The organism is Mycobacterium sp. P7213 (assembly GCF_900604305.1).
Taxonomy (GTDB): domain Bacteria; phylum Actinomycetota; class Actinomycetes; order Mycobacteriales; family Mycobacteriaceae; genus Mycobacterium.
The window spans coordinates 1-56,082 of record NZ_UWOA01000023.1 but is presented as its reverse complement, the minus strand read 5'-3'; the positions used below and the strand labels follow the sequence as shown (position 1 = coordinate 56,082).

Sequence of the window (56,082 nt, the reverse complement as noted above, 5' to 3'; positions counted from 1 at the left end):
GTTCTCGACGTCAACTGCGGGGAGTACCACAACTGATGACCGCTCGTACCAATGTCGGCACCGTCGAGGATCTGCACGCCTCGGCCACAAAGATGGTGGGTCTGGACGACTTCGGTCCCGACGACGACAATTACCGCGAAGCACTCGGTGTATTGCTGGACTCCTATCGCAGCGAGGCCGACCTCACCGAGTTGGGCAGCAAGATGAACCGGTTCTTCCTGCGCGGTGCGCTGGTGGCCCGGCTGCTGTCACAGGCCGGCTGGAATGCCAATCCTGAGTACACCCAGGTCGGCATCGAGCGGCCGATCTTCGTCACCGGGCTGCCCCGCACCGGAACGACCGCGCTGCACCGGCTACTGGGGGCCGATCCGGCGCACCAGGGCTTAGAGATGTGGCTGGCCGAGTTTCCGCAGCCGCGGCCGCCACGCGAAACCTGGGACAGCAACCCGGTTTACCAGCAGATGAAGGCCCAGTTCGAACGGCACCATGACGAGAACCCGGACTACACCGGGCTGCACTTCATGACCGCCGACGGCCTGGAGGAATGCTGGCAGCTGCTGCGCCAATCGCTGCACTCGGTGTCCTATGAGACGCTGGCGCACCTGCCTACTTATTCACGCTGGCTCTCCGAGCAGGACTGGACCCCGGCGTACCAGCGGCATCGCCGCAACCTGCAGCTGATCGGTCTCAACGACCCGGACAAGCGGTGGGTGCTTAAAAATCCCAGCCATCTGTTCGCGTTGGACGCGATCATGGCGGTCTATCCCGACGCGCTCATCGTGCAGTGCCATCGGCCGGCCGAGACCATCCTGGCGTCGATGTGCTCACTGGCTCGGCACACCACCGAAGGTCAGTCGAACACCTTCGTCGGCGCGCAGATCGGCGCCGACGAGATGGAGACCTGGGCGCGGGGGCTGGAGCTGTTCAACAGCCAACGCGCCCAATATGACCAGGCCCAGTTCTGCGACATCGATTACCAGGATTTCGTCGCCGACCCGCTGGCCACCGCCGCGGGCATCTACGAACGCTTCGGCCTGCCGCTCTCCGACGAGGCGCGCCAGGCCATGGCCGACGACTATGCCGCCAGCAAGACCGGCCCGCGCGCGCCCAAGCACGAATACTCGCTGGCCGACTACGGGTTGACCGCCGAGCAGGTCCGGGAGCGCTTCGCCGGCCTGTAGCCGCGCCAGCAGCTTAGTGACTGCTCGCAGGGCGTGGGGCTAGTCGATGCCGTCGCCGGGCGGGGGAGCGCTGGAGCCCTCCTCCAGATGGCCCTCGGCGACCGCGTGCGCAATGCTCTTGGAGAGCTTCGGGCAGCCGCGGCTGCGACTACTGGAGTGGCCGGCCTCGCGTTCGGCGGCGAAGTAGGCACACTGCTGCACCGCCGCTGAATTCCATTGCACCGAGGTGTATCCGGGCCCCAGCTTCTTGACCTCGACGGTGGCGGTGCAGTGCCGGCATTCCACCGGCATCAGACCCGAATGCAGGTAGCGGTCGGTATCTCGTTCGGTCGCAGCACGAATCGCCTCGTAGCGTTCCGGGTCGACCGGAAACAGCGGTTGCCGCGAGTAGCGGGTGTCGGGCCCGTCGTCGGGGGAGTCGCCGTGCTCGCCGTGGTCGTCGTGCGGACCGTAGAACATCAGCATGGACCGGGCCAGCTCACCGGCGTCGGGAACCTCGCGGGCCATGGCGCCAGGCCTACTCTGCGTTAACGGTTTCGGAAGCCTTTGCGGCTTTCGCTTCCTCTTCCTGCACCCGCAGGTTCTCGGCGACTTCGGCGTTCCACTTCTCGTTGGCCACCGTCGCGTCGATCTCGATCTCGAAGCGATCGGTCATCTCGGGCGTGACGTCGGCAGCGTCGACGTAGAACTGCGAGTACCACCGGCGCAGCTGGTAGACCGCGCCGTCTTCCTCGACTAGCAGCGGGTTCTCGATCCGACTCTTGTGCGTCCAGATCTCCACGTCCTGCAGGAAGCCCTTGCTGACCCCGTCGGTCATGGCGTCGGCGATCTTCTCGGTCGTCGCGTCGTCGAGCCCCTTGGGCTTCTGCACGATCACGCCCCACATCAGCCGGAACTGGTCCTGGCTGATCGGGTAGTGGCAGTTGATCAGGATCGACTCGGCCTTGAAACCGCCGTAGCTGTTGTGCAGCCAGTTGATCATGAACGACGGGCCGAAGTAGGACGCCTCGGAGTCCAATTCCGAACCGCCGTAACTGGTGCCCAGGCCGGGAACATCGGAACGCCCGACGTTGTGCAGGTACTGCGAGGCGACGTGGCCCTCGAAGACGTTCTTGAACGAGGTGGGCAGGCCGTAGTGGATGTAGAAGAAGTGTGCGAAGTCGGTGACATTGTCGATGATGTCGCGGCAGTTGGAGTCGATCACCATGGAGTTCCAGCGCCAGTCGGTCCACTCACCGCTCGACCACTCCGGGATCTCCGGGATCCGCACCTCGTCCGGCGGCGGGTTGCCTTCGGGGTCGTTGTACATGAACAGCAGCCCGCCGCGCACGTCGGTCGGGAAGGACTGGGTGCGCGCCACCCGCGGGGTCCGCTTGGAGTACGGCACCAGTTTGCAGCGCCCGTCGCCGCCCCAGCGCCAGTCGTGGAACGGGCAGGCGACCTCGTCGCCCTTGATCTCACCGCGGCTCAGGTCGCCGCCCATGTGGCGGCAGTAGGCGTCGAGCACGTGCAGCTCACCCTGCGAGTCGGCGAAAACCACCAGCTTGGCGCCGAACGCGTGAATCGAGTGCGGCTTGCCGTCCTGGAAGTCCTTCACCGGGCCCAGGCAGTGCCAGCCACGCGCATAGCGGTCCGGCAGTGTTCCGGTATCGATGTGGCGGACGCCGACCTCGGCGTTGTCAGTGCTCACCTGTTGCCTCCAACCTTCGCTTCTAACTAGAACACGTTACAGTTTTGACGCCTGTTTACGCAATAAGCCCTGCTGGTTCGGGGTCTTTCGTCCCTGGTATATGTGGACGATGCAGCTGTTCTCCTTCAATGGCCGGGCGCCCAAGATCGATCCCACCGCCTTCGTGGCTCCCACCGCCACGCTCATCGGGGACGTCACCATCGAAGCCGGGGCCTCGGTGTGGTTCGGCGCCATCCTGCGCGCCGATGACGCGCCGATCGTGGTGCGCGAGGGTGCCAACGTGCAGGACGGCTCGGTGTTGCACGTGCCGCCGGGCGTTCCGGTGGACATCGGCCCGGGCGCGACGATCGCGCACATGTGCCTCATCCACGGCGCCAACATCGGCGCCGAGGCATTGATCGGCAACCACGCCACCGTGCTCGACGGCGCGGTGATCGGCAGCCGCAGCCTGGTTGCGGCCGGCGCGACGGTGCTTGCCGGCACCAAGATCCCGGCCGGGGTGCTGGTGACCGGCTCGCCCGCCGTCGTCAAAGGTCCGATCGCGGGAACCGGAGCAGAGATGTGGATCAACGCCAACCCGCCGTATTACCGCGACCTGGCGAAGCGGTACCGCGAAGGCATGGAGCCGGTCGCCGAACAGTGACCGGCCGGCGCCGCAAGGCCTACATCTTGGCCTAGATCTTGCGGGCCGTCTTCGCGGCGCGGTCCAACTCCCAGTAGGCGCGCAGCGCGACCAGTTCACCCTTGTTGTTGGCCCGGTAGGTGAACACACCCTCGGTGACGATCTGATGACCGCCCATGGTGATGGTGATGTTTCCGGTGTTGGCTTCCTCGTCACCGCACTGGAAGGTGTCGGTGAAGTTGAACTCGATCTTGTCGGTGCTCGCGATGGCCTTGTCCCAGAACGCCGAGATCTCGTCGCGGCCGCGGTGGCCCTTGCCCTCGGGGTCGAAATGCGACGGCCCGATCGGGTCTTGCACGATCGCGTCGTCGGCGAAGTTGGCCAGCCAAGCTTCCTTGTCGCGGGCAGCTACCGCGTCACGGGAGCGCTTGCCCGCAATGTGGGCGGGGTGATCTGCGTTCATGCGGGTCTCCTCCTCAGTTGGCGGGCTTGTCGGCGCCGACAACCCACATCGAGTAGTACTGTGAGCCGCCGCCGTAGGCGTGACCCAAGGCCTTGCGGGCATTCGGGACCTGGTGGTCACCGGCCTTACCCATCACCTGGATCGCCGACTCGGCGAACCGGATCATGCCCGAGGCGCCGATCGGGTTGGACGACAACACGCCGCCGGAGGCATTGAACGGGATCTTGCCGTCGATCGCGGTCTCGCCGGCCTCGGTGAGCTTCCAGCCCTCACCTTCGGGAGCGAACCCGAGATTCTCCAGCCACATCGGCTCGAACCAGGAGAACGGCACATACACCTCTGCGCAGTCGATCTCGTCGATCGGGCTGGTGATCCCGGCTTCCTTCCACAGCGCCGCCGCAGCGTCTCGGCCGGCCTGCGGATTGACCTGATCGCGACCGGAATAAGCCAGTGGCTCGGTGCGCAGTGCCGTGGCGTGGATCCAGGCCACCGGATGCCCCTCGGCGACCCGCGCGTCAGCGATCTCCTCGTTGCCGATCACCATTGCGGCGGCACCATCGGAGGACGGGCAGGTCTCATCGAATCGGATGGGATCCCAGAGCATCTGGGATGCCATCACCTTCTCGAGCGTGATGTCCGGTTGATGCAGATGCGCCAGGGGATTGCGGGCTCCGTTGAGCCGGTCCTTGACCGCGACCATCGCTCCGATATGCGTCGGCGCGCCGGAGCGGCGAATGTAGGCCCGCACGTGCGGGGCGAAATAGCCACCGGCGCCGGCTCCCACCGGCTTGGTGAACGGCACCGGAATGCTCAGCGCCCACATGGCGTTGGACTCCGACTGCTTCTCCCAGGCCATGGTCAGCACCCGCCGGAACTTGCCGGACTTCACCAGGCTGGCGGCCACGACCGCGGTCGAGCCGCCTACCGAGCCGGCGGTGTGCACCCGGATCAGCGGCTTGCCGGTGGCGCCCACGGCGTCGGCCATGAACAGCTCGGGCATCATGACGCCCTCGAAGAAGTCCGGAGCCTTACCGACCACCACCGCGTCGATGTCGTCGAACGTCGAGCCCGAATCGGCCAGCGCGCGATCGATGGCCTCACGCACCAGGCCGTTCATCGACACGTCCTGGCGCTTGGCGACGTACTTGGTCTGCCCGGTGCCCAGCACCGCAGCGAGCTGGCCCATCAGTTGCGTCCTTCCATCACCGCGACCAGGTTCTGCTGCAGCGCAGGTCCGCTGGTGGCGTGGGCCAGTACTCGGCCCGCCGAACCATTGAAGATGTGTTGTGCGGCAAAGCCGATGCGCTCCAGTCCCGCGACGAACATCGGATTAGCCGCCAGGGCGCCGCCGGAGGGGTTCACCTTGGTCTTCGACGGCAGCTGCATGGCTTCGGTCAAAATCAGGTGCTGATGGGTGAACGGAGCGTGGATCTCAGCGACGTCCACCGCGGGCATGTCGTCGCCGGTCGCCGCGCGAGTGGAGGCGGTGGTCGAAGGGGAGCGGGTCAGGTCCCGGCTGCCCAGCACCGGAGTTTCGATCCGGTGCTCGAATCCGGTGATCCAGGCCGGGTTTTCGCACAGTTCGCGAGCCCGGTCGCCGGCGGCCAGGACGATCGCGGCCGCGCCGTCGGTGATGGGTGCGATGTCGTGCCGGCGCAGCGGGTCGGCGAAGAACGGGCGTGCCAGCAGCTCGTCGAGGTCGGTCGACGACTCCACCGAGTCCACCCGGTCTGACGCGGCGAACGAATCCATTGCCACCCGGGCCATCTGCTCGCGGGTCCACTGACCACTGTCCAGCCCGAGCCGGGCCTGCAACGCTGCGATCGAGACCGCGTCGGGCCACAGCGGCGCAACGGTGTAGGGGTCGGTCTGCAGCGCCAGGATTCGGCGCAGTTGGCCGGCCGAGGACTTGCCGAAACCGTAGGCCAGCGCGGTGTCGACCTCACCGGTCAGCACCTTGATGTAGGCCTCATAGAGCGCCCACGCGCCGTCCATCTCCACGTGCGACTCGTTGATGGGCGGAACCGCGCCGATCGAGTCGATCGCTGAGATGAAGGAGAATGCGCGTCCGGCAAGGTAATCCGAGGAACCCGAGCACCAGAAACCGATGTCGGTCTGGGCGATCCCCAGCTCGGAGTACAACTGAGCGAAACACGGCATCAACATCTCGACGCCGTTGGTGGTGCCGTCGGTGCGGCGAACGTGCGGGGCGTGGGCGAAACCCACCACCGCGACATCGCGTTGCGTCATGCTGCCCCTCACAGGTGGTGCTTGTAGGTGTCGTAGTCGGCGTCCGGTTCGCCGGTGGGCCGGAAGTATTCGATGTTGTCGATGCCCAGGCCCCACTCCTCGCGGGGCTTCCACACCGCCGCGACACGCATGCCCATGCGCACCTCGTGTGCGTCGATGTCGGACACCAAGTGCAGGAACGGAATATCGGCACCATCGAGCAGCACGTAGGCGGCCACGTACGGCGGCTTGATGCGCTGCCCGGCGAACGGGATGTTGATGATGGCGAACGTCGTCACCGTTCCGGTGTCGGGCAACTCGACGAAGTTGTCCAGCGGCAGGCCGGTGGCCGGGTCGGCTTCCTTGGGCGGGAAGTACAGCTTGCCCTCGGTGCCGGTGCGGGCCCCCAGCAGTTTGCCCTCTTGCAAGGCGCGCAGATACGCGCTTTCGGGTAGCGATGCGGTGTGCTGGATCTCCAGGCTGGACGGGACGACCACCATGGTCACCGGATCACGCTCATCGGGGACATCGGCTACCGGTTCTGCCTCTTCGCCGATCGCGAAGTAGGCGATGTCGGTGATCGCGCCGACGGTCTCCTCGGCCCAGTGCGCGTGCACCCGGGTACCGACGCTGATGTCTTTGGGGCTTTCGGCCGCCACCGCGTGCAACAACGCCACGTCGGCGCCGTCGAGCTTGATCAGCGCCCAGGCGAACGGGGTGTCCAGCGGCTGGCCCTCCAGCGGCTCCGGCTGCCAGGACCACGACACCACGGTGCCCACACTGCTCACCGGTACGATCTCGGTGAGCGGTTCGTAGCTGACCGGGTCATACTCGGCCGGTGGCACGTACACCCGACCGTCGGAGCCACGTACGCCGACGATGCGGCGCTCACGCAGAGCGGTGAAGAACGCGCCCAGAACAGGGCCGACTGAACGTGTGTAGTCGAAGGACAACTTCAGCGGCGCAGACAGCGGTGGCTCATGCTGATCGATCTGCGCGCGGGTGCTTTGGCTGGCAGTCACGGCATCGAGTAGAACAGGTTCTAACAATGGTGGCAAGCAGGCGAGCGAGGAGCCAAGGATGAAGCTGGGACTGCAACTCGGATATTGGGGCGCGCAGCCGCCGACCAACCACGCCGAACTGGTGACCGCGGCCGAAGATGCCGGCTTCGACGCGGTCTTCACCGCCGAGGCCTGGGGCTCCGATGCCTACACGCCGCTGGCCTGGTGGGGCTCGTCGACGTCCCGGGTTCGGTTGGGCACCTCGGTGGTTCAGCTGTCGGCACGTACCCCGACCGCCTGCGCGATGGCCGCTTTGACGTTGGACCACCTCTCCGGTGGCCGTCACATCCTGGGCCTGGGCGTGTCCGGTCCGCAGGTGGTGGAGGGCTGGTACGGTCAGCGCTTCGGCAAGCCGCTGGCGCGCACCCGCGAGTACATCGACATCCTGCGCCAGGTGTGGGCCCGCGAGGCCCCGGTGACCAGCGCCGGCCCGCACTACCCGCTGCCGATCAGCGGCGAGGGCAGCACCGGGCTGGGCAAGGCACTCAAGCCGATCACCCACCCACGCCGGGCCGACATCCCGGTGATGCTCGGCGCCGAAGGCCCGAAGAACGTTGCGCTTTCGGCTGAGATCGCCGACGGTTGGCTGCCGATCTTCTACTCCCCGCGGCTGGCCGACATGTACAACGAATGGCTCGACGAAGGCTTTGCCCGTCCGGGTGCTCGCCGTACCCGGGAGACCTTCGAGATCTGCGCGACGGCCAACATCGTCATCACCGAGGACCGCGCCGCCGCGTTCGCGGCGATGAAGCCCTACCTGGCGCTCTACATGGGCGGCATGGGTTCGGAGGACACCAACTTCCACGCCGAGGTCTACCGCCGGATGGGCTACGGCGAGGTCGTCGACGACGTGACCAAGTTGTTCCGCTCCGGACAAAAGGACAAAGCCGGCGAGATCATCCCCGACGAGTTGGTGGACGACGCCGCGATCGTGGGAGACATCGACTACGTCCGTAAGCAGATCACGGTGTGGGAGGCCGCCGGCGTCACCATGATGGTGGTCACCGGACGCAGCCCGGAGCAGATTCAGCAGCTGGCCTCGCTGGTTTAGGTCGCTTGGGCGCACGGCGCCGTTCCTGCCTTGCGAGCAGACTAGAACGCGTTCTAGATTGGCCGAATGAGCGAAGCCGGCCTGTGGAACATCGCCCGTGACACCCCCGACGCCGTCGCTGTCGTCGACGTCCACGGTGGCCGGCTGACCTACGGGGAGCTGGCCGCACGCGCCGACCGCTACGGCCGCGGGCTCCAAGCGATGGGCCTGGCGCCCGGCGACGTGCTGGTAATGGTGCTGCCGAATATCGTCGATACGCTCGCGGTGTACTTCGCCGCCATGCAGACCGGGCTCTACATCGTGGCCGTCAACTGGCACCTCACCGGTCCGGAGATCGGCTACATCCTCTCCGACAGCGGCGCGAAAGTCGTTGTCGCCCATGAGCGGTTCGCTGATGCGTCGAAGATCGCCGCGGACCAGGCCGGCTTGCCCGCCCAGGGGCGCTTTGGAGTGGGCGACCTGACTGAAATGGCCGGGTTTGCTCCGCTGTCCACGTTGGGCGCCGACGAGCCGGCGACCCGGCCCGACGTGCGCACCATGGGCGCCGCGATGCTCTACACCTCCGGCACCACCGGCAAGCCCAAGGGTGTCAAGCGGCCGCTGACCGGTGCCGACCCCGACGCGGTTCCGGTTGCCTCGGCCGGTTTCTTCGCGCTGTATGACCTGTTGCCGTTCGACAACCACGTACACATCTGTGGCTCGCCGCTGTATCACACTGCGGTGCTGAACTTCTCGTCGATCTCCATCCAGCTGGGCCACAAGGTGGTGCTGATGGACAAGTGGGATCCCGAAGAGATGCTGGCGCTGATCGCCGAGCACAGGGTCACCCACAGCCACATGGTGCCCACCCAGTTCCGTCGGCTGTTGGCGCTGCCCGCCGAGGTGCGCGAGCGCTACGACATGTCCTCGCTGCGCAACATGATTCACGGCGCGGCACCGTGCCCGCCCGAGGTCAAGCGCCAGATGTTGGACTGGTGGGGTCCGGTGATCACCGAGTACTACGCCGCCACCGAGGGCGGCGGCACCAAGATCAGCGGCGCCGAGTGGCTGACCCACCCCGGTTCGGTGGGCAAGGCCTGGCCGTATTCGGTGGTCAAGGTGCTCGACGACGAAGGCAACGAGCTGCCGGCCGGCGAGGTCGGCACCGTCTACATGCAGATGGGCGGCTCCACCTTCGCCTACCACAACGACCAGAAGAAGACCGAGGAGAGCCGTGCTGGTGACCTGTTCACCGTCGGCGACGTCGGCTACCTGGATGAGGACGGCTACCTGTATCTGCAGGACCGCAAGACCAACATGATCATCTCCGGCGGAGTCAACGTCTACCCGGCCGAGATCGAGAACGAGCTGATCATTCACCCAAAGGTGCTCGACGTCGCGGTGTTCGGGGTGCCCGACGAGGAATGGGGCGAGGCGATCAAGGCTGTCGTCCAGCCCGCCGAGGGCGTGGCCGGAGACGACACGCTGACCGCCGAACTTATGGAGTACGCGGCGGCGCGGCTGGCGAAGTTCAAGCTGCCCCGCTCGATTGACTACATCGCCGAGATGCCGCGCGACCCCAACGGCAAGCTGTACAAGCGCAAGCTGCGCGACCCGTACTGGGAGGGGCGGGACGCCAAGATTTAGGCGCCCACCACCTGCGCGTCGCCGAAGGTCATCTCGACGCGGCCCACGGTCGACGACATCATCGGCCGCTTGGGCAGGCCCAGCGCAGCCAGCTCGCGGGCGTACGGATGGGTGCCCAGCCGCAGCGTGGTACCGCCCAGCGACCCACGCACTTTCGAAATTCGCATCTCCCAAGGCACTTGGCGGGTAACGCCGTCGAGGTGGCTGAATGCCTGCAGCACCCGGGGCCGCGAAGTGAGCGGTCCTGGAATCGGCAGGCCGCGCCCGAATTCCATGGTGGCGATGTGCTGGCCATCGGCGGCGACATCGAAACCTAACTGCCGGCCGTCGCGAACGGTGAAGTCCGCCATGATCTTCGGGAATCCCCAGATGGTGCGCCCGGCCTCCAGGGTGAACGCCTGGTCGACCGGCAGGTGGTGGATGAACGCACCGGCCGAGCCCAATGCGCGCCAGCCGCTGGCCTCGGTGCCCGGCGGTTTAGCGAGGCTCGACGGAGGAGAGGCGAAGCTGGAACCGCCGCATGAACTCGGCGGGTTGACCATCACCGCGGTCCCGAACTCCAGGTACTTACCCAGGTCGCCGTCGATATAGCGAGCCAGCATCAGATTGACCACCGCACGTCCCGGCTGCTGCTGGAAGACCTGCAGGCCGCTGTAGTCGATCATTGCCTGCGCGGCGTCCGCGGGCACTGAAAACATCGCGGAATGTACATCCGCGTGACGGATACGGACCGGCATGGTAAGCACAGTGCCAGCGATGGTGTGCTGTGAAAGAGCCATGGCTCCCACTGTAATCCGGAGGACGCCAATGACCGAGGTAATGGCCGACGCGAAGCCGGCCACCAAGCCGGACGTCGATCTGACCGACGGCACGTTCTACGCCGACGGAGGTGCCCGTGACGCCTACGGCTGGATGCGGGCCAACGAGCCGGTGTTCCGGGACCGCAACGGGCTGGCCGCGGCGTCGACCTACCAAGCGGTGATCGACGCCGAACGCACACCCGAGGTGTTCTCCAACGCCGGCGGCATCCGTCCCGACCAACCGGGCTTCCCGTACATGATCGACATGGACGACCCGGAGCACCTGGTGCGCCGCAAGCTGGTCAACGCCGGATTCACCCGCAAACGCGTGCACGCCCAGCTGCCGTCCATCGAGACGTTGTGCGACACGCTCATCGACGCGGTGTGCGAGCGCGGCGAATGCGACTTCGTCCGCGACATCGCCGCCCCGCTGCCGATGGCGGTGATCGGTGACATGCTCGGGGTACTGCCCGAAGAACGGTCGATGCTGCTGCGGTGGTCAGACGACCTGGTGGCTGGGCTGAGCTCACACCTGGATCCGGAATCGGCGACGGCTCAGGCGGTCATGGCGGCGTTCGCCGGCTGGACCGAATTCACCAGGAACACCATCACGAAACGTCGGGCCGAGCCCACCGACGACCTGTTCTCCGTGCTGGTCAACGCCGAGGTGGACGGCGCGCAGATGACCGACGACGAGATCATCTTCGAGACGCTGCTGATCCTGATCGGCGGTGACGAGACCACTCGCCACACCCTGTCCGGTGGCACGGCGCAGCTGTTGCGCCACCTCGATCAGTGGGAGTTGCTGCAGCGCGAACCCGATCGGTTGCCGGTGGCGATCGAGGAGATGCTGCGGTGGACCTCGCCGGTGAAGAACATGTGCCGCACCCTGACCCGCGACACCGAGTTCCACGGCACGCAGCTGCGCGAGGGCGAGAAGATGCTGCTGCTGTTCGAGTCGGCCAACTTCGACGAGTCGGTATTCGACGAGCCGGAGCGCTTCGACGTCACCCGCGACCCCAACAGTCACGTGGCATTCGGCTTCGGCACGCACTTCTGCCTGGGCAACCAGCTGGCCCGGCTGGAGTTACGGCTGATGACGCAGAAGATCTTGCAACGCCTGCCGGATCTGCGGCTGGCCTCCGATGACGCGCTGCCACTGCGGCCGGCGAACTTCGTCAGTGGCCTGGAGTCGATGCCGGTGGTGTTCACCCCGACTAAGCCGGTGCTGGCTTAGCCGCGTCGCCCGCGCCGTTCGGCAAAAAAGCGTGCTGGTTACCCGCTCGGCGGGGAAGGGAGGGGCGCCCGCAGCGACTCGATGATCGCCTCCGTCGGCGACCGCCACTCCAGACCCAGATCGGCCAAGGTGGCCGAGTCGTCGGTGGGGGTGGCCGAGGTCAGCAGCCAGGCCGCTTCGTAGCTCAGCGACTCTGGCAGCGGCAGCAGCTTGCTGGCAAGGTCGCTGACTCGGCCGATTCCCTTGAAAACGCTGGGCGAAATAGGGATTCGCCGCACCGGCTTGCTCAGGCCCTGCTCCACCGCGGCGATCATCTCGGCGAAGCTGACCATGATCCCGCCGCACAGGTAGCGGTGCGGGCCGCGGCCGGGCCGCATCAGCGCCTCGTGCACCCGGCCGATGTCGCGGACGTCGACCATCGCCATGCCGCCGCGCACCACCGGCGCCACCCGGTACTTCACGATCGGCGTCCAGCCCCGCTCGGTGACACCGGGCGCGGTATGAAACGCCGGGCCGACCACGCTGGAGGGATAGGTGACCACGACCGGGGCGCCTTCGTCCTGCAGCCGGCGGGCCACCCGCTCGCCGTAGGCCTTGGTGCGCGCGTACGCGCTGCGCCCGGGCACGGTGGGCGAGTCCGGCCCGATGATCCCGTTCGGCGGCGGAAAGAGCGCGCTGTAGGAACTGACCGACACCACCGGGTCCAGACCGGCGGCCACGGCGCGGGTCAAGATCGCTTCGGTGGCGTAGGCGTTGATGTCCCACATCAACTTTTCCTGGCGGTCGTTGGTGCCGACCACCCCCGCGGCATGCAACACCGAGTCGCAGCCGTCCAACAGCGCAGCCACCACCGCGGTGTCGCGGATGTCGCCGTCGAGGACCTCCAATGCGCCCAGCTCACGCAGTCGCGGAATGACGGGCTCAGCACCGCAGCCCGGGGCGACCATGAGCCGAACCGAATGCCCGGCTTCGAGCAGGGCCTTGACCGTGTGGGCGCCGAGGTAACCGGTGCCGCCGGTGACTGCGACCCGCATCAGCGGTTCTTGAATTCCGGCTTGCGCTTCTCGGCGAACGCCCGCGGGCCTTCCTTGGCGTCCTCGCTCAAGAAGACCTTGATGCCGATTTTGGTGTCGATCTTGAAGGCATCGTTCTCGTGCAGGCCCTCGGTCTCGTGGATGGTGCGCAGCATCGCCTGCACCGCCAGTGGTCCGTTGTTGTTGATCTGCTCGGCGATCTCCAGCGCCTTGGTCAGAGCCTGGCCGTCGGCCACCACATGGCCGATCAGGCCCATCTCCAGCGCCTCGGCGGCGGTGATGTGTCGACCGGTGAACAGCAGGTCACAGGCCATGGTGTAGGGAATCTGGCGCACCAGTCGCACCGCGGAGCCGCCCATCGGGTACAGGCTCCACTTGGCTTCGGAGATACCGAACTTGGCGCTTTCACCGGCGATGCGGATATCGGTGCCCTGCAGGATCTCGGTGCCCCCGGCGATGGCCGGGCCTTCCACCGCGGCGATCAGCGGCTTGGTCAGCCGGCGCCCCTTGAGCAGGCCGTCGATACGCGACGGGTCGTAGCTGCCGTCTTTGAAGGAGTCGCCGGGTGCCTTCTTGTTGGCCGCTTTGAGGTCCATGCCCGCGCAGAAATAACCACCGGCGCCGGTCAGGATGCACGAGCGGATGTCGTCGTCGTTGTCGACGCGGTCCCAGGCCTCGACCATGATCGCCAGCATTTCGCCGGAAAGAGCGTTGCGGGACTCTGGCCGGTTCAGGGTGACGATCAGGGTGTGTCCGCGCTGCTCAACGAGGGCGTGGGGCTGTTCTGACGACTCGCTCACCGGCGTCCGCCTTTCCGGGTTGGAACCTCGACTTGAAATCGAAATGTAACACGTTCTAGTTTGTGTGTTGTGGCTCTCAACATCGCCGACTTAGCCGAACACGCCATCGACGCCGTACCGGATCGGGTTGCCCTGATCTGTGGGCCTGATCAGCTGACCTACGGGCAGCTGGAGGAGAAGGCCAACCGGCTGGCCCATTACCTGATCGATCAGGGCGTCAAGAAGGACGACAAGGTCGGCCTGTACTGCCGCAATCGCAACGAGATCGTCGTCGCGATGCTCGGCATCGTCAAGGCCGGCGCCATCCTGGTCAACGTCAACTTCCGTTACGTCGAGGGCGAACTGCGCTACCTGTTCGACAACTCCGACATGGTTGCCCTGGTGCACGAGCGCCAGTACGCCGACCGGGTGGCCAACGTGCTGCCCGACACCCCGAATATCAAGACCATCCTGGTGGTCGAGGACGGCAGCGACCTGGACTACCAGCGCTACGGCGGAGTGGAGTTCGAGGCGGCCCTACAGCAGGGCTCGCCCGAGCGTGACTTCGGACCGCGCAGCGAAGACGACATCTACCTGCTCTACACCGGTGGCACCACCGGGTTCCCCAAGGGCGTGATGTGGCGCCACGAGGACATCTACCGGGTGCTGTTCGGCGGCACCGACTTCGCCACCGGCGAGCCGATCGCCGACGAGTACGGACTGGCCAAGCAGGCAGTGGCCAACCCGCCGATGGTCCGCCACCCGATCCCGCCGATGATCCACGGGGCCACTCAGTCGGCGACCTGGATGTCGTTGTTCAGCGGCCAAACCGTGGTGCTGGCACCGGAATTCGATGCCGACGCGGTGTGGCGCACCATCCACGACCACAAGGTCAACCTGCTGTTCTTCACCGGTGACGCGATGGCGCGCCCGCTGCTGGACGCGCTATTGGCCCATCAGGACGCCGGCAACGAGTACGACTTGACGTCGCTGTTCCTGCTGGCGTCCACCGCGGCACTGTTCAGCCCCAGCATCAAAGAACGGCTGCTGGAGCTGCTGCCCAACCGGATCATCACCGACTCCATCGGTTCCTCGGAGACCGGTTTCGGCGGCACCAGCATCGTCGCCAAGGGTGAGGCGCACACCGGCGGGCCGCGGGTCACCATCGACAAGAACACCGTGGTGCTCGACGAGGACGGCAACGAGGTCAAGCCGGGCTCGGGTGTGCGCGGCATCATCGCCAAGCGCGGTCACATCCCGGTCGGCTACTACAAGGACGAGAAGAAGACCGCCGAGACCTTCCGCACCATCAACGGCGTGCGGTACGCGATCCCCGGCGACTTCGCTCAGGTCGAGGCCGACGGTTCGGTGACCATGCTGGGGCGCGGCTCGGTGTCGATCAACTCCGGAGGCGAGAAGATCTACCCCGAAGAGGTTGAGGCCGCCCTCAAGACCCACCCCGACGTCTTCGACGCACTGGTGGTCGGGGTGCCCGACGCCCGGTACGGCCAGCATGTGGCCGCGGTGGTGCAGCCGCGCGGGGATGCCCGGCCCTCGCTGGACGAGATCAACGCCTGCGCGCGTACCGAGATCGCCGGATACAAGGTGCCCCGCAGCCTGTGGTTCGTCGACGAGGTGAAGCGTTCGCCTGCCGGCAAACCCGACTACCGCTGGGCCAAGGAGCAGACCGAAGCCCGCCCCGCCGATGAGGTGCACGCCAAGCATGTGGCGGCTGAGAGCTAGATTGGCCGGATTTTTTGGCGGTGAGCCGCTCACAGCGAACCGGTGTCCGGGCTAGTCTCTGTCGATGCAGCGACTTTCGGGCGTCGACGCCGCGTTCTGGTCCGCGGAAACGGCGGGTTGGCACATGCACATCGGTGGGCTGGCGATCTGTGACACCACCAATGCGCCGAACTACAGCTTCGAGCGGGTTCGCCAGCTGCTGATCGAGCGGCTGCCGCAACTTCCGCAGTTGCGCTGGCGGGTCAGCCCGTCGCCGTTGGGGCTGGACCGCCCGTGGTTCGTCGAAGACGAGCATCTCGACATCGACTTCCACCTGCGGCGCATCGGCGTTCCAGCCCCCGGCGGGCGGCGCGAGGTGGAAGAACTCGTGGGCCGGCTGATGTCCTACAAGCTGGATCGGTCACGCCCGCTGTGGGAGATGTGGGTGATCGAAGGTGTCAGCGGCGGCCGGGTGGCGACCCTGACCAAGATGCATCATGCGATCGTCGACGGTGTCTCTGGCGCCGGGCTGTTCGAGATCATGCTGGACGTGACGCCTGAGCCGCGACCGCCAGAGCCTGCGGCGATGGAGTCGTCGAACGGGGTCAGCATGCCCAGCTACGAGCGCCGGGTCCTAGACGAGCTGGTCAACGTCGCGGTCAAGACGCCCTACCGGATCGGGCGCCTGTTGCAGCAGACGGTGCGCCAGCAGATCGCCACGGTCGGACTGGGACTGCCCCGCAAACCTCCGCGCTACTTCGACGCCCCGGTGACCCGCTTCAACGACAGCGTTTCGCCGCACCGGCGGATCAGCGCCGCGCGCGTCGAGCTTGCCCGGATCAAGGCCGTCAAGGATGCCTATGGGGTCAAGCTCAACGACGTCGTGCTGGCCATGGTCGCCGGTGCGGTCCGCGACTACCTGCGCGAGCGCGACGAGCTGCCGGACAAGCCGCTGGTGGCACAGATCCCGGTGTCGACCCGCACCGAGGAGACGCAGGGTGAGGTGGGCAACCAGGTCAGCTCGATGACCGTGTCGATGGCGACCGACATCGAGGGAGCAGCCCAGCGGCTCAAGACGATTCACGCCAGCACCCAGAGTGCCAAGCAGATGGCCAAAGCGCTCTCGGCCCACCAGATCATGGGACTCACCGACACCACCCCGCCCGGCCTGCTGCAACTGGCCGCCCGTGCCTACACCGCCACCGGCCTCTCGCACCGTCTGGCGCCGATCAACCTCGTCGTCTCCAATGTTCCGGGGCCGCCGATCCCGATCTATATGGCTGGTGCGGAATTGGAATCACTGGTGCCGCTCGGCCCGCCGGTCATGGACGTGGCGCTGAACATCACCTGCTTCTCCTACCGCGACCACCTCGACTTCGGGTTCGTGACCACGCCGGAGATCGCCGAGGACATCCATAAGATGGCCGACGCGATCGAACCGGCGCTGGCGGAGTTGGAGCGCGACATCGATCGAGGCAAGAACCGGACCGGCCGGCGCTGAGCGCTACCGGCCCGGTAGCGCCTGCACCACCCGGATCATCGGGGTCAGCAGCTTCTGCCACACCGGAGCCGAGATCCCCAGCGGTGGGTCCAGATTCAGGACCCGCGCCGTGGAGACCGTCTGCGACTCGGTGTACTTGAGGATTCCGTCTGCGCCGTGCCGACGGCCCACGCCGGACGCCTTCATGCCGCCCATCGGCGCGGCGACGCTGCCGAAGGCCAGCGCGTAGCCCTCATCGACGTTGACCGTCCCGGACTTGATGCGCGCGGCGATCGCCTCACCCTGTGACTTGGTGGCGGCCCACACGCTGGCGTTCAGCCCGTATTCGGTGTCGTTGGCCCGTGCGATCGCCTCCTCGACGTTGTCGACGGGGTAGATGGAGACCACCGGCCCGAACGTCTCGTTGCGTGCGCACTCCATCTCGTCGGTCACGTCGGCCAGCACGGTCGGCTCGTAGAACAGCGGCCCGATGTCGGGGCGGGCATTACCACCGGCGATCACCTTGGCGCCCTTAGCCTTGGCGTCGTCGACGTGGTTGGAGATGGTCTTGACCTGGTCTTCGGAGATCAAGCTGCCCATATCCGCGGTGAAATCGTAGGCCGCCGAGAGCTTCATCGCGCGCACCTGCTCGGCGAACTTCGCCGCGAACTCCTCGGCGACGTCGCGCTCGACGTAGATGCGCTCGATCGAGATGCACAACTGTCCGGCGTTGGAGAAGCAGGCCCTGGTGGCAGCCTTGGCGACCTCGGACAGGTTGGCGCCCTTGGTGACGATCATCGGGTTCTTGCCGCCCAGCTCGGCGGAGAAGCCGATCAGCCGGGAACCGCACTGCTCGGCCAGGGTGCGACCGGTGGCGCTGGAGCCGGTGAACATCAGGTAGTCGCACTGCTGCACGATCGCGGTGCCGACCACCGACCCCGGCCCCGGCACCACCGCGAACAACTCACGCGGCAGGCCCGCCTGATAGAGCAGCTCGGCGTTGGCCAGCGTGCAGTAGGGGGTCTGACTGTCCGGCTTGACCACCACCGCGTTGCCGGCCAGCAGCGCGGGGATAGCGTCGGAGATCGACAGGGTCATCGGGTAGTTCCACGGTGCGATCACGCCCACCACGCCCTTGGGGTGGTGGTTGATCACGGTCTTGACGATTCCGGGCAGCAGCCCGGGGACTCGCTTGGAGGCCAGCAACTTGGTGGCCTGGCGCGCGTAGTACCGCGCGTTGAGCATGATGTCGAGAATCTCTTCCTGGGCCGCCGAACGCGCCTTGCCGGTCTCGGCCTGGCAGACGTCCATCAGGAAGTCCCGGTTGGCGATCACCAGGTCGCGGTAACGCTCGATGATCGCGCTGCGCTCCTTGACGCTGCGCGCCGCCCAGGTTCGCTGCGCCTCGCGGGCCTTGGTGAATGCCGCCGTCACATCCTCGGCGGTGCCGACCGGGATGGTGGTCAGTGGCTTGCCGGTGAAGACCTCGTCGATGGTCTTGGACTGCCGAGCGTCGATGTCGTCGATGGCGGACAGCTGGCGCAGCCGGTCGAAGTCGGCGGCGGATGGGGCAGGCATGGGTATCTCCTACTCGCGGGTAACACGGCGTTAGCCGCCAACCTACCCGGCGCAGCGGCCGCCCGGTAGCTCGGCGGCATGGGCGCTGAGCCACTGGGTGAGCTGGTTGAGTGCCGCAGTCCCGGATCCGAAACTGCCGTCCTTGGGTTCGGCGGCCAAGGCCACGGCCAGATCGCCCGCCGGTGCGTGCACGATGCCGAACTGCCGCACCAGGTACCCGCCACCGGCGCCGGGTCCCCAGCCGCCCTTGCTGGGGACGTTGAGCCCGGCCAGCCCCCAGCGCTGGTCGGGCACGGTGTTGCGCATCAAGCTGTAGACGGGCGCAGCGACGGCCATGCAGGGCAGGTGGGCGGCGAACACCGCCTGGCGGGCCAGCGGCCACTGGGTCTGACCGAAGGCGCTGAACTCGGGACGCAGCCGCCGGGATTCCACCGCGGTGCCGGTGTCCCCGCCGGCCCGTAGGACGGCCTGCACCTGTTGGGCGGCCTGGGGCGCCGGCCCCAGCGAGGACCACAACTGCTCGGCGGCATCGTTGTCGGAGGCCGTGACAGCCCTGGCCGCCAGGTCTTGGGCGTTCGGGCGGTTGGCGTGCAGCGCCGCGATCGCCAGCGGGACCTTGATGGTCGACCAGGCCACGCCGTTCTGCAGCGATCCGAGGGTGGCCACCTGGTTCTGGCCGACCGGGGCATAGGCGATGCCGACGTTGGCTCCGATGGTGTTGGCCAGTTGCGCGAAGCTGGCCTGGAGCGGTTCCGCGGAGGCGGGCGAGGCCAGGGCCAGGGGTAAGGCCAGGGCGGCGGCCAGGATTGCGACGAGCATGCGGCGGGCGGCAGGCATTGACTCATATTGCCCGCGGTGGGCGACGAAAGGGGATGACCATTGGCCGTGTCGAACCGGCCAATCCCCGGGATTGTTCGACCAGAGCGGTCCGTGGCAGCCGCTGAATGCCGGGCTCAGCACGGGCGAGTGGGGCACCGGAGGTGTAACAATTCTCGTTAAACCGTACAATCGTCTGTTTTCGGCTATCTTTTCATCATGAAAGCAGCGCTCGGTGCAGCAGCGGCCCTGATCTTCTCGGCTATCGGCATGGCGCCGACCGTCCTGGCGCAGCCGGATCTGCACTTCTTCGTATCCCCGAGCGGAAACATCGCGTGCCTGGTAGGCCCCGACTGGGTCCGGTGCGACATCCAAGAACGTGATTGGTCGCCGCCGCCGCGGCCGTCGGATTGTTACAGTCAGACCGGGTACGGGCAGGGCATCCAAATCGAGGCTCACGGTAAGGCCGAGTTCGTCTGTGCCGGAGACACCACGTTCGGCGGGGACGCGCGAACCCTCAACTACGGCGAACGTGACAGTTCAACGACACATCTGTGCACCAGTGAGAAGTCCGGGATCAGGTGCGAGAACCGGGACGACCACGGGTTCGTGATTTCCCGCGAGTCTTACGAACTGTTCTGACAGGCATTTTCAGCGCTGCGCCAGTGCCTTCATGTCGGGTGCCAGCACGTCGGTCAGCGATGACCATGGCACGGTGATGACCGGCGAGCCGTGTCCGAACTGATAGTCGGCAAAGTGGATCTGGATGCCCTCGGCGGTAGGAATCCAGTTCGCGAAGTTTTCCGCGATCGGGCGGTTGCCCGGTTCGTCGGACATCGGCTCGCCGCCGCCGTAGGTGGTCGGCCAGATCCGTTTGGTCTGCTCGGAGAGTCGATTGAGGCCGTCTTGTTCGGTGATGAACAGGTCGCTCAAAGTGATCGGTTTGGCATTCCGACTGTCGATGACGACAGTGCTCACATAGTTGGTCGGATGGGCCGCGTCTTTGGCGTAGTAGACGCCGGTGAGAACCTGGGCGATCGCGATGGGGCGAAAGGTCAATGCCGACTGAATCTCAAGCCGCCAAGGCGAACTGGTGTCCGCGTCCGCACGCACTTGATCGATCTGATAGCGCGCCGATGCGTTGCCGGCTTTGTTGAACGACTCGGCCACCCGGGGATCGCCGCCCGATATCCGGCCGACTTCCGCGCGCCAGTGGCCCCGGCCGTCGGCGGTCGCTCCCTCGATTGGGGCGACCGTGACGGTGTAACTCTTCCCGTTGGAGATCTGCGAATCCGTGTGGGTCACCGGCGATGGGCTTGCGGAAGTCAGGGTTGTCGATGTGACAACGAGCTGATGTCCCATGGAGACAGACGACTCGGTGTTCCCGCAGGAAGCCGTCGGCATCGACAGTGCGGCCACGAAAGTCGCGGCCAAGAGTGTCCTGCGGGTCTGAGGTATGCGGTGTCCGGTGAGCTGGTGAAGGGGCACCCGTAGATCATCGCACCGGCGCCGGAAGGTGGTACGCGGTTTTTGCTGATCGAGGCTGCATGCGGGCGCGAACGGATATCGCGCAGAATCTCCACGTCGCCGGGTGTGGTTCTGTCATCGTGGACGCCAAACCGTGATCGAGGAGCGGGCCATGTACATACGTCGCAGTTTGACCATGCTGCGCGCGGTCCGCGGGGCGGTGTTGATTTGCGTCCTGCTGGGGTTGTTCGTCACGGCGCTGCCTTTTGTGTCCAGTGCGGCCTTGGGGCCGCTGATGCAAGCCGTCGCCGCCGCCGGGATGAATGGGGACCTCTCCGATGTATGGGAGCTACAGGGTTCGTTGCTCAGCCGTGACGGCGGTTTGGCCTCCGGTCTTGTCGGATGGCTGACGAAGCCGCTGAATTTCATGGTGCTGCTGAGCATTTGGGCGGGCGCATTGGTGCTGGCGCAAGCGCTGGGCTTCGTCAACGCGTGGATCGGTGCGCATGTCGAGCGCAAGCTGCTGGCTGCGATCCTGCAGCGTGTTCACGACCACGTTCAATCGCTGTCCCTGGACTTCTTCGTCGGTGCGCGCAGCGGTGTCCTGATTCAGCGTGTGCAACTGGAGGCGCCGTGCGTCCAGCGGCTGTTGACCGATTGCGTTGTCCCACCGCTTGTCGACGCAGTGGTCTTGGTGGTCGCGCTCGGATACCTTCTCGCGTTGTCCTGGCCGATGACGGTGGTGTCGCTGGTTCTGGCCCCGCTCGCGCTCATGGCCCTTCGTTACGCGGGCAGCAGGCTCCAGGTGGTGACGCAACGAGCGATGATGGCAAATCGCGAGATGAGTGGCGAACTCGCCGAGACGGCCAGTGGTATCTCGGAGATTCAGGTGTTCAACGCCCAGCGTCGCCGCAGTGAGACGTTCGGCGAATCGGCGATGGCCGCGACGAAGAACATGGCCGCGATGCGGGTCTGGATGCAGGCATCGACCAACGGTGTCCAGGTCTTCATCGCGCTGAGCACGGTGCTGGTGCTGGTGAGCGGGATCGCGTGGGGCGACCGGTTCGGTCTGAGCTTCGCGGGCCTGGTGGTGTTCATCGCGTATGTGCCGACGATGTTTGCAGCTGTGCAGCGAATGGTATTGGCGTATACGACCTATCAGTCGATCCTGCCCCACGTCGCATCGACCTACGAACTGCTCGACACCGAGCCCACGGTGCGGGAACTCCCTAATGCTGCCGCGTTGCCCAGCATCAGGGGCGACGTCGTATTCGAAGATGTTTCCTTCAGCTATTCGCCGCAACAGAAGGTTCTGAATGGGTTGTCCTTCTCGATCGCGGCAGGAGAGACGGTGGCGCTGGTCGGACCGATCGGATCAGGAAAATCGACCGTCTTCAATCTACTGCTGCGTTTCCTTGAACCGCAGAGCGGCCGGATTCTGCTGGACGGCAACGATATCCGTCAGGTGACATTGCACTCGCTGCGAGAACAGGTGTCCAAACTCGCGCAGTTCCCGTTCTATCTAAAGGACACGATTCGACAGAACGTGCGGTTGGGCAGGCGCGATGCCAGCGACAGTGAGGTCGAAGATGCCTGTCGATCGGCCCATATCCATGCGGTGATCGTCGATCCGGCCAAGGTTCGCGACGGCTATGACACCGTCATGGACCTCGAGGTGCCGTCGGGAGGGCAGAAGCGGCTGATCGCCTTCGCGCGGTGTCTGCTTCGCCGGCCGCAGGTCCTGCTCCTCGACGAGCCGACGGAGAACCTGGATGCCGATCAGCGATCCCGCGTAACCGCCGTGATCCGGGAATACGCGGATACCCGCACCTGTCTGGTGATCAGCCACGACATGGACTTCATCGCGGCCGTGGCCGACCGGATCATCGTGTTGAACCACGGCAGAGCCGCCGAACAGGGCACTCACGCGGAGTTGATGAATCGTGGCGGCCTGTACACGCGGCTCTGCGCTGCCGACAACGCGGACTCGGCACTACTCGATCGCAGCGCTCCGGGCTGAGAAGACGACCCGCTCGCGAGGAGCCCTGCCCGATTGATCGGTGCGACGAGGCTTCCGGAGCGACCGCTCAGCCGCGCGGTGGCAGCGGTGCCGCGGTGTCGGGGGTGTCGAGATGCCGCTGGTACCAGCCCATGTAGCCGTAGCCCGTGCTGCTGTCCGACAGGTAATTCCCGCTGCCCTGAGTGGTGGCGCGGACATCCCCTACGTGCACGACCTGCGGGGGTGAGTAGTTGCGCATCCGGGAACCTCCAAAGAGTCGTCACACGCCAGCTGGCCTCCGAAAGTGTACTTGATGCCAGCGAGCGAGACATGGCGTTTCGGCGAATCAGGGCGCAGCGCCGGTCAGCAGGGCAGGAGCGCCCACGTGGTGTAGGTGGCGCAGCCAGACCTCGATCTGGATTGCCGTGTAGAACTGCGTGACGGCGCCCACACGCCCGGGTGCGGGCAGCGCCGCGGTCCAGGCGTCGGCATCGGCATAGCCGCGCTCCACGATCTGGGGCCGTTCGGCCAGGAATTCGCGCCATTGGGGATGGCGTTCGAAGCCGTGCAGCATCGCCTCGTCCGCGATCGGTTTCGACCGCCGCCGAAGTACCTGTTCGCTGACCAGCCCCGCGAAGGCGTACCGCTGCACCGCTCGATCGATACGGGGATCCACCGCGATGTGCCACGGGGTGGCCAGTGCCAAGTCGACCAAGGGTGGCGCCAGCAGCGGATGCCGCAATTCGAATGTGGCCGAAGGGAACTGGTGGCGGCTTCGGGCGAACTCCAGGCCGCGTAGCACGTTCTCCACGACGGCCTGACCGTGGACCGTCTGCGCTCGGATCGGCGTGGTGAACTCGGCGCGGCGTTGCAGCCCGTGACCCTCGACGTAGTCTCGGCGCAGCCACGGTGCCGCTTCGGTAATGCGCGCCGACGGTTGCAGCGTCAGGGTCCGACCGCGTCGCCACCGGCGCCGTCCTTCGAGGGCCGCGCGACGCAGCCAGAACGTGGCGGGTCGGCCCAGCCCGGACTCGGCACTCCACCGCAGCGCCTCGCGCCACAGGTGTACCGGCTGTCCGTTACGCAGTAAGTCGGCCAGGTACCAGGGCAGCAGGCCGGCGAAGAACACCGCGTCGCCGCCCTCGCCGGTGAGCAGAGTCGACACGCCCAACTCCCGCGCGACGGCCTCCTCGGCCGCGCTCGGGGCCCAGTTGATGATCCGGCGCGTGGGTGCAGGTAGGAAGATGCCCAATTCCGGCCCGGCGGTGAAGGTGCCGTGTTCGGTGGCGTCGATGGGATGCCACGGTGCCGGACTCGTTTCCAGCGCCGCCCTCATCCACGACGACTCGTCGCTGCCGGGGAATCCGGGATGAGTGAAGCTGAGCGCGGCCACCGGCGCCAGACCGGTGGCCGCGGCTAAGACCGTCGAGGTGTCCAGGCCGCCCGACAACTCGACCGCTTGGGTGCCGTCGGGCGACAATGCTCCTGCGACGGCACGTTTAACGGTGTCGCGCAACAGTTCCTGATGGCCGTCGAATGTCTCGTGGACAGGATCGGTCGACGGTCGCCATCCGCCGCGCAGCCGGGGGCGGCCGGTGTGACAGGTAGCGAACTGGCCCACCTGCAGCCGTCGAATGCCGCGGTACGGGGTGCGCGGGCCCAGATGCATTCCGGTGCTGAACATGTCGGCCAGATACTCTTCGTCCAACTCTCGCCAGGCCCCGGTTTCGCGGACCAGTGCTGCCAAGTCGGTGGACACCACGGTTGCGTTCGGCCTAACGGCGTAGTAGAGGGGCCGCAGGCCCATGCGATCGCCGACCAGCACGGCATCGGGGCCGTTCACGATGACAACCGCGTATTCGCCGATGATGCGCTCGGCGGTGTTGGCCTGCCAGCGCCGGAGTCCGGCTTCCACGATCCGGCCGAAGGACGCCGAGGGGGCAAGATTCAACTCGGCGCGCAACCGCGCCGGGTTCGCCAGGTAGCCGTGAAACCAGACCGCGGTTTCGCCGACCGGCTCGTGCTGCGGCCAGCCCTGTATCGGTGCCCCCACCGTGGTGGGCAGCGACACCAGGAATCCCTGCAGGGCTGGTTGCGTCATGCCCGCTGGATAACGGTGAAGCGGTGCAGGACGGAGGCACTCTCCTTGAGCGCTACGCCGTCCAACTCCACCCAGGCATGGGCTTCGAAGGGGTACAGCGCCACGCCGATCACATGCTGGGCCGGCCAGCCGGCTGCGCGAAGAAAGCTGGTCAGCGCGAGCGAGCGCGGTAGACAGTCCAGCGGCGCCTGGCGGGCGGGATAGAGGCCCTCGGCGGTGAAAAAGCGCGCTGTTGCCAGCTGCACGTCAGTCCGCGGCTCGGTGGGGTCGGCGACGGGTTGGGTGCGCTTGTGGTAGGCGGAAGCGAAACCCTTTCGCAGGTCGCGGTCCGCGGCGGCTCGTTCGGTCAAGGCGCGCATGATCGTCGGCCTGCGTCGCCGTGCCCGGACGCCGGCCTGCGGCGTGGCGGTCTGCGGCGCGCGGACCAGTCGGCCGGCGGCCAACTGTGATGCGGCGAAGTCGGCGGTGTCGGCCGCCACGGTGGCCGCAGGCACTCCATAGCTGTCGGCGAGGGCGGCGAAGTCGCGCTGTTTCGGTGGCCGGGTGAGTTGGGCCCACATGGCGGTGCCGATCTCATCCACCACGTCGTAGACACCGGTGGAGAGGTCCAGCAGTACCAATCGGTCGGCTACCTGCGCGCAGCGCAGGGTCGGCGCGGGGGCCAGTTGTGGCGGTGCGGAGGGTCCAGGATTCGGCACTGTGTTGGGCGACTGTCGGATGATGGGCCAAAGAGGCGGCGGTAGCCGCCCAGTGGTCCATTTGTACGCCCAAATCTCCGAAAAGGTGGGGGAATGCCGAATCCGGATCTCGGGAGTACGGCGTTGTCGGCGGCGTCTTGACGCTGATCGGCCGAGCGGGCGCGACTTCGCCAGGTGGCGAGCAACACCTCGACGCGACGGCACCGGAAGGGGAATCTGCCGCTTGCGGCCCGTGAACTGCGGTCATGGTGATAGGAGTGGCTGCATCACTTGGTGCCGCCGCGGCCGACGGGGCCGATGACGCCGCGAAGAGGGAGCGAACCATGCATCCGATGAGGTCGATGGGCGCTGCCGGCCGGGCCCTTGTGGTTGCTGGGACGGTGCTGGCCGCCACGGTGCCAATCGCCGGCGTGGCAGCCGCCGACGGGCCGGTCGGGTTGGCCAGTCGGCTGGGCGATTTCTGTCTGGATGCCCCCAGCGCGAACTATTTCGCCGCGGTGGTGGTCAACCCCTGCGATGGTTCGGACACCCAGCGCTGGTTTCTCAATGGCAGGCAGCTGCAGAACGTGGCCTTCCCCGGGGGATGCCTGATCAATCCGGCGGGTGACGGTGTCTTCGCGCACCTCGGACCCTGTGTCGGACTGTGGAACCAGAACTGGAATTTCGATCCCAATGGCCACGTCAAAAATGACCCGGGCTGGTACTGCCTCACTGTCCTCGGCGGACCGGGGCCGGGGACGTGGGTCTCCACCCGCTACTGCGGCGACGACCCGAGCCAAGGCTGGGACGTCATCTCCTGATTGGGCCGGCAGGAGCCTAGGACGAGCGGCTATCGGGAGATCCGATACACCGGATCGGTGCACTCGGTGCCCTCGGCGGACAGCACCCGCTTGAGCACTTTGAACGTCTCGGTGCGCGGCAACTCCTCGGCCACCCGCACATAAGACGGCCACTGCTTGGGTCCCAGATCGGGCTGCTCAGCCAGGAACGCGCGGAAGTCGTCGGCGTCGAACGACGTTCCCCGGGCCAGCACTAGTGCGGCCATCACCTGATCGCCCACCGCGGGGTCCGGGACGGGGTAGACCGCGACCTGAGCGACGGCGTTGTGGCGCAGCAGGATCCGCTCGATCGGTGCGGTACCGAGGTTCTCCCCGTCCACCCGCATCCAGTCGCCGAGCCGGCCGGCGAAGTAGGCGTAGCCGGCCTCGTCGCGGTAGGCCAGGTCGCCGGAGTGATACATCCCCCCGGCCATCCGCTGCGCCTCGGCCTCGGGATCGCGGTAGTAACCCCGAAACTGGCCGCGGCCACTGGCGTTCACCAGCTCGCCGACCACGCCCGGCGGGCACTCTTCACCGGTCTCGACATCGATGATGGTGTTGCCGTCGGTCAGCGGCCCCAGCGCCCCGGGCGGAGTGTCCGGGGTGCGCCCGATCGCGACCCCGCCCTCGGTCGAGCCGAAGGCGTCGATCACGGTGCACCCGAAACGGGTCGCGAAGCGCTCCAGGTCTCGTGGCGCGCCCTCGTTGCCGTAGAGCAGCCGTAACGGGTTGTCGGCATCGTCGGGCTGCGCCGGCGTGGCCAGCACATACGACAGCGGTTTGCCCACGTAGTTGGCGTAGGTCGCCCCGAATCGGCGCACATCGGGAATGAATCCAGAGGCGGAAAATTTGCGGCGCAACGCGATTGACGCACCGGCGGCCACCGCCACCGACCAGCCCGCCATCACCGCGTTGGAGTGAAACAGCGGCATCGACAGATAGCAGACATCGGCGGCCCCCAGGCCGAATCGTTGCGAGAGCATCACCCCGGGGAATGCCGCCTTCCACTGGGTGCAGCGCACCGCCTTCGGGTCACCGCTGGTGCCCGAGGTGAAGATCAGCATGAACAGCTCGTCGGGGTCGGCCTCCCGGAAGCTCACCGGGGTGTCGGCAACACCGGCCAATTCCGATTGCCACGAGGGTGATTCGACATCGATCATGCCCGGAACCGAGACGTCGGCAGTGTTGTCGGCCAGCACCAGTTGGCAATCCGCGTGCGCCACGTCGCGCTCCAGGGCCGCGCCCCGGCGGGTGGGGTTCAAGCCGACCGGCACGATCCCGGTCAGCGCCGCCGCCACCAGCATCGTGGAGAAGAACGGCGTATTGCCCAGCAGCACACCGACATGCGGGGGCTTCTCCGGATCGAGGCGGGCCCGCAGTGCGGCGCCGAGCCGGGCACCCGCGGCGATGTGGTCTCGCCAGCTGACGAAGGTGTCCTCGTAGAAGACACCGCGGTCGTCCACCTCGGCCACCTGCGCCAGCAGGGCTGTGACGGTGGACTGTTGGTCGATATCGGCGGGTGCTGACATGGTGATCAGATTAGTGTTGCAATAGAGCGGTGACTGATTCGCAGGCCTTGAACGCCATAGACGCCATAGCAGCCCTGAAGAAGATCGCCGACATCGAAGAGATCAAGCAGGTCAAGTACCGCTACCTGCGGGCATTGGACACCAAGCACTGGGATGACTTCGCGGCCACGCTGGCCGAGGACGTCACCGCCGCCTACGGCCAGTCGATGGGCAGCAAGCACACCTTCGCCGACCGTGACTCGCTGGTGGAGTTCATGCGGAACTCGCTTCCCGGCAACGTCATCACTGAGCACCGGGTCAACCACCCCGAGATCACCCTCACCGGCCCGGACACCGCCACCGGCATCTGGTACCTGCAGGATCGAGTGATCGTGCCCGACGTCAACCTCATGCTGATAGGGGCAGGTTTCTATCACGACACCTACCGCCGTACCGACGACGGCTGGAAGCTGAGCCACACCGGATACGACCGGACCTATGACGCCACCGTGGCCCTGACTGACCTGCCGGGGTTCAAGGTGACGTTCGGGGATGCGCTGAACCGTTGAGCCGTCCGGCTCAGCCGACTACGCCGGCGTTTCGGCCAGTTCGCGGCCGATCGCCAGCAGCTGTCCCGTGGCGCCGCCGAGCGCGAACTCGGTCTGCTTGGCGGCCAGGAAGTAGCGGTGGATCGGGTGGTCGATATCGATGCCGACCCCGCCGTGAATGTGGACGATGCTGTGCGCCACCCGGTGGCCGGCCTCGGCCGCCCAGAATGCGGCGGTGGCCACCTGGGTGGTCGCCGGCAGACCCTCGCTGACCCGCCACGCCGCCTGGGTCAGCGTCAGGCGCAGGCCCTTGACGTCGATGTAGCCGTCGGCCAGCCGCTGCGACACCGCCTGGAAGCTGCCGATCGGCTTGTCGAACTGCTCACGCTCGCGGGCGTATTCGGCAGTCATGGCCAGGCCACGCTCGAGCACTCCCAGCTGGTAGGCGCTGTGACCCAGGGCCGCCACGGCGACCAGGTGGTCGAGCACGTCGGCGCCGCCGACCAGGCGACCGGCCTCCACCTCGACCCCGGACAGCTCCAGGTGGCCCACGCTGCCCCGCCCGGTGGTGGCCAGCGACGTCACCGTCACTCCGGGATCGGCGGCAGCGACCAGGAACACCGCTGCGCCCGAATCGGTTTCGGCCGCCACCAGGAAGGCGTCAGCCACCGAGGCGAAGCCGACCTGGGTGCGGGTGCCGGTGAGGCGGAAGCCGCCGTCGGTGGTGGCCGCCCGGACCGGGCCCTCGCCCATGTCGCCGTCGAGGGCGGCGGTGAGGATCTTCTCGCCGGCCACGGCCGGGGCGCCCCAGGCCTGCTGCAGCTCGGCCGAGCCGAACTTGGCCAGCGTCCCGGCGGCCAGCACCACCGACTCCAGGTAGGGCACCGCGGCAAGCTGACGGCCGAGTGCGGTCAGGATCGACGTCTGTTCGAGCACGCCGAACCCGCCGCCGCCCAGCGACTCGCTCGCCGCGCTGGACACGACGTCGGCGTCGATGAGCTTGCGCCACAGCTCGGTGTCGAAGCGCCCGTCCAGACCGTCCAGCTCACGCTGGTGCTCCGGGGTGCACACCGCGTCCACGATGGTGCCGACCAGGCCCGAGAGGTCGTCAGATGCTTCGGTAGTGGTGAAGTCCATGGGTACTTGCCTCCAAAGTCTTTGGGGTGTTTGGTCAGCGGTTTCGGGGCAGGCCCAGGGCGACCATGCCGATGATGTCGCGCTGCACCTCGTTGGTGCCGCCGCCGAACGTCAGGATCAAGCACGCCCGGTGCATCCGTTCCACCCGACCGCGCAGCAGCGCGCCGAGGGAATCCTGGCGCACCGTGGCGGCGGTGCCGAGCACCTCCATCAACAGGCGGTAGGCCTCGGTGGCCAACTCGGTGCCGAACACCTTGGCCGCCGAGGCGTCCGCCGGGGACGGCGCGGCCTTGTCGGCGGAGGCCAGCTCCCAGTTGATCAGCTTGAGCACTTCGACCTTGGCCAGCACCCGGGCCAGGTTGAGCTGGACCCACTGCGAGTCGATGATCCGGTTGCCGTGGGCGTCTTTGGTGTTCTGTGCCCACTCGCGGACCTCTTCGAGAGCCAGGAAGATCGGCTGGGCCGACACCAGGGCAACGCGCTCGTGGTTGAGCTGGTTGGTCACCAGCTTCCAGCCCGCGTGCTCTTCGCCGACCAGGTTGGTCACCGGCACCCGCACGTCCTGGTAATAGGTGGCGCTGGTGTCCGGGCCGGCCATGGTGGGTACCGGGGTCCAGGAGAAACCCTCGGCGCTGGTGGGCACGATCAGCATCGAGATGCCGCGGTGCTTCTTGGCCTCCGGGTTCGTCCGGGCCGCCAGCCACACGTAGTCGGCGTAGGCGATCAGCGACGTCCACATCTTCTGGCCGTTGATGACGTACTCGTCGCCGTCACGTACCGCGGTGGTGCGCAGCGAGGCCAGGTCGGTGCCCGCGCCCGGTTCCGAGTAGCCGATCGCGAAGTGCAGCTCGCCGGCGGCGATCTTGGGCAGGAAGAACTTCTTCTGCTCTTCGGTGCCGAAAGCCATGATCGTCGGCGCGACGCTGTTGATGGTCAGAAACGGCACCGGGGCGCCGGCGACCGCGGCCTCGTCGGTGAAGATCAGCTGATCCATCGTCGAGCGTGCCTGGCCGCCGTACTCCTTCGGCCAGCTCAGCGTCAGCCAACCGTCGTGCCCCATCTGGGCGACGGTCTCGCGGTAGACGTTGCCGGTGCCGTACTCGCCCTGCGTCGAGCTCAGAGCCTCGCGGCGCTCTGGCGTCATCAGCGTGGTGAAGTAGGACCTCAGTTCGCTGCGCAGCTCTTCTTGTGCCGGCGTGTAGCTGATCTGCATCAGGGGAGTCCTTCGCTGGTGATCGGTGTCACGATAAGATTCTGTTCGACAGCCCGTTGTAACACGTTCTAGTCCCGGGGTCCAACGGCCCTAGCGCCTCGTGTGTGAAAGCTGTCGGATCGTATGGTGACACTAGTTGACGACGACGGTCGGAAATGCTCCGCCGGCGCACGGTTTTTACAGGAGAATGTCATGCGAGTTGAAGTAGATCTGGATCGTTGCGAGGGCAACGCGATTTGCGTCGGAATCGACCCCGAGCTGTTCGATCTCAACGACGACGAGCAGGCAGAGGTCAAATTCGCTCCGGTCCCGGCCGACCGGGAAGCCCACGCCGAGCAGGCCATCGCCGAGTGCCCGCGGGCCGCGCTGCGCCGCGTCGACGACTAGCCTCCCACTGGCAACGACTAGAGGTATTCATAACCGCCGGTGACGACGAGTGCGCCGGTGACGTAAAGGAGCGGCGTACATGACTGACAACGCGATCGACCTGACCGGCAAGGTCGCAGTGGTGACCGGCGCGGCCGCCGGCCTGGGCCGAGCAGAGGCGATCGGGTTGGCCCGCTCCGGGGCGACGGTGGTCGTCAACGACATCGCGTCGGCGCTGGAGTCCTCGGACGTCATCGACGAGATCGCCGCGGCTGGCGGCAAGGGTGTGCCGGTGGCCGGTGACATCAGTCAGCGGTCCACCGCCGACGAGCTCGTCAGCACCGCCGACGGCCTGGGCGGGCTGAACATCGTCGTCAACAATGCCGGGATCACCCGGGACCGGATGTTGTTCAACATGTCCGACGACGACTTCGACGCCGTGATCGCAGTCCACCTTCGTGGACATTTCCTGCTGACCCGAAACGCGGCCGCCTACTGGCGGCAGAAGGCCAAGGACAGCGATGGGACCGTTTACGGCCGCATCATCAACACTTCCTCGGAGGCCGGCCTGATGGGTCCGGTCGGGCAGGCCAACTATGGCGCGGCCAAGGCGGGGATCACCGCGCTGACGCTCTCGGCCAGCCGGGCGCTGAGCCGCTACGGCGTGACTGCCAACGCGATCTGCCCGCGGGCCCGCACCGCGATGACCGCCGATGTATTCGGCGAGGCCCCGGAAGGCGCTGCGGGAGATGTCGATCCTTTGTCGCCCGAGCACGTGGTGACATTGGTCCGGTTCTTGGCATCGCCGGCCTCGGCTGCGGTCAGCGGTCAGGTTTTTGTGGTCTACGGACCTGAGGTAACCCTGATGGCCGCGCCGACCGTGGAACGGAAGTTCGGCGCGGACGGGCAGGCGTGGGATCCAGCCGTGTTGTCCGACACGCTGGCCAATTACTTCGCCGGCCGTGACCCGGCCCGGACGTTCTCCGCGTCCGAACTGATGTCCGGCGATTAGAACAAAATTAGAACGCGTTACAGCGAGACGTGGGTCACAATCCGCTGTGACCAGCGCGGATATCTCGGGAATCCCGCCGAAACGTGTCCTTTGACACTGAGAACGTGTTCTAGTTAGTATGATCCGGCTCACGCAGTGCGGCGTCTGAATTGCACGAATGACGCCGGTCGCAGGAGGTTGCCGGATACAGTTTTGCGACCACCGATGCCCCGGAAGCCCGACCTGAGGGAAGGACGTGTCTTGATCGAACAGCTCACGGTTCCGGCTCGGGCCGTGGGCGGGTTCGTCGAGATGTCCCTGGAGACCTTTCGGGCGATGTTCCGCCGGCCCTTCCAGTACCGTGAGTTCCTCGACCAGACCTGGATGATCGCCCGGGTGTCGCTGTTGCCGACAGTGCTGGTCGCGATCCCCTTCACCGTGCTGGTGGCCTTCACCCTCAACATCCTGCTGCGCGAGATCGGCGCTGCCGACTTGTCCGGTGCCGGAACCGCGTTCGGCACCATCACCCAGTTGGGCCCGGTCGTCACCGTGCTGGTGGTGGCCGGCGCGGGCGCGACCGCTATCTGCGCGGACCTGGGCGCACGGACCATCCGCGAAGAGATCGACGCGATGCGGGTGCTCGGTATCGACCCGATCCAGCGATTGGTGGTGCCCCGGGCCCTGGCGTCGACGTTCGTCGCCTTGCTGCTCAACGGGCTGGTGTGTGCGATCGGCCTGGTCGGCGGCTATGTGTTCTCGGTCTTCCTGCAGGGCGTCAATCCCGGTGCCTTCATCAACGGGCTGACCGTGCTCACCGGGCTCGGCGAGCTGGTGATGGCCGAGATCAAGGCGCTGCTGTTCGGCACGGCCGCCGGTCTGATCGGGTGTTATCGCGGGCTGACCGCCAAGGGCGGGCCCCAGGGCGTAGGCAACGCGGTCAATGAGACCGTCGTCTACGCCTTTATTTGTCTGTTCGTCATCAACGTCGTCATGACCGCGATCAGCGTCCGGGTGCTGGTCAAATGAGCCCGCGAGTGCTCCGGCAAGCGAAGAACGAGCGAGTGGGAGTCGAGCCATGAGCTACGACGCCACATTGCGGTTCCGGCGGATGTTCCGCGGGGTGCCCAAGGCCGTCGACACCTTCGGCGAGCAGGCCCTGTTCTACGCCGAATCGATCCGGTACGTCCCCAACGCGCTGACCCGGTACCGCAAGGAAACCGTCCGGCTGATCGCCGAGATCACCATGGGTACCGGCGCGCTGGCCATCATCGGCGGCACGGTCGGGGTGGCCACCTTCCTCACCCTGGCCTCCGGTGGAGTTATCGCCGTCCAGGGCTTCTCTTCGCTGGGCAACATCGGCATCGAGGCGCTGACCGGCTTCCTGTCGGCGTTCCTCAACGTGCGGATCGTTGCGCCGGTGGTCGCGGGGATCGCGCTGGCCGCCACCATCGGGGCCGGCACCACCGCCCAGCTCGGCGCCATGCGTGTCGCCGAGGAGATCGACGCCGTCGAGTCGATGGCGGTCCATGCGGTGTCCTATCTGGTGTCCACTCGGCTGGTGGCGGGCCTGATCGCGATCATCCCGCTGTACTCACTGTCGGTGCTGGCCGCCTTCTTCGCCGCCCGGTCCACCACGGTGTTCATCAACTCGCAGTCACCGGGCCTCTATGACCACTACTTCGACACCTTCCTGATCCCCACCGACCTACTGTGGTCCTTCCTGCAGGCGATCATCATGTCGGTCGCGGTGATGCTGGTGCACACCAACTACGGCTTCAACGCGGCCGGCGGCCCCGTCGGGGTAGGCATCGCGGTCGGTCAAGCCGTGCGGACGTCGTTGGTCGTGGTGGTCGTCATTACGCTGTTCGTTTCACTTGCCGTCTACGGCGGCTCTGGCAACTTCAACCTCTCGGGCTAGCAAGGGAATACAGGTGCAAACGGGATCGACGCGTACCCAGGTGAGGCTTGCTGCGGCAATCCTCGGTGCGATCCTGCTTGCCGCCACCGTGTTCACCTACCTGTCCTACGTGTCGGTGTTCAGCTCCACCGATAAGGTCACCGTCACCTCGCCGCGCGCCGGCCTGGTGATGGAACAGGACGCCAAGGTCAAGTACCGCGGTATTCAGGTCGGCAAGGTCAAGTCGATCAAGTACTCCGGCGACCAGGCCAAGCTGTTCCTGGCCATCGACAGCTCCGCGATGCGCCAGATCCCGTCGAACGCGGCGGTGCATATCGCCGGCAACACCATCTTCGGGGCCAAGTCGGTGGAGTTCGTTCCGCCGCCGGTGCCCTCGGGTGCGACGCTGCGCAACGGCGCGAACGTGCAGGCATCCGACGTGCAGCTGGAAGTCAACACCCTGTTCCAGAAGCTGACCGACGTGCTGGACAAGATCGACCCGGTTCAGCTCAACGGGTCGGTCAGCGCGCTGGCCGAGGGCCTGCGGGGCAACGGTGACAACCTGGGCGGGCTGCTCTCCGGGCTGAACAGCTACCTCGGAAAGTTCAATCCGAAACTGCCCCAGTTGCAGTCGGGCTTCGCCAAGACCGCGGTCGTCGGCAACATCTACGGAGATGCCGCCCCGGACCTGGCGACGACCATCGACAACGTCCCGGCGATCAGTAAGACCCTGGTCGATCAGCGGGAGAACCTGAACAAGGCATTGCTGGCGACCACCGGGCTGGCCAACAACGGCTACGACACCTTCGCCCCGGCCGCCGACGACTTCATCGCCGGGATCCAGCGCTTCCGCGCCATGACCAGCCTGCTCGCCGAATACTCGCCGGAGTTCGGCTGCCTGTTCAAGGGAATTCAAAATGCCATGGAGCGATTCGGTCCGTCGCTGGGCGGCACCAAGCCGGCTTTGTATGTGCAGTCCAGCTTCATCCCGGGCGTACCGGCCTACACCTACCCGGAGAGCCTACCGGTGGCCAACGCGACCGGCGGACCGAACTGCCGCGGCTTGCCGGACATCCCCAGCAAGCAGTACGGCGGCTCCTGGTTCCGCTCACCGTTCCTGGTGACCGACAGCGCCTACATCCCGTTCCAGCCCAACACCGAGGTCCAGTTCGACGCACCCTCCACCGCGCAGTTCCTCTTCAACGGCGCCTTCGCGGAACGGGATGAATACTGATGAGTCCGCGCAGCACCCTGGTCAAGGTCACCATCTTCGCCGTCGCCATGCTGTTGGTATCGGCCGGTCTGGTGGTGGTGTTCGGCGAATTCCGGTTTGCCTCGAACCACACCTACCACGCCGATTTCGCCAGCGCTTCCCGGCTCAAAGGCGGCGAGGACGTGAGGATCGCCGGTATTCCGGTGGGTACGGTGAAACGCGTCGAGTTGACGCCGGACAACAACGTCAGTGTCACCTTCGACGTGGACAAGCGCTACCAGATCTACGACTCGACCCGCGCGCTCATCCGCTACGAAAACCTGGTCGGCGACCGGTATCTCGAGATCGCCTCGGGCGCCGGGGAACTGCACAAGCTGCCGCCCGGCGGCACCATCGCCCGCGACCACACTCAGCCCGCCCTGGACCTGGATGCACTGTTGGGCGGGATGCGCCCGCTGCTCAAGGGCTTGGACGGCGGAAAGATCAACGAGATCAGCAACGCCCTCATCGAGCTGCTGCAGGGCCAGGGCGGTGCGCTGTCGCAGATGCTGGCCAGCACCAGCTCGTTCACCACCACGCTGGCCTCCCGCGACCAGCTCATCGGCGACGTGATCAACAACCTGAACACGGTGCTGACCACAGTCGACGACAAGAGCGAACAGTTCGACGCCACCGTCGACCGGCTACAGCAGCTGATCACCGGCCTGGCCCTGGGCAAGGATGCGATCGCCGGCGCGATCGGGCCGCTGGCCTCGGTGGAGAACGACCTCACCGACACGCTGCGCCGCACCCGTCGGCCACTGCAGGGCGTGCTCGAGAACGCGCGGCCGCTGGCCACCGTGCTGGACAAGCGCAGGCAGGAGCTGAACGACGTCATCGACCCGCTGGAAGAGAACTACCTGCGGCTCAACGCACTTGGCGCCTACGGCTCCTTCTTCAACATCAACTACTGCACCGTCGCCCTGAAGCTCAACGGCCCCGCCGGCAGTGACATCACCTTGCCCATGGGCGGCCAGAACGACACGAGCAAGGGGAGGTGCTCTCCTGTCAAAAATTGACGGCGTAAACCCGGTTCGCACGGGTACGTTGGGCATCGCACTGGTGGCATGCCTGGTCTTGGTGTCCTTCGGTTACACCAGCCTGCCGTTCTGGCCCCAGGGCAAGAACTACCACGCCTACTTCGCCGACGCCGGCGGCATCATCCCCGGTAGCGACGTGACGGTCTCCGGTATCCGGGTGGGCAAGGTCAAATCGGTGGGACTGGCCGGAGCCAGCGCGAAAGTGGATTTCACCGTCGACCGCAAGGTCCGGGTGGGGGACCAGTCGCTGGCCGCCATCCGCACCGACACCGTGCTGGGTGAGAAGGCCCTGTCGATCACTCCTGCCGGCGGCGGTTCGGTGACCTCGATCCCGCTCGAGCGCACGCGTGCCCCGTACACCCTCAACAACGCACTGCAGGACCTCGGCGGCAACGTCCGCGATCTGGACAAGCCGCGCTTCGAGGAAGCGCTGCAGGTGCTCACCGACTCCATGCGCGAGGCGACCCCGCAGCTGCGCGGAGCGCTGGACGGGGTGGCTTCCCTGTCGCGCAGCCTCAACCGTCGCGATGAGGCGTTGGGCCAGTTGTTGTCGCACGCCCAGGTTGTCACCGGTGTGCTCAACCAGCGCGCTGCCCAGGTGAACAGGCTGGTGCTCGACGGTAACCAGCTCTTCGCTGCGCTTGATGAGCGCCGGCAGGCGCTCGGCGCGCTGATCGGCGGCATCGACGATGTGTCGCAACAGCTTTCCGGAGTCGTGACCGATAACGAGAAAGGGATCGGTCCGACCTTGAAGAAGCTGAACCTGGTGCTGGACAACGTGATCGAGCGCAAGGATCGGATCGCCGGCGCCCTGGAGCGGCTGCCCGGATACGCCACCACACTCGGTGAGGTGGTGGCCTCGGGTCCGGGCTTCCAGATCAACCTGTACGGCCTACCGCCGCCCACGATGTCGGAGGTCATGGTCGACATGTTCTTCCAGCCGGGCAAGCTGCCCGACAGCTTGGCCGATTACCTGCGCGGGATGATCTCCGAGCGCACGATCATTAAGCCGAAGTCACCATGACACGCCGAACTTCACGCCTCGTCCTCGCCGGCCTGCTGGCGGTACTGTTGGCCGCCGCGGCATACGTGGTGCTGCCCGCGCAGCGCAGCTACCGCATCACCGGCTACTTCGCCTCGGCGGTGGGCCTCTACCCGGGTGACGACGTCCGGGTGGTCGGGGTTCCGGTCGGCCGCATCGAGTCCATCGAGCCGCGTGCCGAGAACGTCAAGATCACCATGTCGGTGAGCAAGGATGTGCCGCTGCCGGCCGACGTGCATGCGGTGCTCATGGCACCGAACATCGTCTCCGCGCGGGTCATTCAGCTGGCCCCGGCCTACACCGAAGGTGACAAGCTCGCCGACGGATCGGTACTGAGTGAAGACCGCACCGCGGTCCCGGTCGAATGGGACGAGGTCAAGCAGGAGCTGACCCAGCTCAGCTCCCAGTTGGCACCCGAGCAGGGCAAGCTCAACGGGGCACTGAGCGCCTTCGTCAACCAGGCCGCCGACACCTTCGACGGCAACGGCGACTCGTTCCGCAACGCGCTGCGTGAACTGTCGGCGATCACCGGGCGCCTCGGGGACTCGCGCACCGACCTGTTCGGCACCGTGAAGAACCTGCAGGTACTGGTCGATGCGCTCTCCGGCAGCAACGAGCAGATCGTGCAGTTCACCGACCATGTCGCGGCGGTGTCGGCAGTGCTGGCCGAGAGTTCGGTCGACCTGGATGTCACGCTGGGCACGCTGAGCCAGGCACTGCGCGACGTTCGCGGTTTCCTGCACAACAACAATGACGCGTTGATCGCCCAGGTCAATAAGCTGGCGGAGTTCACCAAGGTGCTGTCCGACCAGAGCGACAACCTCGAACAGGCGCTGCACATCACCCCGCACGGCCTGGTGAACTTCTACAACATCTACAATCCTGCGCAGGGGACCTTGAGCGGGCTCCTGTCGCTGCCCGACTTCGCCAATCCGGTGCAGTTCATCTGCGGCGGCGTCTTCGACGTCGGTTCGGTGCCCGACAACTTCAAGCGGGCGGAGATCTGCAAGGAGCGGATGGGACCGGTCATGCGGCGCTGGTCTATGAACTTTATCCCGTTTTTGTTCCACCCGGTCAACTCGATCACCGCCTACAAGGGCCAGATCATCTACGACACCCCGGCCACCGAGGCGAAGTCTCAGACGCCGGTGCCGTACCTGAAGTGGCTGCCGGCTCCCGGTGTCACGCCGCCGAGCACCGAAGATGTCGCGGCCCTGTTCCTGCCGCCGCCCGCGCCGGGGCAGCTGGGCAAGGCGCCCGGCCCGACGGGTCCGGCTCAGCCCGGTGCCGGTGCACCACGGGAGGGCGGATGAGCGTGAAGTCTCTTGGCGGCGCGCTGCACCGGGTCGGCCGCCGCGGTGCGGTGCTCGGTGCCGGGGCGTTGGTGTTGTCCGGTTGTCAGTTCGGCGGGCTGAACTCGCTGAACATGCCGGGAACCGCAGGCCATGGTCGCGGCTCCTACAGCATCACGGTGCAACTGCCGGACGTCACCACGCTGCCGCAGAACTCGCCGGTGATGGTCGATGACGTCACGGTCGGCAGTGTGTCGGGGATTCGGGCCGTGCAACGGCCCGACGGCAGCTTCTACGCCGCGGTCAAGCTGTCGCTGGACGGCAATGTGCACCTGCCGGCCAATGCCATCGCGAACGTCGCGCAGACCTCGCTGCTGGGTTCTCAGCACATCGAGCTGGCCGAGCCGACCGACCAACCTCCGGTCGGCACCCTCGCCCGAGGCGATGAGATTCCGCTCAGCCGGACCGGGCGCTACCCCAGCACCGAAGAGGTGCTGTCGTCGTTGGGTGTGGTGGTCAACCAGGGCAATCTCGGTGCGGTGCAAGACATCACCGAAGAGGCCCACGCCGCGGTCGCCGGCCGGGCCGGTACCTTTGCCGAGCTGGTGCCGAGGCTGGCCGAACTGACCGCCTCGCTGGACCGCCAGGCACGCGACATCGTCGCGGCGGCTGAGGGGCTGAACCGGGTCGGGGCGACCTTGGCCCGTAGCGCTCCCAGCCTGGCGCGGGCGCTGGACACCATGCCCGCGGCATTGGCGGTGCTCAACGACAACCGCAGCAACATCGTCGACGCGTTCGGGGCGCTGCAGCGGCTGGCCGTGGTCGGAGCGCGGATCATGAGCGAGACCAAGGAAGACTTCGCCGCCGACATCAAGGACCTGTACCCGGTCATCAAGGCGTTCGCTGACAACGCCAACGAGTTGGTGACGGCGTTCCCGTTCATCCCGACGTTCCCGTTCCCGTCGATGTATCTGCGTAACGCCGTGCGTGGCGACTTCCTCAACGTCTACGTCACCTTTGACATGACACTGCGTCGATTCGGCGAAACCGTGTTCACCACCGGCGGTTTCGACCCGAACATGCCGCACATGCACGACGTTCTGAACCCGCCCGATTTCTTGATCGGAGAGATGGCGAACCTGTCCGGACAGGCCGCCGACCCGTTCAAGATCCCGCCCGGAACGGCTCCCCACTATGAGGAATGACCTGCGATGCTGACCCGCCTCGTTCGAATCCAACTCGGGATCTTCGCCGTGGTCACCGTGCTGGCCGTCGGTGCCATCTCGATCCTCTACCTGCACGCGCCGAGCCGGATCGGTATCGGCACCTACAAGGTGACCGCCGACTTCATCGGTGGCGGCGGTATCTACCAGAGCGCCAATGTCACTTACCGCGGCGTGACGGTGGGCCGGGTGGAATCTGTTCAACTCAGCGACCACGGCGTCGACGCCGCAATGCGGCTCAACAGCAGTACCAAGATCCCCGGGAACGTCACCGCCACCGTCAAGAGCATGTCCGCGATCGGTGAGCAGTACATCGACCTCGTGCCACCCGCCGGGGATGCGGCCGCAGGCGCGTTGCGCAACGGCGCGCGCATCGGCCAGGACCGCACCGCTATTGGTCAGGACATCGCCGGACTGCTCGACCAGGCGCAGTCGCTGGTCAACAGCGTCGCCAACAGCCGTCTTCGCGATCTGCTGCGCAGCGCGTTCGAGGGGTTCAACGGCTCCGGGCAGGAGCTGGCGCGAATGATCGCCTCGTCGCGGCAGCTGGTCGACGAGGCCAACGCCAATTTCGACGCGACCTCGGCATTGGTCGACCAAGTCGAGCCCTTCTTGGACGCCCAGATCCGCAGCGGTGACGACATCAGGAAACTGGCACGGTCGCTGGCGGCGGTCACCACCGAGGTGCACAAGGCCGACCCGCAGCTCCGCGAGGTGCTGCAGACCCTGCCCAGCGTCGCCGACGAGGCCAACACCACTTTTGACGGAATCCGCGCGTCCTTCCCCACGCTGGCGGCCAGCATCGCCAACTTCGGTCGGGTCGGGGTCATATACCGTAACTCCATTGAGCAGGCGTTGGTGGTGTTCCCCGCGCTGATGGCGGCACTGATCACCGTCGCCGGCGGCGTGCCGATGGATGAAGGCGTGAAGCTGGACTTCAAGATCGACATGCACGACCCGCCGCCATGCACGGTCGGCTTCCTGCCGTTCACCGAAATGCGCACACCGGCCGACGAAACCGTCCGGGAACTGCCCAAGGACCTGTACTGCAAGGCCGCGCAGAACGATCCGACCGCGGTCCGTGGTGCCCGCAACTACCCCTGCATGGAATATCCCGGCAAGCGGGCGCCCACCATCCAGCTCTGCCGCGACCCGCGGGGCTTCGTCCCGATCGGCAGCAACGCGTGGCGCGGGCCGCCCGTCCCGTATGACACTCCGATCACCGATCCGCGGATGCTGACGCCGATGAACAAGTTCCCCTACATCCCGCCGTCGGCGGACTACGACCCGGGACCGCCGGTCGTTGCGCTGCCGCCGGGCGTGCCCGCGGGCCCCGGCCCGGCTCCCAACCCGCCGTTCCCGCTGCCGTACCCGCCGAATCAGCTCGGACCCAACCCGCCGGCGCCGTGGCCTTACTACGCGCCGCCGGATCAGAACATGCCGACCAGCCCGGGGGGCAACGGCGGCCTGCCCGCCTATGGCCGCGACCCCGCGCCGGGACCGTCGCCCGCGCCCGCTCCGGGACCGTTGCCCGCCGAGGCAAACGGTGTCGCGTACAGCACCTACGACCGGTCCGGAAAGTTCGTGGATCCGGCCGGCAACAGCGGAGTGTTCGTCTCCGGCTCGGACAAGTGGCTGCCCGCGGAGAACTGGGCTGATCTGATGCTTGCGCCGAGGCAGACGTGAGCGGACCCGACGACGCGAAGGTCCGGCGCCGGGCCTCGCGGGCTGCGGGACCAGCGGGTGATGCCGGCGAAACGACGCCGAGCGCCGTACGTATTCCGGCACCGAGCCGCGCCGCCGTGCGGGCGGTCCGGCCGGCCGGACCGCCCGCACGGCGGCGGCCCAACGCCCGCAAGACCGCGCGGCTGGCGGGTGCGGTCGGACTGGCGGCGTCGGTCCTGCTGGGTGGGCTGGTCGCCACGCTCGGGGTGCAACACCGGCATGCCGACGCGGCGCAGCAGCGCGACCAGCGATTCATCGACACCGCGGTCCAGACCGTGCTGAACATGTACACCTATACGCCCGACACCATCAGTGATCAGGTGGACCTGTTCGTGGCGGGCACCAGCGGCCCGCTGCGCGACACCATGGCCGCCAACGCCGAGAACCTCAAAGCGTTGCTGCGCGAGACCAAGCACAGCTCGGAAGCCGTCATCAACGCCGCGGCTCTCGAAGGAGTCGACGATGTCGCGGCGAACGCTTCGGTGTTGGTGGCGATGCGGGCTACCGCCACCGATGTCGATGGCGTCAACAAGCCGTCGCAGCCCTACGCGTTGCGGGTGATCGTGCACGAAGACGACGCGGGCAACATGACGGCCTACGACCTCAAGTGGCCGGACGGCAGCCGATGACGCGCCGGTGGATATGGCTCGCGGTCCTGGCCGGGGTACTCGCGGCGTTCGTGGGTTTCGGTGCCGCGGCGGGATCGCTGTATTGGAGCAGAGTCGAGACGCGCGGAGAGCAGGCGGCGCGCTCGGAGTTGGTCAGGCTGACCGCCGACGAGATCCCGAAGGTGCTCGGTTATGAGTACAAGACCGTGGAGCGCAGCCTGACCGAGACCTACCCGATGTTCACCGGGGATTACCGCCGCGAATTCGAGGCTCGTGCCGTGAACGAGATCATCCCGCAGGCCCGCGAGAAGCAGTTGGTGAACCAGGTCGACGTCGTCGGCGTCGGCGCCATGGCTGCGCGCCGGACCTCGGGATCGGTACTGGTGTTCGTCAACCGCACCGTGACGGGCAAGTCCAAGGAGAAGTACTACGAGGGCAGCCGGCTGCGGGTCGACTTCCGCAAGATCGACCGCAAGTGGCTGATCAGCAATATCGTGCCGATCTAGCTGAAAGGATGAGCGCCATGGGGAAACTCGTTCGTGGTCTGGTCGCCTTGGCTGCGGCGATGACGGCGGCCACCGGGCTGGCAGTCCAGGCCGGCGCCGACGACGATGCGATTCCGGAAGGCACGCTGGAGGGCATCTACACCTACAACGACGGTGCCAAGACCGCGACCTGGAAGATCTATCCGCTGTGCGTCCCCACCGTCGGCGATGGCCGGGTGCCACTGCACTTGGCAGTGGGTTGCAAGCTGCAGGTCGAGAGCAACGGCCCGCCCGGACAAGCCGGGGCCTACCGGCTGGCCAACGGCCAGTGGACCTACAAGACGCCGCTACTGGCGGGCACCCGGTGCTCCGACGGCAGCACCGCCGGCAGCGACGAGATGTACCAGTTCGACGTCTCCCTCCGCGGTACCTACACCACCGCGCACAATGCGGTGTGTGGTCTGCAGCCCGGGTTGGAGAAGCGCGCGTTCACGCTGACGTTCGTGTCGCCACTGCCGTACCCGGTCATCCACTACCCGCTGACCTGTCAGGACAACCCGGTCCACCTGTGTAGCTGAGTTACTACTCCGCGGAGTCGGCTAGCGCGCCGAGGAAGGACCGGGCCCAGCGGTCCACGTCGTGGGCCAGCACCTGACGGCGCAGGGCCCGCATCCGTCGGCGCCCTTCCTCCGGGGTCTGGTTGATCGCAGCCTCGATGACGTCCTTCACGCACTCGAGGTCGTGTGGGTTGACCAGGTAAGCTTGACGCAATTCCGCTGCGGCGCCGGTGAATTCGCTGAGGACCAGGGCGCCGCCCAAGTCACTGCGGCACGCCACGTATTCCTTGGCGACCAGATTCATCCCGTCGCGCAACGGGGTGACCAGCATGACGTCGCTGGCCACGAAGAATGCGATCAGCTCGTCGCGCGGGACCGGGCGGTGCAGATAGTGCACCACCGGATGGCCGACCTCGCTGTACTCGCCGTTGATATGGCCGACTTGGCGTTCGATGTCGTCGCGCAGGATTTGGTAGCTCTCCACCCGTTCCCGGCTCGGGGTCGCCAGTTGCACCAGCACGGTGTCGTCCCGCTTGGCACGTCCCTCGGCCAGCAGTTCGTTGAACGCCTTGAGCCGGACGTCGATGCCCTTGGTGTAGTCCAGGCGGTCCACGCCGAGCAGAACCTTGCGAGGATGGCCCAGTTCGGCCCGAATCTCCTTGGCGCGCCGCCGGATCCCGCGTTCCCGCGCCTTGCGGTCGAGTTCGCCGGAGTCGATCGAGATGGGGAAGGCCCCGACGCGTACCGTGCGCTCGGTCAGCCGCACCTCGCCGAACCGGCTGCGCACCCCCACCGAACCCCGCGAGGTGACGGCGCCGGCCAGATGGCGGGCCAAGAACAAGAAGTTCTGGGCGCCACCGGCCAGGTGAAAGCCGACCAGGTCGGCGCCGAGCAGGCCGTCGACGATCTCGGCGCGCCATGGCAGCTGCATGAACAGCTCCACCGGCGGGAACGGGATGTGCAGAAAAAAGCCGATGGTCAGGTCGGGCCGCAGATCCCGCAGCATCTTGGGTACCAGCTGCAGCTGATAGTCCTGGACCCAGACCGTGGCGCCCGGCGCGGCGGCTCGCGACGCGGCCTCGGCGAAGCGGCGGTTGACGTCGACGTAGCGGTCCCACCACTGCCGGTGGTAGATCGGTTTGACGATCACGTCGTGATACAGCGGCCACAGGGTGGCGTTGGAGAAGCCTTCGTAGTACTCGGCGATATCGGTGGCGTCCAGCGGAACCGGATGCAGCCGCAGGTCTTCGACGTCGATCGGCCCTTCGGGCGCATCCTGGCTGCCGGGCCAGCCGACCCAGGCGCCCCGGCGCTTACGCAGCAGGGGCTCTAGCGCGGTGACCAATCCGCCGGGGCTGCGCTTCCACGCCGTCGTGCCGTCCGGGAGTACCTCGATGTCGATCGGCAGCCGGTTGGCCACCACGACGAAATCGGACTCGCCCGGTGGAGCCGGCGGGCCCCCGGGCCCATGCGACGGTCCCAGTTTCGGCTCTCCTTCGTCGAGCCTCGCTGAACCGCCGGCCTCCGGCATTTACGCCCCGTTCTTGTCGGGTGTTGCGGGCCCGATTCCCAGCATGGACAGGAACACCCGACACTCGTCGGCGTCCTCGGCGTAGGCGGCAACCACTCGCCGGGCCTGGCGCGCGGTGCTGTCGGCCAGGGGTTCCACGTCCTCGATGTCGGCGGGTTCGGATTTAGCAGGCATGACTTGACTCTAGCGAAGTGCGCGCTGTGTCACACCTGGCTCGGGCAGCTCAGGCCTGCCGCCGTAGCCTGTGATGCGAATACGACGAGGGCGGAGGCAATGGTCACATCGGACACCGCATCGGATCAGGCCGGCGACACGTCGGATCGCCTGGTCGACTACGAAACGCTCGACAACGGGCGCATCGCCCGGATCTGGCTGAACCGCCCCGACGTGCACAACGCGCAGAATCGCACCCTGCTGGTGCAGCTCGACGAGGCATTCGGCCGCGCCGAAGCCGATGACACCGTCCGGGTGGTGATTCTGGCTGCGCGGGGCAAGAACTTCTCGGCCGGCCACGACCTGGGGTCCGAGGCCACCTTGCTCGAGCGGCGCCCCGGACCGGCGCAGCACCCGACGTTCCGATCCCATGGCGCCACCCGGGAGCCGATCGTGGAGAAGACGTATCTGCAGGAGTGGCACTTCTTCTTCCAGAACACCTGCCGGTGGCGGGACCTGCGCAAGATCACCATCGCGCAGGTGCAGGGCAACGCCATCTCGGCCGGCCTGATGTTGATCTGGGCCTGCGACCTGATCGTGGCCGCCGACAACGCCCGGTTCTCCGACGTGGTCGGGGTGCGGCTGGGCATGCCGGGTGTGGAGTACTACGCCCACCCTTGGGAATTCGGCCCCCGCAAGGCCAAGGAGCTGCTGCTCACCGGGGACTCGCTGGACGCCGACGAGGCCTACCGGCTGGGCATGGTGTCGAAGGTGTTCCCGACCGATGAGCTGGCGGACCAGACGCTGGAATTCGCCCGGCGCATCGCGAAGCTGCCGACCATGGCCGCGCTGCTGATCAAGGACTCGGTGAACGGCGCCGCCGACGCGATGGGCTTCACCGAGGCGCTGCGGCACGGCTTCCACATTCATCAACTGGGTCACGCCCATTGGGCGGCTCACAATGAAAACCGGGCGCCGTTGGGGTTGCCGCCGGATGTCGAGGACTGGCGTACTGCCGGGCCCACCGCCGTGGCCCGCCGCGACCAACCCTGACTTAGGCGCCTTGCCCAACGGCCTTGTTCGGTCGTCCCTCTTTCGCCGAACGTGTACTCGGCCCGGGAATTTGGCCCGAATTTCGTGCTGAATGCACGTTGGGCGATGAGGGCGCCATGGTTCCATAGGTAGAACCTGTTTCAGTTTCGATGTGAGGGGTCGGTGTGCAGCTTTCCTTTGAAGACCGCAGCTACCTGGTCACCGGCGGTGGCAGTGGCATCGGCAAGGCGGTGGCCGCCGGGCTGGCTGCCGCCGGGGCCGACGTCCTCATCGTCGGGCGAGACGCCGATCGATTGGCGAAGGTGGCCGCCGAGCTCGGCGGCACGGTCCGTCACCTGCCGACCGACGTCACCGACGAGGACAGCGTGATCGCCGCCGTCGACGCCGCGGTGGACAAGCACGGCCGGTTGCACGGCGTGGTGCACTGCGCCGGTGGTTCGCAGACCATCGGGCCGATCACCCAGATCGACTCGGAGTTGTGGCGGCGCACCGTCGACCTCAACGTCAACGGCACCATGTACGTTCTCAAGCACGCCGGCCGGGCGCTGGTGCGCGGCGGCGGGGGCTCGTTCGTCGGGATCTCCTCGATCGCGGCCAGCAACACCCACCGCTGGTTCGGTGCCTACGGCCCGACCAAATCGGCGCTGGACCACATGATGCAGCTGGCCGCCGACGAGCTGGGCGCCTCCTGGGTGCGGGTGAACAGCATCCGCCCGGGCCTGACCCGCACCGAGCTGGTCGCCCCGATCCTGGACTCGCCCGAGCTGAGCGAGGACTACCGCGTCTCGACGCCGCTTCCGCGGCCCGGCGAGGTCGAGGACGTCGCCAACCTGGCGCTGTTCCTGCTCAGTGACGCGGCCGGTTACATCACCGGTCAGGTCATCAACGTCGACGGCGGGCAGATGCTGCGCCGCGGCCCGGACTTCTCGTCCATGCTGGAGCCGGCGTTCGGGGCCGACGGGCTCCGCGGAGTGGTCGGCTCCTAGTGGGCGTCTATGCGGTGACCGGGTCGGCGTCGGGCATGGGCCGGCAGGCGGCGGAGAAACTGCGGGCGGCCGGCCACACCGTCATCGGGGTCGACCTGCGCGACGCCGAAGTCGTTGCGGACCTGTCCAGCCCAACCGGACGATCCACGGCAGCCGAGCAGGTACTGGCGTTAGGCGGGGGCCGGCTGGACGGTGCGGTGCTGGCGGCGGGCATCGGACCCACCCCGCAGGCGACGCGGCTGATCCTGCAGATCAACTACTTTGGGGTGGTCGACCTGCTTCAGGCGTGGCGCCCGGCGCTCGCGGCCGCTGAGCGCGCCAAAGTCGTGGTCATTGCCAGCAATTCGACCACCACGGTCCCGGCGGTGCCGCGGTCCGCGGTGCGGGCCTTGCTGGCCGGCAAGGCGGCCAAGGCGGCGCGGCGGCTGGGCCTGTTCGGACCGGGTGCGCCTTCACTCGCGTATGCGGCTTCCAAGATCGCGGTGTCGCGCTGGGTGCGCCGGCATGCGGTCGAGCCGTCGTGGGCGGGCGCGGGTATCCGGCTCAACGCGCTGGCGCCGGGTGCGATCATGACGCCGCTGCTGGAAAAGCAGCTCGCCACCCCGGGGCAGGAGAAAGCCGTCCGCAGCTTCCCGGTGCCGGTGGGAGGTTTCGGCGACCCAGGCCAACTGGCCGACTGGATGCTGTTCATGCTCTCGGACGCCGCGGAGTTCCTGTGCGGCAGCGTGATCTTCGTCGACGGTGGCACGGACGCCTACTTCCGTGCCGACGACTGGCCGACCGCCGTGCCGGTACGGCGTGTCGTGCGTTACCTGTTGCGGATGAGGTCGTTTGCCAAGACGCGTCAGGTGAAGGTCAGTCGCTGCGCACTCGGCCGTCCGGATCGAGTAGCCGACCCTGACGCTTCACCGCGTGGGTGATGGTGGCGCGGTCGCGGACCCGCCAGCCGGGAGCCACGGCGGCCGCCGCGGACTCGAACCCCGCCAGGTTGGCCAGCGATACGAATCGCGCCACCAGCACGAGGTTCGCCGGACCGACGACCGTGGCACAGCGCAGCACGGGCGACAGTGCGGCGATCGCCCGCCCGGCGGCGTGCGGATCGTCGACCTCGACCTCGAGCAGAACGGCCCGTCCCGCGCCCACCGCCGGCGCCACGACGTCACAGCCCAACCGGATCGAATGGGTCCGCAGCGCCCGGTCGAGCAGTCGCCGGGCGGTGACTTCGGAGGTGCCCAGGCGTCCGCCGAGGTCAGCCAGACTCATCCGGGCATCTTCGGCGAGGGCGGCGGTCAGGTCGGCGACGACCTCGGGACGTGGTGGCCGCCCGCGGTCGGCCGTGTCCGTCTGGGGGCGCGCGAGGCGGGCCTGCTGGCCTGGGGACAGCACCCGAAGCCGCCATTGGGCGTCCTCGTGGTGCACGGCGCTGAGGAAGGCCACGCGCGTCGTCGTCACGTCGTGATGTGCGGCGCTAAGCCGTTCGACCTCGTCGTGCAGCGGAGCAAGGCCACGGCCGAGCACGATCGCGGCGACGGCGTCGGCTCCCGCCAGCACGTCGACGGCCAGGACGTCCTCGCGTTCGGCGATCCCGGTCGCCACCGCCGCCGCTGAGCCCGGGCGGCACGCCAGGCGGACCAGCGTCGCGTCGCGATCGGGGGCCAACTGCTGCGCGCTCGGCCGGACGACGAGCCACGCGAGTCGGTCGTCGACGAGTCGTTGCCATCGGCGCGCTGCGGTCGCGGGGTCGACGCCGAGGGCCGCCCCGATCGCACGCCAGGGAGCCCGCGGCCACACCTGGAGGGCGTGAACGAGGGCGAGGTCGATCTCGGCCAGGGGGTCGGGGGGCTGCCACGCCGCAGGCAAGGGCCCATTCACCAGCCTGAGAATAGCGGAATCCTGTACTAGTGATCATTTGCCTGTCAGAAAGGCGCATAGTTGCAGGGAAAAGCGTTGGATCAATTTAAGGTCGCAACGTGATCCGCACCGACGAACTCGTCGCCACCATCGCCGACCTCGTCGACCTCGCCCCCCGCGCCACCGGCACCCCGGGCGGCGTCGCGGCGGCCGAGTACGTGCGGGACCGGCTGACCGCCGCCGGCCTCGACGAAGTCTGGATCGAGCCGGACGAGGCATTCCGGTGGCAGGCATCACGCGTGGGTGTGCGGGTCGGTCACCAGGAGGTGCCCGCCGCACCCGTGCTGCACTGCCAGTTGCCGGCCCACGACGCCGTGGGGGCGTGGTCGACCGGACCCGATGGGCTCACCGCCCAGGTCGTCGACGCACGCTCCGGCCGGGTCGCACGCCACGACGTGCGGGGACGCCTCGTGCTGTTCGACCTGCGGTTCACCATGAGCCAGGCCAGCCTGCTGCCGCTGACCGAGTACGTCCACGACCCCGGTCGGCGGATGCTGCGCCGCGAGGTGCTCACCTCGCGCAACCCCTACGTGACGACGCTGACCCGGGTCATGACGGAGGCGACGGCAGCTGGTGCCGTCGGCGTGATCGGTGTGCTGGCCGAGTACCCGGAGTCCCTGGCCTACCACAACGAGTACTACCGACGCGCGCTCATGGAACTGCCGGGTGTCTGGGTCACCCGTGCCGGCGGCGCGCGCCTGCGCACCCTGTTGCGCGAGGACCCGCGCGCGACCCTCACCCTCGACTCGACCCGCGAACGCGTCCGATCGTCGACGGTCGTCGGCGTCCTGAGGGGCCGCTCCGCCGAGACGATCATGGTGCAGTCCCACCACGACTCGGTCGGTCCCGGCGCCGTCGAGGACGCCAGCGGCACCGCCGAGGTCATCGCCATTGCCGAGGAGGAGGTCGCTCGCGCCCGCCTGGCCGGCCCCCGCGAGAAGACCCTCATGTTCGTCACCTTCGACACCCACTTCACCGGCTACCAGGCCCACCGACGCTTCGCCCGCCAGTACGCCCTGGACCCGCAGAGCCCGTTCCCGCTGGCGCTGAATCTCACGGTCGAGCACGTCGGCCTGCGGTCTCGCGTCGGCCCTGACGGCGGGTTCGAGACGCTGCGCGACACCGAGCCACGCGCCTTCTTCGAGAACGTCGCTCCCGCGTTGAAGTGGCGGTTGGTTCGCACGATCCGCCGCCGCGGGCTGCACTCGACCTCGGTGCTGAACGCGACGGTCCCGGAGTTCCTCGTCGGCGGCATCCCCACCGACGCCTCGTTCACGCTCGCGGCGGGCGTGCCCACCATCAGTCTGGTCTCGGGCCCTTTGTACCTCTACGACGATGCCGACACCATCGAGCAGGTGGACGTCGACCAACTCGAGGCCGTGGGCCGGGCGTTCGTCGACCTCATCGACGCCGCCGACCACCGGCCGGCGGGCCGGATCGGCTTCGTCCCGCGGCGCCTACGTCGCCTCCTCCCGCGGGGCCGCTGGTGATCGTCGACCCGGTGGAGTTCGGGTCGACGTCGATCGATGGCGAACCGATGACGCAGACCGGACTGGTGTGGTTGCCGGACGGCCCGCCGCCGGCATCCGGCTGGCCGGTCGTGACGTACGGCCACATGACGACCGGTGGTTCGGACCGGGCCGCGCCGAGCCTGGCCACGACGGGCCATCCCGAGTCGCGCCGCATCCACCAGGGTGATGCGTTTGTCTCGCGGCTGGCCGCCGCCGGCGCGGTGGTCCTGCAACCGGACTACGAGGGCCTGGGCAGCCCGGGCCCGCACCCGTACCTGCGCGGCGCCTCCCTCGGGCGCAGCGTGCGTGACCTGCTGATGTGGTCCCGCGAGCGATGGCCGCTGGACGGTCGGTGGATCAGCGCCGGCCACTCCGAGGGGTCGCTCGCCGCGTTGCACGCCGTCGCCGGCGGACCCGTCGAGGGGTTCGACCTGCGCGCCGTGGTGGCCTTCACGCCCGTGACCCGGATGGGCCAGACGATCGGGGCGGCCCTGCGACTGCCGGTCGTGCTGCCCGGATTCCAGGTGGTGACGGCGCTGATCGCCCTGATGATCGACGGCGCGGCGACGACGACGGAGCCGTTGCGGACGCTGTTGGACAGCGGCGGGCTGAGCCGCGAGGCGCTGGCCCTGTGGCCGCACCTGGGCGAGCGCAGCCTGAACGAGCTGTGCGAACGGGACTCCTTCGGCGGGCTCGCGCCCCGCGCCCTGCTGGGGCCGCGGGGCACCGAGGTGCGCCGGCACCTGCTCGACTCGTTCCGCGCCGACGAGGTGGCCGACCTGCGTCTGCCCGCCGGCGTTCCGCTGCGCGTCGATGCCGGCCGGTTCGATGAGGTGGCGCCCTTCTGGCTCACCCGCGGCCTGGCCCGGTCGCACCGCGCACGCGGCACGGACGTCGAGCTGCACTGGTGGAACGGGATGCACTCGCGCACCGTCGACCTCGCTGCGGCCGCTGCCGCGGAGTGGTGTCGGGGGAAGCTCTGGCCGTGACGCTCGAGGGGTGGTCCGGCTACCTGGTTCCGACTATGTCGAAGCCCTTGTAGCCCGCGGCGGCCACGTCGGCGATGATCGCGCCGTAGGTGCCGAAGCCGCCGACGAACGGCATGAAAACGCGCGGCCGACCGGCGATGTTGGCGCCCAGATACCATGAATTCGCCTGCGTCATCAGGGTTTCTGCTGCCCGCTGCGCGCACTCGGCGCCCCAGTCGGCGGCCGCGTCGGGGCGGGCCTCCAAGGCGGCCGCGCCGTGCGCGTCCAGGTAGGCGATCGCCTCGGCAACCCAGTCGACATGCAGCTCGGAGTGCAACACCATGTTGGCCAGCACCGACGGACTGCCCGGGCCGGTCATGTTGAACAGGTTCGGGAATCCCGGGACGCTCAACCCCAGGTAGGTGAGTGGCCCACCGGCCCAGGCGTCGTTGAGAGTCACTCCGCCGCGCCCGACGATGTCGATCTTGGCGACCGACCCGGTCATGGCGTCGAAGCCGGTCGCGAAGACCAGGACATCGAGATCGTGGTGCGCCTCGGTGGTGCAGATGCCGCGTTCGTCGATCCGCTCGATCGGGGTGGCACGCAGGTTCACCAGATGCACGTGGTCGCGGTTGAAGGTCGCAAAGTAGTTGTCGTCGGTGCAGATTCGCTTGGCGCCGATCGGATGGTCCTTGGGGATCAGCAGTTCGGCGGTCTCCGGGTCATCGACGATCGCGCGAATCTTGTTCTCCCAGAACAGGCGTGCCGTGTCGTTGGCCGCCAGGGTGACCAGCTGATCGGGAAAGGTCTTGGAGAACAGCACCCCGCCGAGTTGCCAGCGGCGCTCGTAGGCGGCGTCGCGCTCCTCGGCGCTCAGCTCAAGCGCCGAGCGCGGGTGCGGCTCATGCGGCGAGCCGCCGCCGCTGGCCCGCGACAGCCTCCGGCGTTCGGGGTAGCCGGCCTTCTGCGCCGTGCGGGTGGCCTCGTCCAGCGGCGTGTTTCCGGCCGGAATGCTGTAGTTGGCGGTGCGCTGAAACACCTCCAAGCGGCTCGCCTGCGCGGCGATCGGCGGGATCACCTGAATGCCCGAGGAACCGGTGCCGATCACCCCGACCCGCTTGCCGGTGAAGTCCACGCCGCCGTGCGGCCAATGCGCCGTGTGATAGGTCTCGCCGGCGAACGACTCCAGCCCGTCGATCGCCGGGATATTGGCATTGGACAGCGGCCCGACCGCGAGCACGCAGAACCGGGCGGTCACCACCTCGCCCGTGTCGGTGCGGACCTGCCAGGCCAAGGTGGCCTCGTCGAGGACCATGCTGATCACCCGCGTCCCGAACGAGATGTCGCGTCGCAGGTCGAAGCGGTCGGCGACATGATTGAGGTAGCGCAGGATCTCCGGTTGGGTGGCGTACTTCTCGGTCCAGTCCCAGTCCTGCTCCAGCTGGGAGTCGAAGGAGTAGGAGTAGTCCACGCTTTCGACGTCGCAGCGGGCGCCGGGGTAGCGGTTCCAGTACCAGACTCCACCCACGCCGTCGGCGGCCTCGAACACCCGCACGCTCAACCCGTCACCGCGCAGGCGGTGCAGCGCGTAGAGGCCGGCGAAGCCCGCCCCGACCACCACCACATCCACGTTCGTCTCCATGACCGGCGATGCTAGGAAGCCTCACCGGCCCCACCCACCGGCTGTCCCGCTGGGTGGGACAGGCTGTGACGTGCGGCGCTCGCCCCCTGAAGCTATGGCCATGCTCACCAACACGGCCCGACTGGCCGGCAAAGTCGTCCTCATCACCGGCGGTGCACGCGGCCTGGGTGCCGCGTTCGCTCAGCACGTCGTGGCCGGCGGTGGCCGGGTGGTGGTCGGCGACCTCCTCGACGACGACGGGGCACGGCTCGCCGCCGAACTCGGCGACGCCGGGCGCTATGTCCACCTCGACGTCACCGACCCGGCCGACTGGGAAGCCGCGGTGCAGTCGGCGGTCACCGAGTTCGGCGGGCTGACCGGGCTGGTCAACAACGCCGGTGTGGCGACCGGGCAACTCGTCGAGCACGAACCCGTCGCGCACTTCCGCAGCGTGCTGGAGGTCAACCTGGTGGGCGTGTTCAACGGCATCCAAGCCGTCATCGCGCCGCTGCGGGTCGCCGGTGGCGGCTCGATCGTCAACATCTCGTCGGCCGCCGGGCTGATGGGCCTGGCGCTGACCGCCGGGTACGGCGCGTCCAAGTGGGGAGTGCGCGGCCTGTCGAAGATCGCGGCGGTCGAACTGGCCGGCGAGAAGATCCGGGTCAACTCGGTGCACCCCGGCATGACCTACACCCCGATGACCGCACAGATCGGCATCCAGCCCGGGGAGGGGCACTACCCGAACACCCCGATGGGCCGCGTCGGCCTGCCCGAGGAGATCACCGGTGCCGTCAGCTTCCTGCTGTCCGACGAGGCCGCCTACATCACCGGCGCGGAGATCGCCGTCGACGGCGGCTGGACCGCGGGACCCACCGTGAAATACGTGATGGGGCAGTGACGTCGCGCGGATAATGCCCTCGTATGGACGCGACGTCGATGGTGGCGCGGGTGGCGCTGATCATCAACCTGTTCGACGAGCCCGGCAAACGGCTGCGCCTCGACCAGGTGGTGGCCCGCACCGGGCTGCCGCGATCGTCGGTGCATCGAATCCTGACCCAGCTGGAGTCGGCCGGTCTGGTGCGGCATCGGCCCGACGGCTACGGCATGGCCTCCTCACCGTTGCCGGTGTCGCAGATCGTCGAGCATGCCGAACTGCGGGGCGTGGCCTCGCCGACCCTGGCTCGCCTGCACTCTGACACCAGGCTGGTGGTGCACCTCGGGGTGCTGCTCGGCGCCGATGTGGTCTACCTCGACAAGGTCGCCGGCGACGGCGGCGCACTGGTACCGACCCGGGTGGCTGGACGCACGCCGGCGTACGCGAGCGCGCTGGGCAAGGCGCTGCTGGCGCAACTGCCGGCCGAGGATGTGGATGCGCTCGTCGGCGACCGGCTGCCCAAACGGACCCGGGCCACCATCGGCGACCGGGCCACCCTGCACCGCGAACTGGCTCGGATCCGCAGCCGGCACGGGCTGGCCTACGACACCGAGGAACTGGCGGTCGGCCTGTCCAGTGTCGCCGCGCCGATCCGAGCGGGCGAGGGTCTGATCGCCGGCTTGTCGCTGACGGGCGCGGTCCCGATGCACCGGCTGCAGCGCACCGCGCCGTTCGTCATGCGCGCCGCGGGCCGGATCTCCCACGAGTTGAGCGGTTCCACCCCGGCCGACGGTCAGCAGCGCGAGGCCGAGACCGACAGCATGCTGTCCCGGGTGTTGCGCACCATCTCCGCCGACGCCTGGGTCTGACCGCCTCACAGGATGAGGTCGTCGACGGGCAGCCCGAAGGCGAACTGTCCCACCGCGGTCAACACCCGCTCGACGTCGTTGGCGGCGTGTAGCCGCGCGGTCTGCATGTCGCGCCAGACCCGGTCCAGCCGGGCATCCGCAGCGGCGCCGGCCTGCTCGACGCAGCGCTTGACCGCCTGCATCGCCCGCTCGAATGCCAGCACCTGGTCGCGGCGTGCCCGCAGCATCAGCTCGGCGTCGGGGACGGTGCCCGCCCGAGCGCATTCGCCGAGATCGGCCAGGTTGCGATGGATCTGCAGCGTGGACACCTCCAGTCCCGCAGCGGCCATGGCGAGTTCACCCAGCGGGTTGGTCATCTGATCGCGGTGTGCGTCGAGCATCGCTGCGGCGGCGCCGAGCAGCGGTGCGGTGCCGGCGTGGGTGTACAGCGTGGGCTGGGGGAGGCGGTACAGCGGTGCAAGTGTGGCCCGCTGTGCGTCACTGACCCAGCCGAAGCAGTGCCGGGCTGGTACCGGAGCACCGGACACCACCACGTCGTGTGCGCCGATCCCGCGCAGCCCCAAGCTGTTCCAGGTCGGTTCGACGGTGTAGTGCTCGCGGGGCACCAGTGCCACCGTGAAGTCCTCCGCGGCGCCGTCCGCCCCGACCACCAGCGCCCCGGCGATCAGCCAGGAGGTGTGCTGCACCCCGGCGCAGCGGCTCCACCGCCCCGACAGCCGGAAACCGTCGCCCACCCGCTCCAGGCGGCCGGTGGGGGCGTAGGCCGAACAGATCAGCGCGCCCGGATCGTCACCCCAGACATCGCGCTGGGCCGCACCGTCGAACAAGGCCAGGTGCCAGGAGTTGACCGCCAGCGCTGCGGCCAGCCATCCGGTCGACGTGCAGGCCCCCGAGATCGCTTGCGCAACAGTCAGATAGGTTTCCGGTTCCGACTGGTGCCCGCCGAAGTCCTCGGGTTGCAGCAGCGCGAACACACCCGCATCGCGCAGGGCCGCGACGGTATCGGAGGCCACCGCACCGTCCCGGTCGACCGTTGCGGCGGCCGCGGCTATCGCCGGCAGTAGCGGCCGTACCGCCGCCGAGACGTTCTCGGCCATCCGCACCGCCCTTCGTCGTTAGCATTCATTGTGGTGCTGGGCCTGCGTCAGCGAGGAGATATCCATGGGTGCGATGCGGCAGCCCAGGCGATTCGGCGGTCAGGCGATGCCCGCCGAGGAATTCGTCGCGGAGGTGGCGGCCCTGGCCGCCCGCGACGGGTCGCAAGGTTGG

Annotated in this window: 55 protein-coding genes (1 of these 55 only partly in view); 32 read left to right on the top strand and 23 right to left on the bottom strand. The window is 67.4% G+C overall.

The annotated features are described in order from the left end of the window. Both EJK91_RS10950 and EJK91_RS10945 read left to right on the top strand, forming a co-directional pair. Positions 1–36, top strand: partial view of an SDR family oxidoreductase gene (locus EJK91_RS10950; RefSeq protein WP_046299982.1) — the final stretch only. It extends 747 nt beyond the left edge of the window; only the last 36 of its 783 coding nucleotides appear in the window; its start codon lies off the left edge, out of view; its stop codon occupies positions 34–36. Next, the gene (locus tag EJK91_RS10945) at positions 36–1,181 is read left to right on the top strand and encodes a sulfotransferase family protein (RefSeq protein ID WP_046299951.1); all 1,146 of its coding nucleotides are present in this window, start codon (positions 36–38) and stop codon (positions 1,179–1,181) included. The genes EJK91_RS10950 and EJK91_RS10945 overlap by 1 nt, the downstream gene beginning before the upstream one ends. A gap of 39 nt (positions 1,182–1,220) precedes the next feature. Here the strand turns inward: EJK91_RS10945 and EJK91_RS10940 are convergent, their stop codons facing one another. Together EJK91_RS10940 and EJK91_RS10935 are read right to left on the bottom strand one after the other, a co-directional pair. Continuing rightward, complete coding sequence (locus EJK91_RS10940; RefSeq protein WP_024442199.1) at positions 1,221–1,688, bottom strand: hypothetical protein; 468 nt, start codon at positions 1,686–1,688, stop codon at positions 1,221–1,223. 10 nt (positions 1,689–1,698) lie between these two features. After that, positions 1,699–2,871: a Rieske 2Fe-2S domain-containing protein gene (locus tag EJK91_RS10935; RefSeq protein WP_024442200.1), complete on the bottom strand. Its 1,173-nt coding sequence runs from the start codon at positions 2,869–2,871 to the stop codon at positions 1,699–1,701. A 109-nt stretch (positions 2,872–2,980) separates the two neighbouring features. Here EJK91_RS10935 and EJK91_RS10930 point away from each other — a divergent pair, with 109 nt between their 5' ends. Next, positions 2,981–3,514: a gamma carbonic anhydrase family protein gene (locus tag EJK91_RS10930; RefSeq protein WP_024442201.1), complete on the top strand. Its 534-nt coding sequence runs from the start codon at positions 2,981–2,983 to the stop codon at positions 3,512–3,514. Between the two features lie 31 nt (positions 3,515–3,545). On the opposite strand, the gene EJK91_RS10925 is transcribed toward EJK91_RS10930, so the two are convergent. From EJK91_RS10925 to EJK91_RS10910, 4 genes are read right to left on the bottom strand one after another with little or no spacing between them, the layout of a single operon-like run. Beyond that, the gene (locus EJK91_RS10925) at positions 3,546–3,956 is read right to left on the bottom strand and encodes a nuclear transport factor 2 family protein (RefSeq protein WP_125078934.1); all 411 of its coding nucleotides are present in this window, start codon (positions 3,954–3,956) and stop codon (positions 3,546–3,548) included. Between the two features lie 13 nt (positions 3,957–3,969). Next, positions 3,970–5,145 (bottom strand): thiolase domain-containing protein, encoded by a 1,176-nt coding sequence (locus tag EJK91_RS10920; RefSeq protein WP_164517935.1) that lies wholly within the window; start codon positions 5,143–5,145, stop codon positions 3,970–3,972. Further along, the gene (locus EJK91_RS10915) at positions 5,142–6,206 is read right to left on the bottom strand and encodes a thiolase domain-containing protein (protein ID WP_125078932.1); all 1,065 of its coding nucleotides are present in this window, start codon (positions 6,204–6,206) and stop codon (positions 5,142–5,144) included. Before EJK91_RS10915 ends, EJK91_RS10920 begins: the two co-directional genes overlap by 4 nt. An 8-nt stretch (positions 6,207–6,214) precedes the next feature. Next, positions 6,215–7,207: a Zn-ribbon domain-containing OB-fold protein gene (locus tag EJK91_RS10910; protein ID WP_125078931.1), complete on the bottom strand. Its 993-nt coding sequence runs from the start codon at positions 7,205–7,207 to the stop codon at positions 6,215–6,217. A gap of 58 nt (positions 7,208–7,265) precedes the next feature. Between EJK91_RS10910 and EJK91_RS10905 the strand changes: the two genes are divergently transcribed. Next, positions 7,266–8,297 (top strand): LLM class F420-dependent oxidoreductase, encoded by a 1,032-nt coding sequence (locus EJK91_RS10905; protein ID WP_125078930.1) that lies wholly within the window; start codon positions 7,266–7,268, stop codon positions 8,295–8,297. Positions 8,298–8,363: 66 nt separating this feature from the next. Further along, on the top strand, positions 8,364–9,923 hold the full coding sequence (locus tag EJK91_RS10900) for an acyl-CoA synthetase (protein ID WP_125078929.1): 1,560 nt from the start codon (positions 8,364–8,366) through the stop codon (positions 9,921–9,923). On the opposite strand, the gene EJK91_RS10895 is transcribed toward EJK91_RS10900, so the two are convergent. Continuing rightward, the gene (locus EJK91_RS10895) at positions 9,920–10,702 is read right to left on the bottom strand and encodes an acetoacetate decarboxylase family protein (RefSeq protein WP_036457724.1); all 783 of its coding nucleotides are present in this window, start codon (positions 10,700–10,702) and stop codon (positions 9,920–9,922) included. The two genes, EJK91_RS10900 and EJK91_RS10895, sit on opposite strands and share 4 nt — an antisense overlap. Positions 10,703–10,742: 40 nt before the next feature. Here EJK91_RS10895 and EJK91_RS10890 point away from each other — a divergent pair, with 40 nt between their 5' ends. Further along, the gene (locus EJK91_RS10890; RefSeq protein ID WP_275451590.1) at positions 10,743–11,960 is read left to right on the top strand and encodes a cytochrome P450; all 1,218 of its coding nucleotides are present in this window, start codon (positions 10,743–10,745) and stop codon (positions 11,958–11,960) included. Between the two features lie 38 nt (positions 11,961–11,998). Here the strand turns inward: EJK91_RS10890 and EJK91_RS10885 are convergent, their stop codons facing one another. Together EJK91_RS10885 and EJK91_RS10880 are read right to left on the bottom strand one after the other, a co-directional pair. Continuing rightward, a complete protein-coding gene (locus EJK91_RS10885) occupies positions 11,999–12,994 on the bottom strand; it encodes an NAD-dependent epimerase/dehydratase family protein (protein WP_024442210.1) in 996 nt (331 codons plus the stop codon). Next, positions 12,994–13,794 carry a crotonase/enoyl-CoA hydratase family protein gene (locus EJK91_RS10880; RefSeq protein ID WP_024442211.1) on the bottom strand — a complete coding sequence of 267 codons (801 nt, stop codon included), beginning with the start codon at positions 13,792–13,794 and terminating at the stop codon, positions 12,994–12,996. Before EJK91_RS10880 ends, EJK91_RS10885 begins: the two co-directional genes overlap by 1 nt. A gap of 69 nt (positions 13,795–13,863) precedes the next feature. On the opposite strand from EJK91_RS10880, the gene EJK91_RS10875 reads away from it, so the two are divergent. After that, positions 13,864–15,516: an acyl-CoA synthetase gene (locus tag EJK91_RS10875; RefSeq protein WP_024442212.1), complete on the top strand. Its 1,653-nt coding sequence runs from the start codon at positions 13,864–13,866 to the stop codon at positions 15,514–15,516. Positions 15,517–15,580: 64 nt separating this feature from the next. Beyond that, positions 15,581–16,996 (top strand): WS/DGAT/MGAT family O-acyltransferase, encoded by a 1,416-nt coding sequence (locus tag EJK91_RS10870; RefSeq protein WP_125078928.1) that lies wholly within the window; start codon positions 15,581–15,583, stop codon positions 16,994–16,996. Positions 16,997–16,999: 3 nt separating this feature from the next. Here EJK91_RS10870 and EJK91_RS10865 read toward each other — a convergent pair whose 3' ends face one another. Then, complete coding sequence (locus EJK91_RS10865) at positions 17,000–18,553, bottom strand: succinic semialdehyde dehydrogenase (protein WP_125078927.1); 1,554 nt, start codon at positions 18,551–18,553, stop codon at positions 17,000–17,002. Positions 18,554–18,595: 42 nt separating this feature from the next. Further along, complete coding sequence (locus tag EJK91_RS10860) at positions 18,596–19,390, bottom strand: hypothetical protein (RefSeq protein WP_241178678.1); 795 nt, start codon at positions 19,388–19,390, stop codon at positions 18,596–18,598. A 198-nt stretch (positions 19,391–19,588) separates the two neighbouring features. On the opposite strand from EJK91_RS10860, the gene EJK91_RS10855 reads away from it, so the two are divergent. Next, entirely contained in the window at positions 19,589–20,011 is a 423-nt protein-coding gene (locus EJK91_RS10855; protein ID WP_024442216.1) for a DUF6636 domain-containing protein, read from the top strand. Positions 20,012–20,020: 9 nt separating this feature from the next. Here the strand turns inward: EJK91_RS10855 and EJK91_RS10850 are convergent, their stop codons facing one another. Continuing rightward, positions 20,021–20,539, bottom strand: coding sequence for an RsiV family protein (locus EJK91_RS10850; protein ID WP_051190244.1), 519 nt, complete (start codon positions 20,537–20,539; stop codon positions 20,021–20,023). Between the two features lie 451 nt (positions 20,540–20,990). Between EJK91_RS10850 and EJK91_RS10845 the strand changes: the two genes are divergently transcribed. Continuing rightward, positions 20,991–22,856 carry an ABC transporter ATP-binding protein gene (locus EJK91_RS10845; RefSeq protein ID WP_241178677.1) on the top strand — a complete coding sequence of 622 codons (1,866 nt, stop codon included), beginning with the start codon at positions 20,991–20,993 and terminating at the stop codon, positions 22,854–22,856. A 67-nt stretch (positions 22,857–22,923) separates the two neighbouring features. Here the strand turns inward: EJK91_RS10845 and EJK91_RS10840 are convergent, their stop codons facing one another. The 3 genes from EJK91_RS10840 to EJK91_RS10830 form a co-directional block, all read right to left on the bottom strand. Continuing rightward, positions 22,924–23,094, bottom strand: a complete 171-nt coding sequence (locus tag EJK91_RS10840; protein WP_109370734.1) for a lasso RiPP family leader peptide-containing protein — start codon at positions 23,092–23,094, stop codon at positions 22,924–22,926. Positions 23,095–23,181: 87 nt separating this feature from the next. After that, complete coding sequence (locus tag EJK91_RS10835; RefSeq protein ID WP_125078926.1) at positions 23,182–24,936, bottom strand: asparagine synthase-related protein; 1,755 nt, start codon at positions 24,934–24,936, stop codon at positions 23,182–23,184. Beyond that, positions 24,933–25,634 (bottom strand): lasso peptide biosynthesis B2 protein, encoded by a 702-nt coding sequence (locus EJK91_RS10830; protein ID WP_125078925.1) that lies wholly within the window; start codon positions 25,632–25,634, stop codon positions 24,933–24,935. The genes EJK91_RS10835 and EJK91_RS10830 overlap by 4 nt, the downstream gene beginning before the upstream one ends. Before the next feature lie 323 nt (positions 25,635–25,957). Here EJK91_RS10830 and EJK91_RS10825 point away from each other — a divergent pair, with 323 nt between their 5' ends. Then, positions 25,958–26,434: a ricin-type beta-trefoil lectin domain protein gene (locus EJK91_RS10825; RefSeq protein ID WP_125078945.1), complete on the top strand. Its 477-nt coding sequence runs from the start codon at positions 25,958–25,960 to the stop codon at positions 26,432–26,434. Positions 26,435–26,463: 29 nt separating this feature from the next. Here EJK91_RS10825 and fadD17 read toward each other — a convergent pair whose 3' ends face one another. Beyond that, positions 26,464–27,981: a long-chain-fatty-acid--CoA ligase FadD17 gene (fadD17, locus tag EJK91_RS10820; protein ID WP_024442222.1), complete on the bottom strand. Its 1,518-nt coding sequence runs from the start codon at positions 27,979–27,981 to the stop codon at positions 26,464–26,466. Positions 27,982–28,010: 29 nt separating this feature from the next. Here fadD17 and EJK91_RS10815 point away from each other — a divergent pair, with 29 nt between their 5' ends. Continuing rightward, positions 28,011–28,529, top strand: coding sequence for a nuclear transport factor 2 family protein (locus tag EJK91_RS10815; protein WP_444850811.1), 519 nt, complete (start codon positions 28,011–28,013; stop codon positions 28,527–28,529). 18 nt (positions 28,530–28,547) lie between these two features. Here the strand turns inward: EJK91_RS10815 and EJK91_RS10810 are convergent, their stop codons facing one another. Both EJK91_RS10810 and EJK91_RS10805 read right to left on the bottom strand, forming a co-directional pair. Then, positions 28,548–29,645 carry an acyl-CoA dehydrogenase family protein gene (locus tag EJK91_RS10810; RefSeq protein ID WP_125078924.1) on the bottom strand — a complete coding sequence of 366 codons (1,098 nt, stop codon included), beginning with the start codon at positions 29,643–29,645 and terminating at the stop codon, positions 28,548–28,550. Between the two features lie 34 nt (positions 29,646–29,679). Beyond that, on the bottom strand, positions 29,680–30,858 hold the full coding sequence (locus EJK91_RS10805) for an acyl-CoA dehydrogenase family protein (RefSeq protein WP_125078923.1): 1,179 nt from the start codon (positions 30,856–30,858) through the stop codon (positions 29,680–29,682). Between the two features lie 192 nt (positions 30,859–31,050). Between EJK91_RS10805 and EJK91_RS10800 the strand changes: the two genes are divergently transcribed. The 13 genes from EJK91_RS10800 (at position 31,051) to EJK91_RS10740 (ending at position 43,357) form a co-directional block, all read left to right on the top strand. Beyond that, positions 31,051–31,245 carry a ferredoxin gene (locus tag EJK91_RS10800; RefSeq protein ID WP_047320557.1) on the top strand — a complete coding sequence of 65 codons (195 nt, stop codon included), beginning with the start codon at positions 31,051–31,053 and terminating at the stop codon, positions 31,243–31,245. Between the two features lie 79 nt (positions 31,246–31,324). Then, positions 31,325–32,236: a 3-oxoacyl-ACP reductase gene (locus EJK91_RS10795; RefSeq protein WP_047320556.1), complete on the top strand. Its 912-nt coding sequence runs from the start codon at positions 31,325–31,327 to the stop codon at positions 32,234–32,236. Positions 32,237–32,476: 240 nt separating this feature from the next. Beyond that, complete coding sequence (locus EJK91_RS10790) at positions 32,477–33,241, top strand: MlaE family ABC transporter permease (protein WP_046286802.1); 765 nt, start codon at positions 32,477–32,479, stop codon at positions 33,239–33,241. 49 nt (positions 33,242–33,290) lie between these two features. Further along, on the top strand, positions 33,291–34,133 hold the full coding sequence (locus EJK91_RS10785) for an MlaE family ABC transporter permease (protein WP_047320555.1): 843 nt from the start codon (positions 33,291–33,293) through the stop codon (positions 34,131–34,133). A 40-nt stretch (positions 34,134–34,173) separates the two neighbouring features. Next, positions 34,174–35,346, top strand: a complete 1,173-nt coding sequence (locus tag EJK91_RS10780; protein ID WP_047320554.1) for an MCE family protein — start codon at positions 34,174–34,176, stop codon at positions 35,344–35,346. After that, complete coding sequence (locus tag EJK91_RS10775; protein ID WP_047320553.1) at positions 35,346–36,383, top strand: MCE family protein; 1,038 nt, start codon at positions 35,346–35,348, stop codon at positions 36,381–36,383. Before EJK91_RS10780 ends, EJK91_RS10775 begins: the two co-directional genes overlap by 1 nt. Further along, complete coding sequence (locus EJK91_RS10770) at positions 36,370–37,428, top strand: virulence factor Mce family protein (protein WP_047320620.1); 1,059 nt, start codon at positions 36,370–36,372, stop codon at positions 37,426–37,428. The genes EJK91_RS10775 and EJK91_RS10770 overlap by 14 nt, the downstream gene beginning before the upstream one ends. Beyond that, on the top strand, positions 37,425–38,759 hold the full coding sequence (locus EJK91_RS10765; RefSeq protein WP_047320552.1) for an MCE family protein: 1,335 nt from the start codon (positions 37,425–37,427) through the stop codon (positions 38,757–38,759). The genes EJK91_RS10770 and EJK91_RS10765 overlap by 4 nt, the downstream gene beginning before the upstream one ends. Continuing rightward, a complete protein-coding gene (locus tag EJK91_RS10760; RefSeq protein ID WP_047320551.1) occupies positions 38,756–39,943 on the top strand; it encodes an MCE family protein in 1,188 nt (395 codons plus the stop codon). The genes EJK91_RS10765 and EJK91_RS10760 overlap by 4 nt, the downstream gene beginning before the upstream one ends. 6 nt (positions 39,944–39,949) lie before the next feature. Further along, positions 39,950–41,647 carry an MCE family protein gene (locus EJK91_RS10755; protein ID WP_047320550.1) on the top strand — a complete coding sequence of 566 codons (1,698 nt, stop codon included), beginning with the start codon at positions 39,950–39,952 and terminating at the stop codon, positions 41,645–41,647. After that, positions 41,644–42,315: a hypothetical protein gene (locus EJK91_RS10750; RefSeq protein ID WP_047320549.1), complete on the top strand. Its 672-nt coding sequence runs from the start codon at positions 41,644–41,646 to the stop codon at positions 42,313–42,315. The genes EJK91_RS10755 and EJK91_RS10750 overlap by 4 nt, the downstream gene beginning before the upstream one ends. Beyond that, on the top strand, positions 42,312–42,800 hold the full coding sequence (locus EJK91_RS10745) for a hypothetical protein (protein WP_047320619.1): 489 nt from the start codon (positions 42,312–42,314) through the stop codon (positions 42,798–42,800). Before EJK91_RS10750 ends, EJK91_RS10745 begins: the two co-directional genes overlap by 4 nt. 17 nt (positions 42,801–42,817) lie before the next feature. Further along, positions 42,818–43,357 (top strand): hypothetical protein, encoded by a 540-nt coding sequence (locus EJK91_RS10740; protein WP_047320618.1) that lies wholly within the window; start codon positions 42,818–42,820, stop codon positions 43,355–43,357. A gap of 4 nt (positions 43,358–43,361) precedes the next feature. On the opposite strand, the gene EJK91_RS10735 is transcribed toward EJK91_RS10740, so the two are convergent. Both EJK91_RS10735 and EJK91_RS21765 read right to left on the bottom strand, forming a co-directional pair. After that, positions 43,362–44,867 (bottom strand): alpha,alpha-trehalose-phosphate synthase (UDP-forming), encoded by a 1,506-nt coding sequence (locus EJK91_RS10735; RefSeq protein WP_230987250.1) that lies wholly within the window; start codon positions 44,865–44,867, stop codon positions 43,362–43,364. Further along, positions 44,868–45,041, bottom strand: coding sequence for a hypothetical protein (locus EJK91_RS21765; RefSeq protein ID WP_164517933.1), 174 nt, complete (start codon positions 45,039–45,041; stop codon positions 44,868–44,870). A gap of 99 nt (positions 45,042–45,140) precedes the next feature. Between EJK91_RS21765 and EJK91_RS10730 the strand changes: the two genes are divergently transcribed. The 3 genes from EJK91_RS10730 to EJK91_RS10720 all read left to right on the top strand — a co-directional run bounded on the left by EJK91_RS10730 (position 45,141) and on the right by EJK91_RS10720 (position 47,979). Then, positions 45,141–46,073 (top strand): enoyl-CoA hydratase, encoded by a 933-nt coding sequence (locus EJK91_RS10730; protein WP_047320547.1) that lies wholly within the window; start codon positions 45,141–45,143, stop codon positions 46,071–46,073. A gap of 164 nt (positions 46,074–46,237) precedes the next feature. Continuing rightward, on the top strand, positions 46,238–47,059 hold the full coding sequence (locus tag EJK91_RS10725) for an SDR family oxidoreductase (RefSeq protein ID WP_047320546.1): 822 nt from the start codon (positions 46,238–46,240) through the stop codon (positions 47,057–47,059). Beyond that, a complete protein-coding gene (locus tag EJK91_RS10720; protein ID WP_082134184.1) occupies positions 47,059–47,979 on the top strand; it encodes an SDR family oxidoreductase in 921 nt (306 codons plus the stop codon). Before EJK91_RS10725 ends, EJK91_RS10720 begins: the two co-directional genes overlap by 1 nt. Here EJK91_RS10720 and EJK91_RS10715 read toward each other — a convergent pair. Continuing rightward, positions 47,915–48,931 (bottom strand): Lrp/AsnC family transcriptional regulator, encoded by a 1,017-nt coding sequence (locus tag EJK91_RS10715; protein ID WP_082134183.1) that lies wholly within the window; start codon positions 48,929–48,931, stop codon positions 47,915–47,917. The genes EJK91_RS10720 and EJK91_RS10715 overlap by 65 nt on opposite strands. 98 nt (positions 48,932–49,029) lie before the next feature. On the opposite strand from EJK91_RS10715, the gene EJK91_RS10710 reads away from it, so the two are divergent. Both EJK91_RS10710 and EJK91_RS10705 read left to right on the top strand, forming a co-directional pair. Then, positions 49,030–50,460 (top strand): M28 family peptidase, encoded by a 1,431-nt coding sequence (locus EJK91_RS10710; RefSeq protein WP_125078922.1) that lies wholly within the window; start codon positions 49,030–49,032, stop codon positions 50,458–50,460. Then, entirely contained in the window at positions 50,457–51,470 is a 1,014-nt protein-coding gene (locus EJK91_RS10705; RefSeq protein WP_125078921.1) for a lipase, read from the top strand. The genes EJK91_RS10710 and EJK91_RS10705 overlap by 4 nt, the downstream gene beginning before the upstream one ends. A 19-nt stretch (positions 51,471–51,489) precedes the next feature. Here EJK91_RS10705 and EJK91_RS10700 read toward each other — a convergent pair whose 3' ends face one another. Then, positions 51,490–53,091 carry a flavin-containing monooxygenase gene (locus EJK91_RS10700; RefSeq protein WP_125078920.1) on the bottom strand — a complete coding sequence of 534 codons (1,602 nt, stop codon included), beginning with the start codon at positions 53,089–53,091 and terminating at the stop codon, positions 51,490–51,492. 100 nt (positions 53,092–53,191) lie between these two features. Between EJK91_RS10700 and EJK91_RS10695 the strand changes: the two genes are divergently transcribed. Then, entirely contained in the window at positions 53,192–53,968 is a 777-nt protein-coding gene (locus EJK91_RS10695; RefSeq protein WP_047320614.1) for an SDR family oxidoreductase, read from the top strand. 23 nt (positions 53,969–53,991) lie between these two features. Further along, positions 53,992–54,813 carry an IclR family transcriptional regulator gene (locus tag EJK91_RS10690; RefSeq protein WP_047320543.1) on the top strand — a complete coding sequence of 274 codons (822 nt, stop codon included), beginning with the start codon at positions 53,992–53,994 and terminating at the stop codon, positions 54,811–54,813. A gap of 5 nt (positions 54,814–54,818) precedes the next feature. On the opposite strand, the gene EJK91_RS10685 is transcribed toward EJK91_RS10690, so the two are convergent. Beyond that, positions 54,819–55,910, bottom strand: a complete 1,092-nt coding sequence (locus tag EJK91_RS10685; RefSeq protein ID WP_125078919.1) for an acyl-CoA dehydrogenase family protein — start codon at positions 55,908–55,910, stop codon at positions 54,819–54,821. Positions 55,911–56,082: the final 172 nt, after the last annotated feature.

Excerpts from the sequence above, each read along its gene's own strand:
- EJK91_RS10735 (WP_230987250.1), bottom strand. The coding sequence starts at position 44,867 with ATGCCGGAGGCCGGCGGTTCAGCGAGGCTCGACGAAGGAGAGCCGAAA.
- EJK91_RS10915 (WP_125078932.1), bottom strand. The coding sequence starts at position 6,206 with ATGACGCAACGCGATGTCGCGGTGGTGGGTTTCGCCCACGCCCCGCAC.
- EJK91_RS10855 (WP_024442216.1), top strand. The coding sequence starts at position 19,589 with ATGAAAGCAGCGCTCGGTGCAGCAGCGGCCCTGATCTTCTCGGCTATC.
- EJK91_RS10795 (WP_047320556.1), top strand. The coding sequence starts at position 31,325 with ATGACTGACAACGCGATCGACCTGACCGGCAAGGTCGCAGTGGTGACC.
- EJK91_RS10800 (WP_047320557.1), top strand. The coding sequence starts at position 31,051 with ATGCGAGTTGAAGTAGATCTGGATCGTTGCGAGGGCAACGCGATTTGC.
- EJK91_RS10740 (WP_047320618.1), top strand. The coding sequence starts at position 42,818 with ATGGGGAAACTCGTTCGTGGTCTGGTCGCCTTGGCTGCGGCGATGACG.
- EJK91_RS10805 (WP_125078923.1), bottom strand. The coding sequence starts at position 30,858 with ATGCAGATCAGCTACACGCCGGCACAAGAAGAGCTGCGCAGCGAACTG.
- EJK91_RS10730 (WP_047320547.1), top strand. The coding sequence starts at position 45,141 with ATGGTCACATCGGACACCGCATCGGATCAGGCCGGCGACACGTCGGAT.
- EJK91_RS10695 (WP_047320614.1), top strand. The coding sequence starts at position 53,192 with ATGCTCACCAACACGGCCCGACTGGCCGGCAAAGTCGTCCTCATCACC.
- EJK91_RS10840 (WP_109370734.1), bottom strand. The coding sequence starts at position 23,094 with ATGCGCAACTACTCACCCCCGCAGGTCGTGCACGTAGGGGATGTCCGC.
- EJK91_RS10885 (WP_024442210.1), bottom strand. The coding sequence starts at position 12,994 with ATGCGGGTCGCAGTCACCGGCGGCACCGGTTACCTCGGCGCCCACACG.
- EJK91_RS10755 (WP_047320550.1), top strand. The coding sequence starts at position 39,950 with ATGCTGACCCGCCTCGTTCGAATCCAACTCGGGATCTTCGCCGTGGTC.
- fadD17 (WP_024442222.1), bottom strand. The coding sequence starts at position 27,981 with ATGTCAGCACCCGCCGATATCGACCAACAGTCCACCGTCACAGCCCTG.
- EJK91_RS10825 (WP_125078945.1), top strand. The coding sequence starts at position 25,958 with ATGCATCCGATGAGGTCGATGGGCGCTGCCGGCCGGGCCCTTGTGGTT.
- EJK91_RS21765 (WP_164517933.1), bottom strand. The coding sequence starts at position 45,041 with ATGCCTGCTAAATCCGAACCCGCCGACATCGAGGACGTGGAACCCCTG.
- EJK91_RS10945 (WP_046299951.1), top strand. The coding sequence starts at position 36 with ATGACCGCTCGTACCAATGTCGGCACCGTCGAGGATCTGCACGCCTCG.
- EJK91_RS10865 (WP_125078927.1), bottom strand. The coding sequence starts at position 18,553 with ATGCCTGCCCCATCCGCCGCCGACTTCGACCGGCTGCGCCAGCTGTCC.
- EJK91_RS10745 (WP_047320619.1), top strand. The coding sequence starts at position 42,312 with ATGACGCGCCGGTGGATATGGCTCGCGGTCCTGGCCGGGGTACTCGCG.
- EJK91_RS10890 (WP_275451590.1), top strand. The coding sequence starts at position 10,743 with ATGGCCGACGCGAAGCCGGCCACCAAGCCGGACGTCGATCTGACCGAC.
- EJK91_RS10930 (WP_024442201.1), top strand. The coding sequence starts at position 2,981 with ATGCAGCTGTTCTCCTTCAATGGCCGGGCGCCCAAGATCGATCCCACC.
- EJK91_RS10905 (WP_125078930.1), top strand. The coding sequence starts at position 7,266 with ATGAAGCTGGGACTGCAACTCGGATATTGGGGCGCGCAGCCGCCGACC.
- EJK91_RS10765 (WP_047320552.1), top strand. The coding sequence starts at position 37,425 with ATGACACGCCGAACTTCACGCCTCGTCCTCGCCGGCCTGCTGGCGGTA.
- EJK91_RS10700 (WP_125078920.1), bottom strand. The coding sequence starts at position 53,091 with ATGGAGACGAACGTGGATGTGGTGGTGGTCGGGGCGGGCTTCGCCGGC.
- EJK91_RS10690 (WP_047320543.1), top strand. The coding sequence starts at position 53,992 with ATGGACGCGACGTCGATGGTGGCGCGGGTGGCGCTGATCATCAACCTG.
- EJK91_RS10900 (WP_125078929.1), top strand. The coding sequence starts at position 8,364 with ATGAGCGAAGCCGGCCTGTGGAACATCGCCCGTGACACCCCCGACGCC.
- EJK91_RS10685 (WP_125078919.1), bottom strand. The coding sequence starts at position 55,910 with ATGGCCGAGAACGTCTCGGCGGCGGTACGGCCGCTACTGCCGGCGATA.
- EJK91_RS10785 (WP_047320555.1), top strand. The coding sequence starts at position 33,291 with ATGAGCTACGACGCCACATTGCGGTTCCGGCGGATGTTCCGCGGGGTG.
- EJK91_RS10940 (WP_024442199.1), bottom strand. The coding sequence starts at position 1,688 with ATGGCCCGCGAGGTTCCCGACGCCGGTGAGCTGGCCCGGTCCATGCTG.
- EJK91_RS10895 (WP_036457724.1), bottom strand. The coding sequence starts at position 10,702 with ATGGCTCTTTCACAGCACACCATCGCTGGCACTGTGCTTACCATGCCG.
- EJK91_RS10870 (WP_125078928.1), top strand. The coding sequence starts at position 15,581 with ATGCAGCGACTTTCGGGCGTCGACGCCGCGTTCTGGTCCGCGGAAACG.
- EJK91_RS10775 (WP_047320553.1), top strand. The coding sequence starts at position 35,346 with ATGAGTCCGCGCAGCACCCTGGTCAAGGTCACCATCTTCGCCGTCGCC.
- EJK91_RS10760 (WP_047320551.1), top strand. The coding sequence starts at position 38,756 with ATGAGCGTGAAGTCTCTTGGCGGCGCGCTGCACCGGGTCGGCCGCCGC.
- EJK91_RS10835 (WP_125078926.1), bottom strand. The coding sequence starts at position 24,936 with ATGACGCAACCAGCCCTGCAGGGATTCCTGGTGTCGCTGCCCACCACG.
- EJK91_RS10810 (WP_125078924.1), bottom strand. The coding sequence starts at position 29,645 with ATGGACTTCACCACTACCGAAGCATCTGACGACCTCTCGGGCCTGGTC.
- EJK91_RS10925 (WP_125078934.1), bottom strand. The coding sequence starts at position 3,956 with ATGAACGCAGATCACCCCGCCCACATTGCGGGCAAGCGCTCCCGTGAC.
- EJK91_RS10860 (WP_241178678.1), bottom strand. The coding sequence starts at position 19,390 with ATGCCTGCCGCCCGCCGCATGCTCGTCGCAATCCTGGCCGCCGCCCTG.